This is a genomic window from Bradyrhizobium sp. SPXBL-02, from assembly GCF_051853065.1.
Taxonomy (GTDB): domain Bacteria; phylum Pseudomonadota; class Alphaproteobacteria; order Rhizobiales; family Xanthobacteraceae; genus Bradyrhizobium.
In genome coordinates this window covers 2,498,239-2,553,940 of the sequence record NZ_CP182474.1, presented here as the reverse complement: position 1 = coordinate 2,553,940, position 55,702 = coordinate 2,498,239, and the positions used below count along the sequence as shown (strand labels likewise).

The following is a 55,702-nucleotide window of genomic DNA, read 5'->3' as shown; positions in this document are numbered from 1 at the left end:
AGCGCACTGCCGGGCGCCAATATCGGCATCGCCCCGCACAGTTTGCGCGCTGTGGCGCCGGACGAGCTTGCGGCGATCATTCCGCTCGCGAACGGCGGACCGGTGCACATTCATGCCGCCGAGCAGGTGAAGGAGGTCGAGGATTGCCTCGCCTGGTCGGGCCGGCGTCCGGTGCAATGGCTGCTGGAGCACGCCCCGCTCGATCGGCGCTGGTGTCTCATTCACGCGACCCACATGACGAGTGAGGAGGTGACGGCGTTCGCCAGGACCGGTGCGGTGGCGGGCCTCTGTCCCGTTACGGAAGCGAGCCTCGGCGACGGCGTTTTTTCGGCGCGGGAGTTTGTCGCCGCCGGCGGCCTTTTCGGCGTCGGTACCGATTCCAACGTGTTGATTGGCGCAGCCGACGAATTGCGCCAGCTCGAATACGGCCAGCGGCTCAAGCACCGCCAGCGCAACGTGCTCTCCGGCGGCGCAGGTCATTCCACAGGACGCTCGCTGTTCGACAGAGCGCTCGCCGGCGGCGCGCGGGCGCTGGCGCAGCCGACGGTCGGCCTCACACCCGGTGCACGCGCCGACATCGTCACGCTCGACGCGGCGCATCCTTCGTTGGCAGGACGCGCGCACGATGCCGTCATCGACGGCTGGATCTTCGCCGCCGGCGGCGCCGCCATCGATTGCGTCTGGGCCGGCGGCCGCAAGGTGGTCGAGCGCGGTCAGCATGGATTGCGCCAAGCCGCACGCGAACGCTTCAACGCATCGATCCGGAGGCTCGTCGCATGAGCCTCGTCACCGATGCCGACAAGCCGACGCTCTACAAGCGCATCCGCGCCGACATCGAGAAGCGCATCTTGACCGGCGAATGGCCGCCCGGCCACCGCATTCCCTTCGAGCACGAGCTGGTGGCGCGCTACGGCTGCTCGCGCATGACCGTGAACAAGGCGTTGTCGGAGCTCGCGCAAGCCGATCTGATCGAGCGGCGGCGGCGCGCCGGCTCGTTCGTGCGCCGGCCGCAGCATCAGTCGGCGGTGCTCAAGATCGCCGACATCCGCGCCGAGATCTCCGCGCTTGGACGCAGCTACGGCTACGAGCTGATCGGCCGCAAGCTGCGCGCGGCGACGGCCGCCGACCGCGATCGCCTCGGCGTGAAGAAGGCCGGCAAGGTGGTCGCGATCACCTGCCGACATAGCGCCGATAATGTGCCTTTCGCGGTCGAGGACAGGCTGATCGACCTCTCGTCCGTGCCCGACGCCGCGGCCGCCGATTTCTCGCGCGAACCGCCAGGCTCCTGGCTGCTTCACCATGTCCCATGGACCGAGGCCGAGCATACGATCAGTGCCATCGTTGCGGACGACCGCACGGCGGAAGCGCTCGACATTGCCGTCGGCGCCCCCTGCCTCGTGATCGACCGCTACACCTGGCGCAGCGCACGCACCATCACCGCGGTGCGCCTGCTCTATCCCGGTGACTCTCACCGCCTTGTCGCCCGATTCAAGGGAGGCTGAGAGGACATGTCGGCACAATTCGTGCAACGCATCGGGCAACGGTCCAGGTGGGCCGACAGTGATCAACAGGACGTCAAACCATCGATCGGCAAGAGGACGAAAATCATGCGTAGTTCGAAAGTATTTGCGACAATCATTGCCCTCGCGGTGGCCACCCCCGCGCTCGCCGACGACGTCAAGGTCGGCGTCGGCATCTCCGGCTGGACCGGATTCGCGCCGCTGACGCTGGCGAAGGAGGCGGGCATCTTCAAGAAGAATGGCCTCGACGTCACCATCAAGAAGATCCCCCAGAAGGACCGCCATCTCGCCATCGCCTCCGGCGACATCCAGTGCGCGGCGACCACGGTCGAGACCTGGATCTCCTGGAACGCCAACGGCGTCGCGACCAAGCAGATCTTCCAGCTCGACAAGAGCTACGGCGCCGACGGCATGGCCGTGCGCAACGACGTCGCCGCGATCAAGGACCTCAAGGGCAAGACCGTCGCAGCCTCCGCGCCGGGCACCTCGCCCTATTTCGCGCTGGCCTGGATGCTGAAGAAGAACGGCCTCACCACCAAGGACGTCACGATCGTCAACCTCGAGCCCGCTGCGGCCGCGCAGGCCTTCGTCTCCGGCCAGAACGATGCCGCGATGACCTATGAGCCCTATTTGTCGACGGTGCGTGCCGCGCCCGACAAGGGCAAGATCATCGCGACCACGCTCGACTATCCGATGGTGATGGACACGTTCGGCTGCACGCCGAAGTTCCTCACCGACAATCCCAAGGCCGCCAAGGCCCTCGCCGACAGCTACTTCGAGGCGATCGAGATGATCGCCAAGGACCAGACCAAGTCCTACGAGATCATGGGCGCCGACGTGAAGCAGACCGGCGAGCAGTTCGGCAACTCGGCGAAATATCTGCGCTGGCAGGACAAGGCCGCGAACCAGAAGTTCTTCGCCGGCGACTTCCTGACCTTCAACAAGGAGGCCGCCGAGCTGCTGCTCGAGATCGGCATCATCAAGGCCGCGCCGAAGGTCGAGGACCTCTACGACGCGAGCTTCATCAAGTAACGTTCTCCAAGATGCCGGTTCCGCCTCGGGCGGAGCCGGCGCACCATTCGGATACAGTTTGATGCGTCCCCTGGATCCCGTGACATCGAAGCAGCGTGCGGCGTACGGCTTGGCGTTCTTCGTGCTGTTCGTCGCCCTCTGGTCGTGGGCGACGTTCGGCGGCCATGTGTCGAAGACCTTCCTCGCCAATCCGCTCACCATGGTGCAGGAGGGCCTCGAGCTGCTCGCCAAGCACGGCTTCCTGTTCGACATCGGCATGACGATCTGGCGCGTCGTCGGCGGCTTTGCACTCGCGGCCGTCATTGCGGTGCCGCTCGGCGTGCTGATGGGCGCCTACAAGCCGGTCGAAGCCTTCCTCGAGCCGTTCGTCTCATTTGCACGTTATCTGCCCGCTTCCGCCTTCATCCCGCTGCTGATCCTATGGGCCGGCATCGGCGAATTGCAGAAGCTGCTCGTCATCTTCATCGGTTCGGTGTTCCAGGTCATCCTGATGGTCGCGGTGACGGTCGGCGCCACGCGGCGCGATCTGGTCGAGGCCGCCTACACGCTCGGCGCCAGCGACCGCGGCATCATCCGCCGCGTGCTGCTGCCCTCCTCCGCGCCGGAGATCGCAGAAATCCTGCGGCTGGTGCTGGGCTGGGCCTGGACTTACGTCATCGTCGCCGAGCTGATCGGCTCGTCCTCGGGCATCGGTCACATGATCACCGACAGCCAGGCGCTGCTCAACACCGGCCAGATCATTTTCGGCATCATCGTGATCGGGCTGATCGGCCTCCTCTCCGACTTCATGTTCAAGGCATTCAACGCCTGGCTGTTTCCGTGGAGGCTCGCATGACGATCCTCAAGGTCGAACAGGTCTCGCGCACCTTCCCCGCGCGTCACGGCAACGCGCCGACCAGAGCGCTGGAGCCGACCGACCTCACCATCGGCAACAACGACTTCGTCACCATCCTCGGCCCGTCCGGCTGCGGCAAGTCCACGCTGCTGCGCATCGTCGCGGGCCTCGATCGTCCGACCAGCGGCCGTGTCACCCTCGACGGACGCGAGGTGACCGGCCCGGGCGCCGATCGCGGCATGGTGTTCCAGTCCTACACGCTGTTCCCCTGGCTGACGGTGCGCGAGAACATCGCTTTCGGCCTGCGCGAGCGCGGCGTGTCCGAGGCGGAGCGACACAAGATCGCGAATGCCTTCATCCGCCAGGTCGGACTGTCCGGCTTCGAAAATCATTGGCCGAAGCAGCTCTCCGGCGGCATGCAGCAGCGCACGGCGATCGCGCGCGCGCTCGCCAATGACCCGAAGATCTTGTTGCTCGACGAGCCCTTCGGCGCGCTCGACAACCAGACCCGCGCCCTGATGCAGGAGATGCTGCTCGGGATCTGGGAGCGCGACCAGAAGACGGTGCTGTTCGTCACCCACGACATCGAGGAAGCCATCTTCCTCGGCAGCCGCGTCATCGTCATGAGCGCACGCCCCGGACGCATCAAGGCCGAAATCCATGTGGACCTGCCGCATCCCCGCTCCTACAAGATCAAGACCACGCCGGAATTCGTCCAGCTCAAGGAACGGCTGGTCGAGGAGATCCGCACCGAGGCACTGAAGGTTGCCGAACATGCCTGACACTCGCGCCGACGGACATCGCGTCCTCGCCGACCTCCATGCACTTCGCGCCATCGGCGCCTACAAGACCGGCGTGCACAAGCCGACCTTCTCCGAGCCGCACAAGCTGTCGCTGGAGTGGCTCGTTCAGAAGCTGCCCGAGGCCGATCTTTCCGCGACGATCGACGGCATCGGCAATGTCTTCGGGACGAGCACGAAGCCCGGGCCGAAGCTGCTGGCGGGATCGCACCTGGAAAGCCAGAATTATGCCGGCTGGCTCGATGGCCCGCTCGGCGTCGTCTATGCGCTCGAGGCCGCGCGCGTCCTGAACGCCGACGCTTCCGTGAACGGCGCGGTCGAGGTCGCCGCCTGGTGCGACGAGGAGGGACATTTCGGTCATTTCCTCGGCTCGCGCTCCTATGTCGGACAGGTGGCCGAGGCCGACATCGAAGCCGCCCGCGACCGCACCAGCGGCCGCACCATGCGCGATGCCCTTGCCGACATGGGGCTCGCGGGGCGTCCGCGCATCACCGCCGAGCCGGGACGGCACGTCGGTTATCTCGAGGCGCATATCGAGCAGGGCGACACGCTCGAAAGCGGGCGCCTCGCGATCGGCGTCGTGACGTCCATCGTCGGCATCTGGCAGTACCAGATCAATTTCACCGGCGAGCAGAACCACGCCGGCACCACGCGCATGGCGGTGCGCAAGGATGCCGGCCTCGCGCTGGCCAAGTTCTGCGTCGCGATCGACGAGCGCCTCCCCGCCGTCTGCGGCCCGCGCACGGTCTGGACCACCGGCCGCATCACGCTCGATCCGGGCGCGCCGAGCATCATCCCCGGTGGCGCAGAGATGCTGTTCCAGATTCGCGACGACGATCCGACGGTCATCGCGCGGCTGGAGCAATTGCTCCGGACCATGGCGGACGAGGCCAGTGCCAAGGGCCCCTGCACCGTCAGCGTGACGAAGCTGCGCACCGGCGCACCCGCGATGATGAATGCGGGCTTTCAGGACGCGATCGAGGCCGCGAGCAAGGCCGTCGCCGGCGGCCGATCCATCCGCATGCCCAGCGGCGCCGGCCACGATGCGCAGATGCTGGCAACCGTCATGCCCGCCGGCATGCTGTTCGTGCCGTCGATCGGCGGCATCAGCCATCACTGGACCGAGAACACGGCGGATGCCGACATCGTGACGGGCGCAGAGGTGTTCGTCGAGGCGTGCCGGCGGATCCTTGGCGGCTAGCGCTGCGTCCGGAGCGCGACCGAGAGTTTGGCATCTGCTCTCTCCGCCCGTCATTGCGAGGAGCTCGCGACAAAATTGCGTAGCAATTTTGCGCTGATGCGACGAAGCAATCCAGAATCTATCCGCGGAAAGATTCTGGATTGCTTCGCTGCGCTCGCAATGACGGAGTATGACGCAACTACATTGCTCTTTCAGTGCCGTAGGGTGGGCAAAGGCGCATAGCGCCGTGCCCACCAACCTTGGCAGTAAGCGAGAATGGTGGGCACGCTGCGCTTTGCCCACCCTACGATATTTGAGCTTGTCACACGCAGATACGCCTCGCTCCATCCGGGCAACCGGCCACCTGCAATCGCGACAAGTTGCTCGCAGCTGGCACGAGCTGCGACAATCTGAACGCGGTGCCGACACAAAGCTGCGGCATTTCTCCGCTTTCTCCACCGTCCCGCCTGTACTTCCCCGGAGTTCCCATGTCTTCTGCCGATCGGCCGGCGACCCGTCTTGCCACTCGGCTTGCCTTCCTCGTCGCGGGCTTCGGCATCGCGTGCTGGGCACCGCTGGTGCCGTTCGCGAAGGCGCGGCTCGCCGTCGACGACGGGGTTCTCGGGCTGCTCCTGCTCAGCCTCGGCATCGGCTCGGTCGTCGCGATGCTGCTCACAGGCGTTCTCAGCGCGCGCTACGGCAGCAGGCCGGTCATCGTCGCGGGCGGGCTTGGTCTCACACTGGTGCTGCCGCTGCTGGCGATCGCAAGCTCGCCGCTGTCGCTGGCGCTGGCGCTGCTTGCGTTCGGCGCCGCGCTCGGTTCGATCGACGTCGCCATGAACATCCACGCCGTGGAGGTGGAGCGCGCCGCGGGACGCCCGCTGATGTCCGGGTTCCACGCCCTGTTCAGCATCGGCGGCTTCGCCGGATCCGCGCTGATGACGGCGCTGCTCTCGCTGCAGCTCGGGGCACTCGCCTGTACCCTGATCTGCTCCGTGCTGATGCTGATCGCGATGCTCGTAACCTGGCCGCGCCTGCTTCGCTCGGTGCAGGTGCAGGAAGGCCCATTGTTCGTGCTGCCGCACGGATCGGTGCTGCTGCTGGCGCTGCTCGGCGCCATCACCTTCCTGGTCGAAGGCGCGATGCTCGATTGGGGCGCGCTGCTCGTGATCGGCGCCGGGCTCGTCAGCGAGGCGCAAGGCGGCGTCGGCTACATCGTGTTCTCGATCGCGATGACGATCGGGCGGCTCGGCGGCGACGCGGTCGTTGCGCGCATCGGAGACCGCACGACATTGCTGTGGGGTAGCCTCATTGCGATCGCCGGCTTCGTGGTGCTGCTCACCGCCCCCGTGGCAGCGGTCGCCATCGGCGGATTCCTGCTGATCGGGCTCGGCGCCTCGAACCTCGTGCCTGTGCTGTTCCGCCGGGCGGCGCAGCAAAAGGTGATGCCCACGGGACTTGCGGTCGCGGCGATCACGACAGCAGGCTACGCAGGCGTCCTGCTCGGCCCTGCAGGCGTCGGCTTCGTCGCACAGCTCGGCGGACTGCCGATGGCATTTTGGCTGCTCACCGCCTTGATGGGTCTCGTCACGTTGACGGCGCAGATCGTCACCGCGGAGCAGCGCCCGACCGGGTTTTAGCCTCCGACCGCCGCAGCTCGCCGCGGCAGTTTCCAGCCGGGCCGGATGAAGTGGCAGGTGTAGCCGTCAGGATAACGTTCGAGATAGTCCTGATGCTCGGGCTCGGCTTCCCAGAACTCGCGCGCGGGCGCGACCTCGGTCACCACCTTGCCGGGCCATAGGCCTGACGCCTCGACGTCGGCAATGGTGTCTTCGGCAATCCGCTTCTGCTCCTCGCTGGTGTAGAAGATCGCCGAGCGATAGCTCGTGCCGATATCGTTGCCCTGACGGTTGAGCGTGGTCGGATCATGGATCTGGAAGAAGAACTCCAGCATGGTCCGGAAGCTGGTCCTGGCTGGATCGAACACGATCTCGATCGCTTCGGCATGGCCATCATGATTGCGGTAGGTGGCGTTCTTGACGTGCCCACCGGTGTAGCCGACGCGGGTGGAGATCACGCCCGGCTGCTTGCGGATCAGATCCTGCATGCCCCAGAAGCAGCCTCCGGCCAAAACTGCGCGTTCCGTCGTCATGTGATGTGCTCCCAATGATCGCCAAACAGCTCGTGCATCATATAGGCTTTCGGCCACCCGGCCGAAAGCCACGCATTGACGCGGGTCCACCCGGGCCTGGACCGGACGGACCGGAAGCAAACGCTTGCCCTAGACCAGCTTGGCGTCGAGCGTGATGGCGGCGTTGAGCACCTTGGACACCGGGCAGTTCTTCTCGGCCTCGCCGGCGAACCGGGCGAAGCCGGCATCGTCGAGACCAGGCACTTTCGCCCGCAGGGTCAGCGCGGATTTGCTGATCTTGAAGCCCTTGCCTTCGGGCTCGAGCGTGACGGCGGCTTCGGTCGAGAGCTCGTCCGGCGTGAAACCCGCCATTTGCAGGCCGAAGGCAAGCGCCATGGTGAAACAGCCGGCATGGGCTGCGGCGATCAACTCTTCGGGATTGGTGCCCTTCTCGTTCTCGAAGCGGGTCTTGAACGAATAGGGCGTCGCGGCAAGCACGCCGGATTCGCTCGACAGTTGGCCCGTGCCATCGCGACCAGTGCCCTTCCAGACTGCTGTTGCCTTGCGGATCATCTCAGCTCTCCTTGCTTGCCTAAACCGGATCGAACGCGCGGATCGGCGGCAGATTGCCGGTGAACTTCTCCACCTCGACGGTCGTCAACTGGCCGGTGCAGCCCTGCGCCAGGGACGAGGTGCCGACGTCGCGAGTCAGCACGTTCGGATTGCCGTGAACGCAGAGCGGCGCCTCGTCTTCGGGATCCATCGGATCATACCACGCGCCGGTCGGAAGCTGAACCACGCCGGGCGAGATGCCGTCGGTGACGTGGACCGCGGCGAGGCACGCGCCGCGCTCGTTGAACAGGCGGATGATGTCGCCGTCCTTGATACCGCGCGCCTGTGCATCGACCGGGTTCATGCGCGCGACCTCGCGGCCGCGATGCTTTGCGGAGAGCGAATGCCCGCCGAAATCGAGCTGGCTGTGCAGGCGCGTCACCGGCTGGTTGGCGACGAGGAAGCACGGTGCACCTCGCTTGGGAATATCGGTCTTGTCGAGCCAGACCGGATGGCCCGGACAATCCGCATCGCCGTGCGCTGCGATCTTGGCCGAGAAGATCTCGATCCGTCCGCTCGGCGTCGGCAAAGCGTGATTGACGGGGTCCTCGCGGAAGCGGCGCAGCCGGCCGCCGTCGTCGGGCTGCTGCGGCACGACCAGGCTGCCGCGCGCCCAGAACTCGTCGAAGTCAGGCGCCTCCAGGCCGCGCTTCGCCAGCGAGGCGCGGGTCGGCTCGTAGAGACGCTCCAGCCATTGCCGCGACGTTCGTCCCTCGGTGAAGGGCTCGCGCACGCCGAGAGGTTCGGCGAGATCGGCAAAGATGTCGTAGTCGTCGCGCGCCAGCCCGAACGGCTCGGCGATCCGGTGCATGGCGACCATGAGCGGGTCGTTGGTGGAATAGCCGATGTCCTCGCGCTCCAGCGTCATCGTGGAAGGCAGCACGATGTCGGCGTGGCGGGCGGTGGCGGTCCAGGCGAGCTCGTGCACGACCAGCGTGTCCACCTTCGCGAACGCCTTGCGCAGGCGATTGATGTCCTGATGGTGATGGAACGGATTGCCGCCCGCCCAGTAGACCAGACGAATGTCCGGATAGGTGCGCGTCTCGCCGTTGTAGCGATACGTGCCGCCGGGATTGAGCAGCATGTCGGCGATGCGCGCCACCGGAATGAAATCGGCAACGCCGTTGCGGCCCTGCCCCAGCGTCGGCCCCGGCACGTCGTTGACGCGGCGGCCGTAATAGCCGATCGCCCCCAGCGAATAGGCATAGCCGCCACCGGGAAGGCCGATCTGGCCGAGGGCCGCCGCCAGCACCATGCCCATCCACACCGGCTGCTCGCCATGCTCGGCGCGCTGCAGCGAATGGGAGACGGTGACGAGCGCGCGCTTTCCGGCAAGACGCCGCGCCAGCTTGCGGATCGCATCCGCCTCGACGCCGCAGATCGCGGCGGCCCATTCGGCGTGCTTCGCCTGCCCGTCGCTCTCGCCGTTGAGATAGCGCAGGAAGATTGGCCAGCCCTCGGTGTAGCGATCGAGGAAGGCCTGGTCGTGCAGGTTCTCTCCGACCAGCGTATGGACGATGCCGAGCATCAACGCGGTGTCGGTGCCGGGCACGCAAGCCATCCATTCGGCGCCGGCCTCGACCGGCAGATCGTCGCGCAGCGGGCTGACCAGGATGAACACGCAGCCGCGCGCCCGCGCCGCCGCCATGGCGCCGCGCTCGACATGCTTGCTGATCGAGCCGCCCGCCACCATGGAGTTCTTCAGCGCCATGCCGCCAAAGGCCAGCACGATGTCCGTCTCGGTCGCAATCTGCTCCCAGGTGACGTTGCGCTTGGTGATGTCCTCGTAGCCGGCCAGGATCTGCGGCAGCAGCACCGAGGACGCACCCGAGGAATAGGTGTTGACCGAGCGCACATAGCCGCCCATCGCGATATTGAGGAAGCGATGCACCTGGCTCTGGGCGTGATGGAAGCGCCCGGCACTCGACCAGCCATAGGAGCCGCCGAACACGGCGCCGGGTCCGCGCGCGTCGCGGATGCGGCCGAGCTCGTCGCCGAGGAGATCGAGCGCCTTGTCCCAGCTGACGGAGACGAACTCGTCGCGGCCGCGCCGATCGTCGGGGCCCGGTCCACGCTCGAGCCAGCCGCGGCGGATTGCCGGCTGGGCGATGCGCGCCTGGTGGCGGAGCGCGCCGGGAAAATTGTCGATGATGCCGTTCGGATCGGGATCGCCCGCATAGGCCCTGACCTCCAGCCCGGCCACGCCCTGGCGCGCGGAGAACACGCCCCAATGTGAGGTGTGCGGCTTGAAGCCGTCCGACAGGTCAAGACCGGGGTCGGGGAAGCCAATCGTATCGTCCATCTCTGATCCTTGTTCCGGCGGCGTCGGCAAAGGGTGGTAATATACCGATCCGCTCCGGACGTCGTCGAGATCAGGGTTGACGGGAACGCTGACCTGCCCCGCGCAAAGCCCGCCTCAGGGCTGTTGACACTCCCGAGTGTCATCGAGCGCGTTATGGCGCCGACGCTGCATCATCCGCGTGCGCAGCAATCGACCAGCAGATTCCAGATCCGCTGCGTCTCTTCTCTCTTGTTCGCCTCCGGCACGTTCTCCGCGCTCGACCGATCAAGCGCGGCGATAGTGGGGGGTTGGCGAGGCACGATCCACCGCTCCGAAATCGGGTCGTACCATTTGCCGATATTCATCTCAGTCACGACGGTCGACTCACAAATTGACAGGCTCGGGCCATGCGCCCCGCGCGGTGCTCATTGGAGCCCGTGTGGCGCGCCACCCGATTCACCAATCAGGAGATCGCATGTTGGTTCCAGAACCCGCTGCGTCAGCCTGGCCGGGCCGGATGCAGCGTGCGCGGATGCCGCTCGTGCAGCAATCGCGCGAGCTCCTCACGCTCGGTGTCGCGGCCCTTCATCGCGGTCTCGAACAGTGCTTCCTGGATGTCGCGAGGCATGTCGCCCCACACGTCCATCGCCGCACGCCCGAGCAGGTCCGCAAAATGATCCACTCCGTCGCTCATTCGGCTCTCCCGATCTGCACACGGGAATGGAACAGCGGCGGCCGCACCGCGTTCCACTGCCATCATTGTGAAAAGGAGACGTCTTTTATGGGATTCTTCACCAAGGACATCAAATCGATGGAAGACCTGCTGCTGCACGGGCTCCAGGACATCTATTACGCAGAACAGCAGATTCTGAAAGCGCTGCCGAAGATGATCGACAAGACGACCAACAGGGATCTCGTCGCCGGGCTGAAGGCGCATCTGGAAGAGACCAACAAGCAGGTCGAGCGCCTCGACAAGGTCTTCGCCAAGCTCGGCAAGGAGCCGAGCGGCATGCATTGTCCGGCCATCGACGGCCTGATCAAGGAAGCCGACGAGACCGCCGGGGAGATCGACGACAAGGCCGTGCTGGACGCTGCGATCGTCGCCAACGCACAGGCGGTGGAGCACTACGAAATGTGCCGGTACGGCACGCTGATCGCCTGGGCGGAAGAGCTCGGCCACGACGACATCGTGCGCTTCCTCACCACCAATCTGAACGAAGAGAAGGCCGCCAACACCAAGCTCAACACGGTGGCCCTGCGCAAAGGCGTCAACGCCAAGGCGTCCAACGCCGCGTGATCGAGGCAGACTGAGCAAGACGATGGCGGCGCCCGCGGCGCGGCCATCCTGATCTCCGCTGCGAACAGATACCTCCGGTCAGATGAACGGCTTGCCACCGGTGACGGCCAACGTCGCCCCCGACGTGTAGCTCGAAAGCGGATCGGCCAGCATGACATAGGCCGTCGCGAGCTCGGCCGGCTGACCGGCGCGCTGCATCGGCACCTGCTTGCCGAAGTTCTTGACCCTTTCCTCCGACATGGTCGAGGGAATCAGCGGCGTCCAGATCGGCCCCGGGGCCACCGCATTGACCCGGATGCCCTTCTCGGCCAGCATCTGCGCGAGCCCGCCGGTGAAATTCTGGATGGCACCCTTCGTCGTGGCGTAAGCCAAAAGGCTCGGGTTCGGCATGTCGGAATTCACCGAGGCCGTGTTGATGATCGCGGACCCCGGCCGCATGTGGGGGACGGCAGCCTTGGCCAGATAGAACATGGCGTGGATGTTGGTCTCGAACGTCCGCCGCCATTCGTCGTCGCTGATATCTGCGATGTCCTTGAACGTCGCCTGATGGGCGGCGTTGTTGACGAGGATGTCGATGCCGCCGAGCTCTTGGACGGTGCGACGCACGATGGCGCAACAATGCTCGGGATTGCTGATATCGCCCGGGATCAGGACGGCCTTGCGTCCCTCCCGCTCCACCAGCGCCTTGACCTCGGCCGCATCCTCGTCCTCGTTCAAATAGGAGATGACGATGTCCGCGCCTTCACGCGCATAGGCGATCGCCACCGCGCGGCCGATGCCGCTGTCGCCGCCCGTGATGATGGCCTTCTTTCCGGCAAGACGGCCGGCGCCCTTGTAACTCTCTTCGCCGTGATCCGGTCGCGGCTGCATCGCTCGCGTCGAGCCCGGCATCGGCTGCTGCTGCGCAGGATAAGGCGGCTTTGGATAATCGATCATGGACAACTCCCGGCGTTTGCTGCGCTAACGGAGCGCCGCCGAAAGTGTTCCTGCCGTGCATGAGGATAGACGTGCCCCGGCTCCGCGACGCACCAGGGCTCGCCCGCAGCTTGCGTGAGGCGGGTCGTTCAGATCCGCACTCCGTCTTGCTTCCGAGCGGCCTCGACAACAGGTGAATGCCGCTCACCGATGCTTGCAAAGTTCTCATTTGTCGGCCGGTTCCGCCTCGAAGCAGACTAGCCCCAAAGTCCAAGCTTGCGAGCGCCTTCGAGAGGAAACCACCTCGCGCGTTCATCGCGGCGTGCGTCCTACGCTGGCATTCGTTCGTCAAGGAAACCGTCGACCGCAGCGAAGACCTGCCAGCGATTTTTCTCCATGAATACCGAGTGCGTGCCGTCGCCGATCTCGATCCAGCGGCGATACGGCGCTGCCGATAGCTTGCTGAACACCGTTTGCGCCATATCCATCGGGCAGTCGCGATCCAGGTCGGCATGGACGATCAGGACCGGCATCGTGAGCAAGGAAGGATCATAAAGCGGCTTGCCGGATGCCCAATATTCGCGGCTGTCCTGAACCGTTCCGTTCGGCGCCCGCAGCTTGTCCGACCCAAGTCCCGTGTTGGCAAAAGTTGCCTCCGCCCACGCATCGAACCAGGCCGGCGGCAATATCGCGTTCTTCTTGTCATCGGGAACGCCGTTAAGCCAACGGCTCTTGGCCGCCGATCGCTCGACAACGCGATAGGCGCCGAGGGGTCCGCCGGAATCAGCCGCGCTCGGGTTGGTCCGGAGCCATTGCGGCGCGATCAGAACGAGCTTGTTGACGTGCGCCAGGTTCTCCGAGGCATAGCGTGACATCAGCGTCGTGCCCCACGACCACCCGATCAGGTTGATTCTGTCGACACTTCGCCGTGACCGGACGAACGCAGCAGCACTCGCAACGTCGCGCACAGCGACAGGCGTACGCACGATCGGCTGATTGTCGGACGCCGGTTCTTCCATTTCTGACGGACGGGTCGACCTGCCGTAGCCACGGACATCGACAAGATAGACGTCATAGCCCTGCTGGGCCAGATGATCCATCCAGGACACGCCATCCAGACGCAGATCGAACGAAGTCGACGCCGGATAGGTCGATCCTGCGACGAACAACACGGTCTTCTCGGCCGAAAACCGGACCAGGTCGGACCGTCGCTTGTTGCGAACGAAGAGTTCGATCCCTGCGGTGTCGCTCGGGATCATTATCTCTTCGCTGATGATGCTGTCGGCGATCGATTTTTGCATCTCGGTGTCCTCTCAGGTTACACGAACCGCCAGTCGAACCTATCGCCGCTGCGCGTGACCCGCCCGGCCGACGTGTTGGCGAAATGAGCCGTGAATACGGTCGCTCGATCTTCCGCTGCCTGCTCGAGAAGCCAGCGGCGCGATGCGCGGGCACGCTCTCCGTGCTCACAGAACGCGCTATTCCAGTCCGGACGATAGATCTGAAGCGGCTGATGCATGATATCGCCGCTGAAGAGCGCCTTCTGTCCCAGGTCGGAGAGCTGGACAGCTACGTGACCAGGGCTGTGCCCCGGGGTGGGATGGAACGTAAGACCATCTCCGATCGCGGTTTCGCCCTCGACGATTTCAGCCTGCCCGCTCTGGATGACAGGAAGAACGCTGTCTTCGAATACGCCGGCGCTGAATCCTTCCTTGCCAGCCGGGCCGGACCAATGATCGTACTCGGCCTTGGAGAAGACGTACTTGGCATTCGGGAACGTCGGCACCCAGCGGCCGTTGAGGAGTCGCGTGTTCCAGCCGCAATGATCGGCGTGCAGGTGGGTACAGCAGACATAATCGACCTGTTCGGGTGAGATGCCCGCTTCCGCCAGCCGGTCGAGGAAGGGCAGATTCAGCTGATGAAAGCGCGGCAGCATCGGACGGTTCTTGTCGTTACCCGCGCAACTGTCAATCAGGATCGTGTGGTGCCGCGTTTTCAGAACCCAGGTGTGGATGCTGGCGATGAAGCGGCCCTCCGCCTCGTCGAAGCAATCCGGTATCATCAGCGCTCGGTGCGTCTCCAGAACCGACGGATCCCAATTCGGGAAGAGGAAGTCCGGGGTGAAACCCGGACCTCGCATTTCGATAACCTGACGAATGGCAACGTTGCCGATCGCGTGCACTGCGGTCATTTGAAACAGACTTTCTTGCATTGTGCAGATTGAAACGCGACCGCTACGCCGCCGCCGTCGCGACTGACTGGACCTTGGCCGCTGCCGGCCCGGATCGAAGCCAGAACAAGCCGAGAAAGAACGAGATCGCCGAAACGACCATCACGTAGTACAGGCCAGCGTATATATCGCCGCTCGCAATCTGGAAGGCCGCGGCAATCGCCGGCAAGAGGCCACCGAAATAGCCGTTGCCCACGTGATAGCTGAACGAGACCGACGTGTAGCGCACCTGGGGCGGAAACAGATCGGTCATCGCCGATGCCAGCGGACCAAAGATCATGCCCGCGACCGTGCTGAGCGCCGCCAGCACCAGGATGATCATGCCGAAGTTCATCGCACCTGGATCGGCACGGTTCGGATATCCGGCCTCCTCGAGCGCGAGCTTCAGCTTGCCGGTGAACGCCGCGACGTCCGGAGCCTGCCCTGCCGTGGCAACCGGAATGGCCCTGGCGCCGACGAAAACCGTCGCGACCGCGCCTTTTGCTTCGGACCTGGTGGAATAAGGTGCGCCGAACCGTATCAAGGCGTTCTTGGCGATGTCGCACCCCGTGGTGAATTTCGCCGTCCCGACCGGATTGAATTGGAAGGAACACTCCGATGCATCGGCTGCAACGGTGACAGGGACGACGGCTTGCGCCGTATACAGCGCGGGGTTGGCATAGAAGGTGAGCGCCTTGTAGAGGGGAAGGTAGGTGAAGGTGCCAATGACGCAGGCAGCCAGGATGAATATCTTGGTGCCGTAGCGATCACTCAGCCAGCCGAAGAAAATCATCACCGGCAGCGTCAGCATCAGGGCCGCACCGACCAGGAGACTCGCGATCTGCGGATCGACCTTGGCCGTGCCGGTGAGAAACACCAGAGAATAGATCTGAGCACCGACCAGCAGCACGCTCTGGGGGACCACCATCGCAAACATCGCGATCAGCACGCGCTTCAGATTCGGCCACTCCCGGAGCGTGTCGGAGATCGGAGACTTGGAGAGCGTCCCCTCATTCTTCATCTTGAGGAAGAGCGGCGATTCCTGCAGCTTCAACCGAATCCAGACAGAGATCGCGAGCGGCAACACCGAGCTGATGAACAGGATGCGCCAGCCCCAGTCATTGAAGGCCTCGGGCGTCATGCTGGCGCGCATGAGATACACGGAGAGCATCGAGAGAACGAAGCCGATCGGTGCAGAGGTTTGCAGCCAGGACGTCAGCCAGCCGCGGCGACCCTGCGGGGCATGCTCTGCGATGTAGGTCGCAGCACCGCCATACTCACCGCCGAGCGCCAATCCCTGGATCATTCGCAGCAAGATCAAGATCGAGGTCGCCCACAGGCCGATCGACGCATAGCTCGGCACCAGCCCGACCGCAACGGTTGCAAATCCCATCATCAGGATCGTGGTGAGAAAGGTTTGCTTGCGTCCGATCATGTCGCCGATGCGGCCGAACACCAGCGCTCCAAACGGCCGAACGAGATACCCGGTGCCGAAGGTGAGAAGCGCGAAGACGTTGGCCCAAACCGGGTTGTCGCCCGAGAAGAAGTTGACCGAGATGGCCGAAGCCACCGAGATATACATGAAGAAATCGTACCACTCGATGACCGTACCGACGGTCGCCGCGATCATGACCCTTCGCTGCAACTCGATGGTGGGCTCTGCCGCACCAGGACCGGCGTTTGGTAGATTCCTCATCAGTACCCCCGCAGCTGTCTTGTCCGCTTTCGCGGCACATATGACCCGGCTTGCGTTGATGACCGCTGCCGTGTGATATTTGAAATCGATAGATGAGATAGGGGGTATAATCCTGATGAATATCAGGGGGCATGATATGCCGCTGCTCGTGTCGCTCACGGTGATGCTCGATGAGCGGAACATCACCCGTGCGGCAGCGCGGCTCGGCATCAGTCAACCGGCACTCTCCGCCCAGCTGGCGAGGCTGCGCGATCTATTCGAGGATCAGTTGCTGACGCCTGCCGCATCGGGGAAAGGCATGGTTCTCACCCCGCGGGCAAGCGAGCTCAGGGAGCCCCTGCGGCTCGCGCTTCAGAACCTCCAAGATGTTATCGGCGCGCCAACTGGGTTCGACCCGAAGACATCGGATCGCACCTTCACGATCGGCGCGAACGACAACGCAACCGCCATTGTCGGATCGCGGCTGGTCTCATTCTCGCGGCGGGATGGCTTGTCGGGCATCCGGTTCGCTTTCCGGTCGATCGATTCGACGAAACTGGCCGGCCAGCTCGAGGCGGGAGATCTCGACGTCGCACTGGTTTCCAAAAATGCAGCACCGAGCGGAATGCCGTCACAGCCGCTGCTCGAAGAGCGATTCATGATGGCCCAGCGCAAGGATCATCCGCGCGGGTCGCGACGGCCCATGATGAAGGAGTATTCGCGCCTGGAGCATGTCATCGTTTCGGGAGAAGGCGGCGGCTTTCGCGGCTTCATCGACGATGTCCTGGCGAAGGACGGGTTGACGCGCCGCGTCGCTGTGTCGGTTCAGCACTACAGCGTCGTGCCGCTATTGCTGCAGTCGACCGACCTCGTCTGCACACTTCCGCAGCGCTTTCTCAGCCGCTACCAGGACGTCTTGCAATCTCTGCCCCTGCCCTTCGATACGAGGCCCTTTACGCTGCACGCCACTTGGCACGCCAGATTCGACAACGATCGCGGCCATCAATGGCTTCGGCAGCAACTCAAGGCCTGCGCCACCTGACAACGAGAGCTGAACGCGCCGGAGGCGAAGTCCAGGAGGATCACCGCTGTCTCTTCACCCGCTCCCATCACCATCAGGCGGACGCGCGCCGCCATCCGATGCTATCCCTTCTTCTCATCAAGCAGCTTGGCCACACGACGCAAGCCAAGCAGATAACCCTGAGTGCCGAACCCTGCGATGACCCCATCGGCTCGTTTAGAGACGAACGAGTGGTGGCGGAATTCCTCGCGCTTGTGCACGTTGGAAATGTGCACCTCGATCACTGTCCCCTCGAACGTATTCAAGGCATCCAGGATGGCGACCGACGTATGGGTGAACGCCGCCGGATTCATCACGATACCGGCAGCCGTCTCGCGCGCCTCGTGGATCCAGTCGATCAGCTCGTACTCCCTGTTGGATTGATGGAAGCGAAGCTCCAGGCCAAGCTCCCCGGCCAGCGTTCGGCAATCGCGCTCCACGTCCGCAAGCGTCTCGTGACCGTAGATCTGGGGCTGGCGCTTGCCGAGCAGGTTCAGATTTGGCCCGTTCAGGACGTAGACAAGACGACTCATGAGATAACTCCGTTCAATGATGGGCAAGGATCTCGCCGAGGAACTGTTTGGTGCGGGCATGCTGAGGATTGCGGAAGAAGGCGTCGGGCGCGCCTTCCTCGATGATCTGACCTTCAGCCATGAAGATGACGCGATCGGCAACCTGGCGGGCGAAGCCCATCTCGTGGGTGACGCAGATCATGGTCATGCCATCATTGGCCAGGCCTATCATCGTATCGAGCACCTCCTTGACCATCTCAGGGTCGAGCGCCGAGGTCGGCTCGTCAAACAGCATCACCTTCGGCTGCATACAGAGCGCCCGCGCGATCGCGACGCGCTGTTGCTGACCGCCGGAAAGCTGAGCCGGATATTTCTCGGCCTGGTCACCGATGCGCACGCGCTCGAGGTATTTTCGCGCGGTCGCCTCCGCCTCGGTCTTGCTGATCCGGCGCGCGCGGATCGGCGCGAGCATACAGTTCTGCAACACCGTCATATGCGGAAAAAGGTTGAAGCTCTGAAAGACCATGCCGACGTCCTGACGTACGACATCGATGGCCTTGATGCTGTCGTCCAGCCGATGGCCGTTCACCACGATACTGCCCTGCTGGATCGGCTCCAGGCGGTTGATACAGCGGATCAGCGTCGACTTGCCTGAACCGGACGGACCGCAGAGCACGATCTTTTCACCTCTGCGCACGGTGAGATCGACGTCGCGGAGAGCTTGGTACCCGCCGTACCACTTCTGGACGCCCTTCATTTCAATCAGGATCTGGTCCTGCATGCTGGTCTCCGCCGTTGGGCGGCGGCCGACGCGGATCGCCTCGGCCGCTCGCAGTGCCTATTGGACGGTGAAGGGAACGCCGGGGACAGAGTCCGGAAAGACCGGGACCGGGACCTTCATCCATTTGGCGTAAAAAGCGGCCAACTTGCCGTTCGACTTGATCTGGTCGATGAACTTGTTGGCCGTCTCGTTCCATTCCTTGTCGCCCAGGCGGGTGCAAGCGCCGTTGTAAAGCGCGGTGAAGTGAAGCTTGGGCTCGAAGCCGAGTTCCGGCTTTGCGGCGTTGAGGCGCTGCGGATAAAACAGGTTCGCGCCGACTGCCTGGACCTGGCCGGAGAGCAGTGCCTGGATGGTGGCGGCATCATCGTCGAACCTGCGGATCTCGGTCCCGGACGGCGCGTTGTTGGTCACCTGAGTATCCTGCGTGGACGACCTGGGAACGCCGATGACGAACTTCCTCATGTCGGCATTGCTGTTGATCGGCGTTGCCTGGGCGGCGACCAGCGTGATCTCGTTGGCGACGTAGGGCTTGGAATACTGCACCGCCTTCGCGCGCTCGGGCAGCATGGCCATAGTTGCGAAGAGAATGTCGACGCGGCCCGTGGTCAGCGCCGGAATACGATTGGCCACCGCCAGCGGGACGAACTCGGCTTTCACGCCGAGATATTCAGCGAAGGCACGCCCCATGTCGGCATCGATGCCATCCTGCTTTCCCGAGCTATCCACATAGCCCCACGGTGGATTGTCGCCCTGAATGCCGATGACGACGACGCCCTTCTTCTTCACGTCTTCCAGAGTGCCCGCCTGCGATTCGCCTGCGACAGCGATGGCCCCCAGAGTCAAAAGCGCAACGCCGAGCCGGCGACGATTGAGTGAAAACAACATGAAATTCCTCCTCCTTGTAATGGCTGTATTGATTGAGCAGGTGCGCCATTCCTACCTTTGACTGGCCAGGGCGAGCCTGGCTTCCATCCGGCTGCCCCACCACGAGAGTGGCCAGCAGAGGATGAAATACATTGCGCCGACCACGCCGAAGACGAGCAACGGCTGGAAGGTCTGGTTCGATACGATTTGGCCGGCGCGAGCGAGTTCGATGAAGCCGACGATGGCAGCGAGCGAGGTGCCCTTGATGAGCTGCACGAGATAGCCGATGGTCGCCGGCAGCGAGATGCGGATCGCCTGCGGCAGCACGATATCGCGCATGCGCGACGAATAGTGCAGACCAAGCGCCATCGCTGCCTCGGTCTGGCCACGCGGCACGGCCTGGATCGCTCCGCGCCAGATCTCGCCGAGGAAGGCGGAGGCATTTACGGTAAAACCGATCGCCACCGCGACGAACGCGTCGAGCTTCAAGCCGGTCAGCGCCAATCCGTAATACACGACGAAGAGCTGCAGCAGCAGCGGCGTGCCCTGGAATATCCCGATATAGATGCGGGTCATCCACTCCACGCCCTTGTGGCCGCAGGTGCGCAGCAAAGCGATCGCGAGCCCCGCCGTGCAGCCGCCCACGAACGCGACCAGCGTCAGCAGCATGGTCCATTGCAGACCACGCAGCAGGAAGCCGAACTCGGGAAGGCCAAAATGCGGTGTCATGATCGCCTCCCTCAGCGTGTCGGATATGAGAAGAAGCGGTGAGAGATGATCGCAAAGCCCAGCATCAACAGCCAGGAGATCGCGAGGTAGAGGAAGGTGACGGAGAAGTAGACCTCGAAGCTGCGGAACGTGTCGCTTTCGATGCGCTGCGCAACCGACGTCAATTCGTAGGCCGATACCGCCGAACAGATCGACGAGGTCAGCGTCAGCATGATGAACTGGCCCGTTAGCGAGGGGTAGATCGCGCGAAGCGCGGGCTTGAGCACGATGAACCGGAACACCTGCCCTTTGTGCAGTCCGAGCGCGTAGCCGGCCTCGACCTGTCCCTGATGGATGGATTGCACCCCGCCGCGGATGATCTCGATGGCGTACGCGCCGCCATTGACGCCGAGCGCGATGATGGCGGTGACTGTCGGATTGAGCTTCAATCCGACGAGCGGCAGGGCAAAGAACAGAAAGAAGATCTGCACCAGAAACGGCGTATTGCGCACGATCTCGACGAAGCCGATCACGAGAGCACGCAACCAGACCGCCTTCGAATCGCGTGCCGCGACGCCGGCGACACCGATCAACATCGCGAGTGTCATGCCGGCAAGCGCCAGGCCCAGCGTACCCACGCACCCCCACAGCAGCGCGGGCATGGCATGCCAAACCACCGAGAAATCGAGCGTATAGCCCATCTTGCGTTTCCTCTCGGGCGTTGTACGTGCCGCTCGCCCATCGGCCGGGTGTCACCCTCCCAGGGATGCAAAGGTCGCGAAGAAGACGTCCGGATCAGGTGAGATGCCCGTGAACAGGCGGAATGCTTCGGTGCCCTGGAAGATCGCCATGCCACCGCCGTCGACGGTGCGGCAGCCGAAGGCGCGCGCCGCGCGCAGCAATGCGGTTTCCAGCGGGAAATAGACGATCTCAGCGACCCATAGATCGGGACGCAGCAGGGAAGTCGGCAGCGGCGTGCCCGGATATTTGTCCATGCCGATCGGCGTCGCGTTGACAATTCCGTCTGCGGCAGCCACGGCCGCTGCAACATCCTGGCCGGCCCGCAAGCGCCCTTCTGCAAATCGAGGGGACAAGCTGTCGACCAGGCTCTGCGCCTTGGCCACGTCGACGTCGACAATGGTCAATTCCCGCACGCCGAGCTTCATCAGCGCGAAAGCGACCGCTGCGCCCGCACCGCCCGCGCCAAATTGGACGACGCGGCCGAGCGGCGCACCTTGCATGTTGCGGCGAAAGTTCTCCGCGAAGCCGAACCAATCGGTGTTGTGGCCGCTCATTCGACCGTCCCTGATGACCACGGTGTTCACGGCACCAAGAGCCTCGGCGTCCGGCGCAAGCTCGTCCAGGAGCGGGAGAATCGCCTGCTTGCAGGGATGGGTCACGTTCAGCCCGTCAAAGCCCATCCACTTTGCCGCCGTGAGCAATTCCGGCAGCGCTTCTGCACCGAGTTTCAGCTCCGTCAGGTCGATCTTCTTGTAGAGATAGCGGATGCCCGCGGCATCAGCGGCCGCTTCGTGCATCGGCGGGGTGCGGGACGCCGCGATGCCGCTGCCGATCAGGCCGACGAGGAAGCTGGATTTCGGATGCATGCTCGGCATCGCCGGTCAGCTCAGGGGGACGGTCAGTTCGGCGATGACCTGAGCCGTGCTCGGCCTGACGCCGCGCCACCAGGCAAAAGCTTCGGCCGCCTGCTCCACCAGCATGCCGACGCCGTCGGCCAGCCTGGCGACACCTTCGGCGCGGGCCGCTTGCAGAAACGGAGTCAGTCCTTTGCCATAGGCGAGTTCGTACGCCAGCTCCGCACCGCGGAAGACGTTGCCTGGAAGCGGCGGCATTTCACCGCGCAGGCTGGCCGATGTCGCGTTGATCACGACGTCATAGCCTTCGGCAAGGTCGGCCAGTTCGGCATAGCCGCTGACGATCAGGGGACCACAGCCGGCAAACTCTTCGGCCAATGCCACCGCTTTCGACAGCGTTCGGTTGACCAGAACCAGCTCGGACGGCTCCTGGCGCAGGAACGGCAGCAACGCGCCGCGCGCCGCTCCTCCGGCGCCGAGCATCAGGACGCGGCGGCCGGCGAGTGCGAGCCCGAGATTGACAGTGATGTCACGCACGAGGCCGATCCCGTCGAAATTCTCAGCAATGATCCGATCACCGACGAACTTCAGGCAGTTTGCGGCGCCAGCTCGCTCGGCGCTTTCCGAGAGCTCGTTGGCGTATTCGAAGGCATCGAGCTTGAACGGAGCGGTGATGTTCAGCCCCTTGGCGCCCTCTGTCCGGAATTGATCAACCCGTTCGGTGAAGCCGTCGAGCGGTGCCTCGATCGCCTCATAGACAAGGTCCTGTCTGGTCATCTTGGCGAACGTGCCATGGATGAGGGGTGATTTGCTGAAGCCGATCGGATTGCCGATCACCGCATAACGATCGCTCATGGCTCACTCCTGCACCGCGGCTTCGTTGTAGAGGACACCGTCGCGCACCATCGCCTCGACGAGCTCGGCCGACAGACCCAGCGACTCTGCAATGCGACGATTGTCCTGGCCGAGCAGTGGTGCCGGCGTGCGCACCGTGGTGTCGCAATCGGAGAACCGGAACGGCAGGTTCGGCAACGTCACCTTGCCGAGGACAGGATGCTCCTGCTCGACCAGCATGCCGCGCGCGTGGATCTGCGGATCCTTCACGACCTCTTCGATGGTCTGCACGGGAGCCGACGGCACACCAGCTTCGTCGAGGGCCGCGAGGCAGGCATCCCGGGACGGCTGTGACAGCGTCCAATTGCGCACGATGTCCATCGCTTCGGCATAATGGGCGTTCCGCGCGGCAGGCGTGGTGAAGCGTTGGTCGGATGACAAGCTGCTTCCCCCAATCAGAGTCGCCAAGCGTCGCCACGCATCGTCGACTTGCGCCGCGATGACGAGATTGCCGTCCCTGGCCGGAAAGACGCCGTAGACGGTCGAGTCCGGCTGTCCGCTGCCGGTCTGCTTCGGCAGGTCGGCACCGCCGGAGAGGAAATAGCGCTGCACCGCATAGTCGTGCATCGAGACCATGCAGTCGTACAGTGCGAGATCGATATGCTGGCCGCGTCCGGACGACACGCGGCCAACCAGCGCGGCATTGATGGCAGCCACACCGTGAATGCCGGTATACATGTCGGCCAGCGGCATCCGCAGCAGCGGCGGCGCTTCACCGAGGGAGCCCAGTTGTGCCAGGGCGCCCGACATTGCCTCCGCGATCAGGCCGAAGCCCGGACGGTCGGCATAGGGACCGGTGTGGCCATAGGCGGAAACCGAGCAATAGATCAGACCGGGATTCCGCGCCGACAGCGCCTTGTAACCGAGCCCGAGGCGCTCGAGTGCGCCGGGGCGGTAATTCTCGATGAATACATCTGCCGTGTCGATGAGCATCATCATCATGTCGAGACCGCGCTTGTCGCGCAGATCGATGCACAATCCCTGCTTCCCCATGTTCTGCTGCAGGAAATAGCCGGATTGTCCGTCCTTGAAATAGCCGTGGGCGCGGCCCGCATCGCCTGCCTTCGGACGCTCCACCTTGATGACTTCCGCGCCCATCGCGGCGAGGCAGCGGCCCATGAACGGGCCTGCCAGGAAATGGCTGTAGTCGATGACGCGGATGCCTTTGAGAGGCAGATCTTGCGCGGTCATGCCTGCTCTCCTGCGGCCTTGGCCTTAGAGCGCATCGGAATCATCAGCCGATGCTCACCGAGCTGCACCACCTCCCCGCGCTGATTGATCAACTCCGAGGGAAGCACCACAATGCCCCACCCTTCCCGCTTGGTTGTTCGCATTGAACCGACGCGAAACTTGACGTGGACGGTGTCGCCGAGCTTGATCGGCAGCTTGAAATCCCATGTCCAGCCCAGCGACATTCCCGGAAGGAAGCGGTAGTCGGCACGGGTCTTCAAACCGTCGGCCAGCGACAGACCAAACAGCCCGTGCGCGACGCGCGCACCGAATGGTGTGGTTTTGGCGTATTCCTCGTCGACGTGGACCGGCGTGAAATCACCCGTCAGCTCGGCATAGGCATTCACCATCGCCTCGGTGACCGTCACCGAGGGTGTGACGCATTCGTCACCGACCTTGGCATCGTCCCAATAGCGCTCGACGGTCATATCGTGTCTTCCTTAGGCTCGTGGATTGATCGCAAGGGCCGCTTCCACGGCGCCTGCGCTGGCTTGCAAGATCTCGATGTTCAGGCCGCCCGGCAGTTCGAGCCAGTTTGGCCCGGCGGGCAACGCCTTGGCGCCCCACGCGGCAGCACGGGCGAGCACGCCTTCGTAATCGTCGACCATGATGCCGAGGTGGGCGAGGCGCCCCTCCGGTCCGACGAAATTGGGCTCTTCGATGAGCTGCACGCTTCCGAGCACCCAGACCTGACGCGGCCGGGCACCATCGGCGGGTTGCTCGTCTCGGATAGTGAGACCAAGCACCTCACGAAAGAAGTCGACGTGACGATCAACGTCGGGCACGCGGATCGCGACATGTTCGACATAGGCCCGCGGTAGCGACATCGCCTCAGGCCTTTCCTGGATAATCGCTGCGGGCGTATTCAAGCCCCTTGACCAATGCGACGAGGGTGGAATTGACGGGGGTCGGCACGTTGAGCTTGGCGCCCCAGCGCACGACCGAGCCGTGGATGTAGTCGACCTCGGTCAGATTGCCGGACTGCAAGCTCTGCAACATCGACGTCTTGAATTCGGGCGGCAGTCCAGCGGACGCCATCGTCCAGGCACGGCGCGGATCGGCAATCGAGATCTTCACGCCGGCAGCTTGCGCGACCGCGATGCCCTCCGAGATTGCGGCCAGCGCGCAATCTTCCAGGATCGGCAGCGAATAGAGACCGCCATAGGTGAGACCGGTCACGGCGGTGATTCCTCCTCCGGCGACGTTGATGAACAACTTGTCCCACATCGTGCCCATGATGTTGTCGCTGAGCAGCGTGAGAATGCCGGCACGATTGAAGGTCTCGGAAATCCGCTGTGCGCGTTCCGTCAAGCGTCCATCAAGCTCGCCGATGATGGTTTCCTTGCCGACGACCCCGGAGCGAACATGACCGGGGCCGAGCAGCACGCCGCCAACATAGGTCTTGCCTGCGATCACGCGGTCACGACCGACTTCCTCCGAAAGGATGTCCTCGTGGCCAAGACCGTTCTGGAGCGACATCACAACCGTCTGCGGCCCGATGATCGGCGCGGCCGATCGGATCGCATCCCGCGTGTGGTAGGATTTGACGAGGACGACGACGAGGTCCGCCACGATGCCGACCTGGGTCGCCGAGGTACAGGCGGAGACCTTCACGACGGTCTCGGCGTCACCTTCGAGCATCCGCAGACCGCTGGCGTTGATCGCGTCGACATGGGCCTGAAACGGATCGATCAGCCAAACTTCGGCACCACCGCGCGCCAGCGCGCCACCGATGGTCGAGCCCAAGGCTCCCGCTCCGATAAAGCAGATCCTCATCCGAACGCTTCTCCCTCGCCCATTTTGGCGTTGGAAGCGTGCTAGCAAGCCGCTTGATATTTGGATATGCTATGATCCTTATAACCATTATTGCGAAACGCAATGAAGCACCTGGACCTCTCCGAGGCGAACCTTTTGGAGCCGCGCCTGCTCAGGCTGTTTGACGCCCTGTTCACCACCGGCAGCGTCACCAAAGCAGCCGAGAAGCTCGGCCAAAGTCAGCCGACCATTTCGATCTGGCTCGCGCGCCTGCGGAAAGAATTGGACGATCCGCTCTTCATCCGGTCTGCGGAGGGAATGCTGCCGACGCCGCGCGCCGAGGCTCTCATCGGCACGGCCAGACAGGCGCTGGAGATGCTGCGGCGTCTGGCGGAGCTTCGCACCGAGTTTGATCCGGCGACTGCAAAGCGCCGCTTCGTCATCTGCATGACGGATGCGAGCCACATCACGCTGCTTCCCGCCATACTCGCCCACGTTCGCCGTGCTGCGCCCGGCATCCGCATCGAGGCAGCGCAGATCGGCAGCGATACGCCACGAATGCTGCAGTCCGGCGAGGCCGATCTGGCGCTCGGTTACATCTCGGATCTCGACGCCGGACACTTCCAACAAGCACTGTTTCCGCAGGATTGGGTCTGCCTGGCAAACGCAGGACATGCCCGAATCCGCGACCGCATCTCGATGAAGGATTTCAGGCGTGAGGCGCACGTCCTCATTCGCTCCGGCACCGGACATCAATTGCTCGCGGACGCGCTAAAGCAGCAGCAGATGATCCTCGATGTTGCGCTGGAGCTCCCCGGCTTTCTGGGGTTACCCGCAATCGTCGGAACGACCGACCTGATCGCCACCCTGCCAAGGCACATCGGCGAAACGTTGGCCCACTATTACGGACTGCGCGTGCTCGATTGCCCGCTGGCGATCGCCGGCTTTACGGTCAAGCAATATTGGCACGCCCGCTTCCATCACGACCCGGCGAGCCAGTGGTTGCGTGATTTATGCGGGGAGCTGTTTCAACAGCAGGACGTGCGGGGCCTGCATCGTTCCGGTCGGCCACGGAAACGAAGGCCGCGCGAGGTGCAGCCGTAAGCCGCGCCTTCGTGACCGGTCCCATTTCCCCGGATTGCCCGGATCTCGTGAGAGCGATGCTGCAAGCCTCTGCTCTACGATTTCAAATCGTACTGACCCGCCATCTCCTCGCAGGTCAGAAACGAGATACCGGGTAGATCTCGTAGCCAAGACAAGAGCCTGTCCCGCAAGATCCCGTTCAGCCCGAGGCGCGCTCCGCCGTCGCCCCGGCGAAATCCAGGACGGGCGCGGCCGCGAGCAGCGCCTTGGTGTAGTCATGCCGGGGGCGATCGAACACGTCGTCGCGCGAGCCCTGCTCGACGATCTTGCCGCCCTGCATCACCACGACACGGTCGGCGACCTGCTCGACCGCGGCGAGATCATGGCTGATGAACAGGCAGGCAAAACCGTATTGCGCCTGCAGCCGGTCGAACAGCTTGAGCACCTGCGCCTGGATGGTCATGTCGAGCGCCGATACCGGCTCGTCGGCCACGACGAAGGCCGGCTCGCGCACGATGGCGCGCGCAATCGCAATGCGCTGCCGCTGACCGCCGGACAGTTCGTGCGGCCAGCGCGCAGCCAAACCGGCAAGCCCGACCTCCTCCAGCATCGTCTCGACGCGCCTGTCGCGTTCATCCGACGTCAATTTCGGCACGTGGCGCAATGGTTCGGCGACGATCTCGCCGACGCGCATGCGTGGATCGAGCGAGGAATAGGGATCCTGGAACACGAGCTGCGAAGCCAGGCGGAAGTCGCGATCGACGGTCGCGGTCACGTCCCTGCCCCGGAACCTGATCTCACCGCCGGAGGTCGGGATCAGCCGCAGCATGGCGCGGCCGAGCGTGGTCTTGCCCGAACCGCTGCCGCCGACGACGGCGACGGTCTCGCCCATGGCGATGTCGAGATCGACGCCATTGACGGCGGAGACGCCGGTATCGCGACCGAACAGCCGCTGCCGCCCGGCAAAGCCGACCTTGAGCCCGCGCACGCTGACGAGAGGCTCGCCGCCCTGTCGCGCCTTCGTCGTGGCGCCGCGACGCGGCAGGGCCTCGACAAGACGCTTGGTATAAGCTTCGCGCGGCGAGAACAGGATCTGCTGAGTCGTGCCTGTTTCGACCATCTTGCCCTGGCGCAGCACCAGCGCGCGCTGCGCGTAGCGCGACACGAGGCCGAGATTGTGGGTGATCAGCATCACCGAGGTGCCGTGGTCGCGGGCGAGCCCGACCATGAGGTCGAGCACCTCGCGCTGCGTCAGCGTATCCAGCGCCGTGGTCGGTTCGTCCGCAATCAGCAGCTTCGGTTTCAGCAGCATCACCGATGCCAGCATGATGCGCTGGCGCATGCCGCCGGAGAATTCGTGCGGATAGGCGTCGAAGGTCCGTTCGGGATCGCGAATCTGCACGCGCGCCAGCATGTCGAGGCAGCGGCGCTTGATCTCTCGCCGGCTGAGCCGCTCGTGCAGGCCGAGGCCTTCGGCCATCTGCGCGCCGACGCTGATGGCGGGATTGAGCGAGACCATCGGCTCCTGGAACACCATGCCGACAACAGGGCCGCGCAGCGTCCGCATCTGGCGCGCAGAGACATTCGCAAGGTCGATGCCGTCGAGCACGATGCGGCCGCCGGCCGTGCACAGCCCTGGCGGCAACAGGCCGAGCACGGCGCGCGCCGCCGCCGTCTTGCCGCTGCCGGATTCGCCGACGACGGCGAGGAACTCGCCACGCTCGACGGCAAAGGACAAATCCTCGACGATCGCCCCCTTGCTCGCGGAGGCCTCAATGCGCAGATTCTCGACCGACAGCAGCGTCATCCGTGCGCCATCCTGGGGTCGAGGCGATCACGCAGAGAATCGCCAAGCAGGTTGATGCCGAGCAGCGTCAGCGCAATGCAGAGGCCCGGCGCGATCGAGAGCCAGGCCGCGGTCTCCATGAACGGACGGCTCGATGCCAGCATGTTGCCCCAGGTCGGCGCCGGCGGCGGCACGCCGAGACCGAGGAAGCTCAGCGCGCTCTCGGCGAGCAGCACCCAGCCGAACATGCTGGTCGCGAGCACCGCAACCGGCGCGATCGCGTTCGGCATCACGTGGCGGAACATCGAATAGGCTTCAGAATTGCCGATGACGCGCGAGGCCTCGACATATTCTTTCTCGCGGATCGACAGCACGGTGCCGCGCACGACGCGGACCACCGAGGGGATGTAGGCTAGCCCAAGCGCCAGGATCAGGCCGGCCTTGTTGGCGCCGACCACGATCATCACCGCCAGTGCCAGCAATATGCCGGGGAACGCCAGAAGCGCGTCGTTGACCGCCATGATGATGCGATCGACCCAGCCGCGGATGTAACCGGCCGCACAGCCGATCACCATGCCGGCGGTCACCGCAAGCAGCACCGTGATCAGGGCAATCACGACACTCGCGCCGGCCCCGACCATGATGCGGCTGAGCACGTCGCGGCCGAACTCGTCCGTCCCGAACCAATGCAGTGACGACGGCGCCTGCAGGCGCGCGCGCAGATTGATGCGGAGCGGGTCGAACGGCGTCCAGAATGCAGCCGTGAGCGCCGCACCGAGCAGGAGCGCGATCAAGCTACCGCCGATCGCGGTGTTGGCGCGCATCCTCATGCCACCGTCACCCTCGGATCGAACAGCGGATAGCAGAGATCGACCACCAGATTGACCACGACATAGATCACCGCCGTGAACAGGAGGCAGCCCTGCACCACGGGATAGTCGCGGGCGAAGATGGAATCGACCAGGAGCCGGCCGAGACCGGGCAGCGTGAACACTGTCTCGATCACGGCGATGCCGCCCAGCAAATGTCCGAGCACGAGGCCGATCAGGGTCCAGGTCGGCGCAAACGCATTGGGCAGCACGTGGCGGGCAAGGACGCGCCATTCCGGCACGCCCTTTGCGCGTGCGTGGGTGACATATTCGAGCCTGAGCACCTCGATCGAGGCAGCGCGCGCCATGCGCGTGAGCACGCCGATCTCCACCATGGTCAGCGTCGCAATCGGCAGCACGATGAAGGTCACCGCCTGCCAGAAATTCTCCGCGAACGGCACATAGCCGATTACCGGCAGCCATTTCAGCTTGAGGCCGAACAGCAGCAGCAGCAGCAGGCCGAGCCAGAAGCTCGGGATCGACAGCAGCAGCGTGGCGCCGCCGACCACGGAGAGATCGAGCAGGCTGTTCTGCTTCCAGGCGGCGACGAGGCCGGCCGGAACGGCGATGCAGGCGGCCGCCGCGACCGCCACCAGCACGATGACGGCACTGACCTGGAAGCGATCGAGGATCAGCGGCAGTACCGCAAGGTTGTTGGTGATGGAGTGGCCGAAATCGCCGGACGCAAGCCTGGCGACCCAGTGCATGAACTGAACCGGGATCGGCTGGTCGAGCCCCAGCTCGGCGCGGAGCTGCGCCGCCTGCGCGGGATCGGCGGCATCGCCCAGCATCACCTGAACGGGATCGCCGGGAATGAGCCGGACCAGCGCGAAGACCGCGACGGCGACCAGCAGCAGCGTCGGGATCGTCATGGCCAGCCGTCTTGCGAGGTAACTCAACATCCCGACGCCCTATTCGACCGTGACGCCCCAGAAGCGCGGCTGCGGATAGAGCCAGCCGGCATAGTCCTTGATGCCCTTGCGCAGCGCCGTCAGCTCGGCGCCGTTGAACAGCACGATCATCGGCACATCGGCGATGAAGCGCCTGTGCATCTCGTCGAACAGCGCCTGCCGCTTCGCCGCGTCGTCGATCATCATCGACTGGCGCAGCATCTCCTGGCCCTCCGGATTGTCCCAGACCTTGCGCGGCTGCGCGGCCTTCGGCCCGGTCAGCATCTCGAAGCTCAAGGACGGATCGAGCCGCGCCGAATAGACGAAAGCCATCGACTGGTAGTCGCCGCGATTGTAGCGGTCGAGCTGCGCCGCCCAGTCCATCACCTCGAGCTCGATATTGATCCCGACCGTCTGCGCCATCGCCTGCACCAGCACAGAGGAATCGAACACGAAGCTGTAGCGCTTGTTGGTGATCATCTTGATCGGCTGGCCGCGGTAGCCCGCTTCCGCCAGCAGCTTCTTGGCTTCCGCGATATTCTGCGTGTAGCCGTGCGACTGCGCCTCGCTGTAGAACGGGCTGCCGAGCGGCAAAGCGGAATTGTTCGCCCGCGCGGTGCCCATCATCACGGCGTCGACGATCTGGGCGGTATCGATGGAAAGCGCGATGGCGCGGCGGATCCGCACGTCCTTCAGCAGCGGGTCCTTGGTCTGGAACAGGATGCCGGTGAGGCCGAGCGCGGGCGTGATGCTGAGCTGCACGTCGGAGCGCGATTTAAGCTCCTCCAGATCGGGAATCGACAGGCTCATGATGACGTCGAGCGAGCCGCTGAGCAGCCCAGCCTTCGCCGCAGAGCTGTCCGGGATCACGTTGAAGCGCACGCGGTCGACCTTGACGTCCTTGGCGCCAGTGTAGCCGGTGCGCGGCTCGCTGCGCGAGACATATCCGTCGAATTTAACGACATCGACATATTGTCCGCGCTTCCATTCGCCGAGCTTGAACGGGCCGGTGCCGACAGGGGCGATCCACTTGCCGTCCGCCCCGACGGAATCGCGGTGGATGATGGCGGTCTGGCCGCAATCGGGCCGCGCCAGCGTCGGGAGGAACAGTGCCGTCGGCTGATCCAGCGTGATGGCGACGGTGAGCGGATCGGGCGCCTCGATCTTCTCGATGCGCGCAATGCCTGTCGCGCTGAACTCGGAGAGGCAGCGCCATTGCGTCGCCGGGTCGAGCCAGCGCTTCAGCGACCAGACCACGTCGTCCGCCGTCACGGAGGCGCCGTTGTGGAACTTGACGCCCTTGCGCAGGCGGAACGTGTAGGTCCTGCCTTCGTTCGAAACGGTCCAGCTGTCGGCCAGCATCGGGCCGATCGCCGTGTCGTCACGGAAAGCGACAAGGCCCTCCACCACATGCGCGATCACGCCGTCGGTGTTGGCATCGCGATTGGTGCCGGGATCGGTGGAGCGGATGTCGGCGTTGAGCCGCGTCCGCAGCAATGTTTCGGCGCCGGCCCTTGCCGGCATGGCCAGCAAGACCAGCGCGGCCAGACCGACCGCCCATGCCGGCGATGGCTGACGCCGCCGCATCACGCAGCCCCCGCGGCGGCAGACCGCTCGAACGCGGCCCGCCCGATCTCGTCGATCTCGAGCCGGTACTCGGTGAACTCGCGGTTGAGCGCCGGCAGCGGCGCCGCCTGCATCAATCCGCTCGCCGGCTCCATCAGGATCATCGCCACGGTGGCGCTGAGATTGTTGCTGAGATTGCGGCGCGGCGGGCGGCAGACCGACCAGGGATAGGCGAACTCGTCGAACAGGGCGTTCTTGACGGTGTCGAAGGTGATGCTGCCGATGTGCGGCTGGAGCAGATCGCGGACGCGAATGTCGCGGTACAGGCTGTCAGGCGTATTGAAGATGCCGGTGTCCTTCAGCTTGCTGAGCGCGACTGGGCTGAGGAAGTTGTTGGCGTGGACCAAAAGGCCATTCTGCGGATGCACCTGGAAGGTCTCGTCGGGCGCGCACTCGAAATCGATCGCCACGCCCTCGCGATGGCTGACGATCATGTTGTTGGCCGCCGACTTCTTCGTGCAATAGACCGCACGCATCGCCAGCGCGAGATGCTCGTTCTCCAGCACCTTGCGGCGGATCAGCGCCAAGGGCACGCCGGCCTGGCGATAGTCGCGGTCGCTTTCCAGATAGTTCGCGGTGATCGCGATGCCGACGGAATTGAAGCCGCAGCGGCCAAGCGCGCCGGCTTCAGTGAAGGTCATGAGGTCAGGCCCGTCGTCGCGCCGCACCTTCAGCACCACCGCCGTCTCCGCGCATTCGCGCTTCCAGTCCCAGTTCTGGGCGTGGATCAGGCGGCCGCTGGCGGCCGCCTGCGGCATCACAACGACACCGGTGCAGCCATCGGGATCTTCCGGCGTCTTCAGGCGCGCGCGGATCGCAGGGTTTGCAAGCTTGATGATTTCGGTACGGGCGTTGAGCAGGACAACGTCCTCGAACGGAACGTCGGCGCCCTCGGCGATGCCGCGCATCTCCTCGATATAGCTCGGATCAAAACCCTGGATGACCGGCAGATATTCGCGCACCAGCTCGGCAATTCCCTTGGAGTCGAGCGAGAGCTCCTTCAGCTGCGCGAAGTAATGCGTCGTCCCCTTCTTGATGCGGGCCGCCGCCTTCTGCCCGTACTGACGGCCACGCTCGCGCGGAGGACCGGAGATTTCGATCAGCGGAAAGGGTTCGACCATGGGACGCCAAATTCCTTCTTGAAGTTCCTTTTGCTTTCTCATGAAGGCTAATGTATTTTGTGATGACATGAAACAAAAATCTTTGACCGCGAAATCCGCCGTGGAAAAGGCGGCGCCGAGCCGGCTCCAGCGCGAACTATCGGCCGGGATCATGGACCTGATCCGGAGCGAAGGGCTCGCGCCCGGCACGCGCCTAGCCGAAGTCGCGCTTGCCGAGCGCCTGCAGGTCTCGCGCACGCCTGTGCGCGCCGCGCTGAAGCTGCTCGCGCGGCGCAAGCTCGTGCATGCAGGCGCCAGCCGCGGCTATTTCGTCGCCGAGGCCGCCCCCGCCGCGCACAAGACCCCGCCAAAGCCCAGCCCCGACGATACCGACCGGCTGTTCCTCGCCATCGCGCGCGATCGCTGCGCCGGCCGGCTGCCGGAGGACGTTTCCGAGCGCGACCTCATGCAGCGCTATGACGCGACACGGCCGATCGTGCAGCGCGTACTCAGCAAGCTTGCGGAGGTGGCCGCAGTCCAGCGCAAGCCGGGCCATGGCTGGCGCTTCCAGCCGACGCTCGCCGATACGCAGGCGCGCGACGAGAGCTATCGCTATCGCCTCCTGATCGAGCCGGCCGGCCTGCTCGAGCCGGGCTTCAAGCTCGATCCGGCCTGGGCCGCCGAGATGCGCCGCCGTCATCAGGAGATGCTGGCGATGCCATGGAGCGACACCGCCAGCATCGCGCTCTACGAGATGAACGCGGCCTTCCACGAAGGCCTCGCCGCCGCATCGGGCAACCGCTATCTGCTGGTCGCGGTTCAACAGCAGAACCGGCTACGCCGCTTCGGCAACTACGACTGGACCTTCGGCCACGAGCGCGTGATCGTGAACTGCCGCGAGCATCTCGCCATCCTCGACCAGCTCGAAGCCGGCCAGAACGAGGCCGCAGCTGCGCTCCTGCGCCGGCATCTCGAAGGCGCAGCAAAGCTCAAGCGCAGCCCGGCCAATTCCAACACGCCATCCAAAGCCTCCTGACCTTTGCAAGAGTTGCCATGAACATGAATGCCTTCTCCTCCAACAGCCCCCTCACCTGCGAGGCCATGGAGCCGTTCTGGCTGCCGATGACGCCGAACCGCCAGTTCAAGTCGAAGCCGCGCATCTTCGTCGGCGCCGAGGGCATGCACTACATCACCGACGACAACAGGCGCATTCTCGACGGCATGGCGGGGCTGTGGTGCGTGAACGCAGGACATGCGCAAAGGCGCATCGTCGAAGCGATCCAGGCGCAAGCCGCGAAGCTCGACTTCGTCTCCTCGTTCCAGATGAGCCATCCGGCCGCCTTCGAGCTCGCACGCCGCATCGCCGAGATCGCGCCCGCCGGACTCGACCACGTCTTCTTCACCAATTCCGGCTCGGAATCGGTCGACACCGCGCTGAAGATCGCGCGCGGCTATCACCGCGCCCGCGGTGAAGCCAGCCGCATCCGCTTCATCTCGCGCGCAAAAGCCTATCACGGCATGGGTTGGGGCGGCCTGTCGGTCAGCGGCATCGTCCGCCACCGCAGGGATTTCGGCCCGCTGCTGCCCGAGGTCGATCACCTCCCGCACACGCATAATCCCGAGCACGCGGCGTTCTCGCGCGGGCAGCCGCAATGGGGCGCGCATCTCGCTGACGAGCTGTCAAAGCTGCTGCAGGTGCACGATCCCTCGACCGTCGCCGCCGTCATCGTCGAGCCCGTGACCGGCTCCGGCGGCGTGCTGCCGCCACCGGTCGGCTATCTCGAGCGGCTGCGCCAGATCTGCGATCAGCACGGCATTCTCCTGATCTTCGACGAGGTGATCACGGGCTTCGGCCGCCTGGGCGCAGCGTTTGGCGCCAACGCCTTCGGCGTGACGCCCGACCTCATCACCTGCGCCAAGGGCATGACCAATGCCGCCGTGCCGATGGGGGGCGTCGTCGTCAGCGGCAAGGTCTATGACGCGCTGATGCAGGGGCCGGACAACGCGATCGAGCTGTTCCACGGCTACACCTATTCGGCCCATCCGCTGGCCTGCGCGGCCGGTCTTGCCGCGCTCGACGTGTATCAGGATCTCGGCCTGTTCGAGCGGGCGCGCCGCCTCGCGCCGGTGTGGGAGAACCATGCGCACGGCTTGCGCAACCTTCCCCATGTGGTCGATATCCGCAACATTGGGCTGCTCGCCGCAATCGACCTGAAACCGCGCGAGGGTGCGCCGGGCGCGCGCGGCAGCGAATGCGCCAATCGCTGCTATGAGGACGGCATCCTGATCCGCGGCAGCGGCGATACGCTGCTGATCTCGCCGCCTCTGATCATCACCGAGGAACAGATCGCCGATATCTTTGCTGCCATTGGCCGCGCATTGAACAGCATCAGCTGACGGCCGCCGTCCTGCATGAGGACGCGCTACCCATGGCGTAGCCGATCGGCTTCTGGTTGTCGTCGAGATAGGAGAAGGGGATCGAGGAGTCGCGGAAGCCGAGCGTGATTGCGCCGGTCTCCTTGACGTTCTTCTTTTGGTTATTGACTAACGATACTTCAGCGACTCGATCTCGAAGGCCTGACAGGCGATTTGATCCGTCCTTTCGCAACCTGCTCCGCTCGCCCGCCTGCGGCATGGGCCGCATTATTCCTGCACAATTCGGACCAAAAGAGATTTAGCGAGCGCTGGCTATTCGTCCGGTCCTTGAAAGCGACTAATGATAGCGGCAACGCCCATTTGTTGCCCCCGATGGCCGCCAGTCCCTTGCGGCCATGCGCCGCGGCGGTGCCTTCCGTAAGCCAGGCGACGCCGCGGCCGGCCAGCGCCATCTCGCACAGCACATCGGACATGTCGCTTTCGATCACCCGCTGGCCGGCGATCGGGGCATTCTCCAGGATGAGATCGACCAGGCGCGCGAAATAGACACCGGGCGAATACATCAGCAGCGGCACCGGATGCGACGCCTTGCCCGGCAGCGATATGCCTCCCTTGCCGGCCAGCGCCTCGCTGACATAGGGCCGCAAATATTCGGTGCCGAGGCTCACGCGCTCGTAGCGGTCCGGATCGAGATGGATCGGCTGCTGGGCGTGGTGATAGCAGATCATCAGGTCCGCGTTGCCCGACACCAACGAGGTGACGAGATCGTGGATGTTGCCGACCACGACCGAACAGCTCATGCGCCGCTCGGCGGACCAGGCCTGCCACCACTGCGGCAGCTGCGCCGTCGCCATGGCGAACGGCAGTGCGATCCTGATGTGCTCATGCGAGCGCAGCGGCTTGCCGCCAAGCTCGTCGCGGCTATCGAGCATTTGCCGCAGCAATTCGCCGGCATGCTCGCGAAAGCGCTCGCCTTGCGGCGTCAATTGCGTCGGATAGACGCTGCGATCGATCAGATCGAAGCCGAGCCAGGCCTCCAGCGACTTGATGCGGCGGCTGAACGCCGCCTGCGACGTGTTCCGCCGCTCGGCCGCACGGGTGAAGTTGCCGGTCTCGGCCACCATCAGAAAATCCTGCAGCCAGCGCAGTTCCATCACGCGACCTGTCTTGATGCGGGACGCTGCGGCAGATCCCCCGCGATACCCTGCTCCCGACGGCGCGGGACGGCGCGCGTCGACCGGCATTGCTTGCTGCCACGGTATTGGTTGCCCCATGGCGCGCAACCTAGCGAAGCGGCATATGGCCTGACCAATGCAAGCCTTGCATCAGGGTCTTCCGACGCCGATCCCCGCCCAATTCGCTTCAAATCCCGGCCTTTCATGCGCCGATCCGCATTCGCCCGATAACGCCCGACTGCTCCCAGCGTGCTACGGCGGGGCCAATCATGCAAGTTTTGCATGATGCAGACATGGCATCGCCGGCGGCGATCAGGCCGCCCTAGATTGGCGGCCGCAACGCCACTCCTCGTCCCGGTCAGCTCTCTTGCCGCATCGGGCGACAGCCCAGAATGAGTCCTGCCATGAAAATCTGTGTCCTCGGCGCCGGCGTCATCGGACTGACGACGGCATGGTGCCTCAGCGAGGCCGGACATGACGTGATCATTGTCGACCGCCATGCCCAGACCGGCGCCGACGCCAGCGCCGCCAACGGCGGCCAACTGTCCTATGCCTTCGTGACCCCGCTGGCATCGCCTGCGACACTGTTGAAGCTGCCCTCGCTGCTGATCGCCAGAGGCTCGCCGATGCGTATTCGCCCCGGCCTCGATCCGCAGCTGATATCCTGGGGCGTGCGCTTCCTGCTCGCCTGCCGCTCGGCCGCCGTGCGCGACACCGTTGCCACGCAGCTCGCGCTTGCCGCCATCAGCCGGGACGAATTGACACGCCTGTCGCAGACGCTCGATCTCGCGTTTGGATTGCGAACCGCCGGCAAGCTGGTGCTGTTCCGATCGCCCAGCGAATTCGACGCCGCGCGAAGCGCCGTCACCGGCGAGGCCGGCGCTGATCATGCGCAGCAGGTGCTCACGCCAGCCGAGTGCCTCGCACTGGAGCCCGCGCTCAAGCTCGGAGCACGCGAACTCGCCGGCGGCATTTTCACCGCCTCCGAACAGGTCGGCGATTGCGCCGCGTTCTGCGCCGCGCTTGCCGACCGGCTGACGCAGCGAAACAATGTCGAGTGGCTGCTCGACACGCCTGTGACCGGACCGGTCCGGTCCGGCGGCCGTCTCGTTGGCGTGGACACCGCCAAGGGGCGCGTGCAAGCCGACCGCTTCGTTCTCTGCATGGGAGCATCCTCGAGCGCCTTTGCAAGAGCTTGCGGATTCTACCTGCCGATCTACCCGGTCAAGGGCTACAGCATCACGCTGCAGCCCGCGCGCGACGCCAGCGCGCTTCGCCACAGCGTCACCGACTTCGAACGCAAGCTGGTGTTCGCGCCGCTCGCGCGCGACCAAGGCACGGCGATCCGGGTTGCCGGGATCGCCGATCTCGACGGCAAAGATGCAAGCCTCGATCCGGGCCGTCTCGACATCCTGCGCCGCGCGGCGGCGGAAATGCTGGGGATGGCGACTGGCGGCGACGTCGAGCCATGGTGCGGGCTCCGCCCCATGACGCCCGATAGCCGGCCGATCATCGGGTGGTCGCCGCTCTCCGGGCTGTTCATCAATTCGGGCCACGGCATGCTCGGCTGGACGCTGGCCTGCGGCAGCGCCCGCCTCACCGCTGACCTGATCGACGGCAAGCCGGCGGCGATCGAAGCCGGAGCGTTTGCGGTGCGGCGCGCGGCGTGAAGGTTCTGTCAGATACGTTTTTCCTTTTCTCGCCGAGATCCCAGAACAGGTCCGCCATGAGCGCAAGGGTCGGCTGTTGGCGAGGAAGAACTTCTTGAGTGCCTGGCAGACGCTCCTCCAATGCAAATTTTGCATTGGCTGGCCGGGAGAACGCGAACTAGCCTGCTGCGCGCATGACGGAGACTTTTCAGATGAAATGCCTGCCTGCCCTTCTTGCCGCCATTTGCTTTGGTCTCGTCACGACTGCCGCTGCGTTCGCCGCCGACACGGCCGATCTCCTCATCAGCGGAGGGACGATCTACACCGGCGCCGACGAGGCGCCGTTCGTCGGCGACGTCGCGGTGAGCGGCGACAAGATCGTCTATGTCGGCCCGCATGCCGGCGCGCCGGCGGCAAAGGCCAGCATCGACGCACAGGGCATGATCGTCGCGCCCGGGTTCATCGACGTCCACACCCATCCCGAAAGCTATATCCGCTCGGGCGATGCGGCCAAGCGGCTAAATGCGCCATGGCTGACGCAGGGCGTTTCGACCATCTTCATCGGCGTCGACGGCAGGGGTACGCCCAACGTCGCGGCCGATCAGGCCGAGCTCGAGGCGCAAAAGGTCGGCACCAACATCGTCAGCTATGTCGGCTTCGGTGCGGTCCGCGAGGCGGTGCTGGGCCATGATGCCCGCGCGCCTTCGCCTGATGAACTGGAACGCATGAAGGCGCTGGTTGCCAAAGCGATGTGCGAAGGCGCCATCGGCCTTTCCGCCGGGCTGTTCTACGCGCCGCAGAGTTTTGCCAGGACCGAGGAAGTGGTGGCGGTGGCGAAGGAAGCCGCGCGCCGCGGCGGCATCTACGACACCCACCAGCGCGACGAGAGCTCGTATTCCATTGGTCTGATGAACTCCGCGAAGGAGGTGCTCCAGATTGGCCGTGAGGCGGAGATGCCGGTGCATTTTGCGCATCTGAAGGCGCTCGGCGTCGACCTGCAGGGCCAGGTGCCGGAAGTGATCGGCCTGATCGAGGCGGCGCGCGCGGCGGGCCAGAAGGTGACGGCGGATCAATATCCGTGGCTGGCGTCGAGCACGAGCCTCGATGCGGCGCTGGTGCCGCGCTGGGCGGTCGATGGCGGCTATGCGGCGATGATCAAACGTTTCGACGATGCGGCACAGATGGCGAAAATCCGCGGCGAGATGATGGAGAATTTGCGCCGCCGCGGCGGCGCGGACTCGATCCTGCTGACCAGCGTCGATCGGGAATGGACGGGAAAGCGGCTGTCGGAAATGGCCGAGGCGTGGAAGGTCGAGCCGGTCGACGCCGCGGTGCGCATCCTGCGCGCCAACCCGCGCGACTCGATCGCTTCCTTCAACATGATCGACAGCGATGTCGACCTCGTGATGAAGCAGCCGTGGGTCGTCACCGGCTCCGACGGCACCGACGGCCATCCCCGGCAATTCGCCACCTTTCCGCGCAAATACGCCGTCTACGTCAGGGAGCGCCAGGTCATCGATTTGAAGACGTTCATCCGTCAGTCCACCGGGCTGTCGGCCGACATCTTCAAGCTCGACCGCCGCGGCTATCTGCGGCCGGACTATTTCGCCGATGTCGTGGTGTTCGACCCGGCCCGCTACGCGCCGAAGGCGGATTATATGCGCCCGCGCGAGCTAACCGTCGGTGTGCTGACGCTGTTGGTCAACGGCGCGCCGGCGATCCAGGACGGCCAACTGACGACGGCGGCCAGCGGCCGCGCGCTCAAGCGCACGCCGGCGCCGGGGACTTGTCCTTAGAGACCGCCCGAGGCCTTTCAAATGACGACCGGATTATGAACGTTGTATCAAAGGAGCGCGACCCTCAGAGGTACCGGTCGCTGCGCTGCCTTACGAATGATGCGCCGCCGCTGGCCCTGAGCGTAGACCGTCGCGTCGATCAGGATCTCGGCATCTGGCACTTCGACCATGCCGCGGCCGCCATCGGCATCTAGCCGATACGGATGATCGTCAGCGATAGCGAGCATTCGTGCAACGCGCGTCCGAGCTCAGCGGGCCTGACCACGTGACATCATAGCGCCGCCACCGTTGCAAAGCCGTGCTCTGCGGCCTCGAGCGCGGCGGAGATGTCGGCCTCGGTATGGGCGGCGCAGAGGAACATGTTGTGCTTGGGGTGGAAGTAGACACCCCTTGCGAGCATCGCGCTGCAGAAGGCCGAACCTTTCCGGTAGTCCGGGTCCGCTTCAAACAAAAGCGTCGGCATTTGCACCGGTCCCGATTGACGGATCGAAAGACCGAACTGACGGGAACGCGTGTCGAGGCCATCGCGCAGCGCTTGCCCAAGCTGCGCGAGGCGGGTCGGAACATCGTCCCTGCGCACGATCTTCAATGTCGCGACGGCAGCAGCCATGGCGACGGCGCCGGCCCAGAATGAGCCCGTGACGAAGACCTGGGACGCGGCACGGCGCAGCCAATCGGCTCCGGTCACAGCCGCCAGAGCATGACCGTTGGCGATCGCCTTGCTCCAGGCCGACAAGTCGGGCCGAACACCAAGGCCTTCCCAGCTACCCGCGGTATTCAGGCGGAAGCCGGCGCGAACTTCGTCGATGAGCAGCGCGGCCCCCTTGCTGTCGCAGATGCGACGCGCCGCACGCGCGAACTCTGCGGTTGGAAGTTCCTGGTCGTACCCGAGATCGTGGCGGAACGCCGAAATCAGGATTCCGGCAAGATCATCGCCCGCCGCCCTGGCCGCCGCCTCGAGGCTCTCGACGTCGTTGAACGTGAAATATCCGAGATGGGCGCGATCCTCCGCGGTCACGCCGAGAAGCGACGGCGAGCACCACGGCACGGCACCATGATAGGCGCCCTTGGCGACGAGGATCTTTCGTCGACCCGTTGCAGCCCTTGCGATCGTGACGCACGTCGTCGTCGCATCGGTGCCGTTCTTCTGAAACTGCGTCCAATCGGCATGTCCCACCATATCGACGACAAGCTCGGCCAACTCGACCATGACTTCGGCCGGACCATTGAGGCAGTCGCCGTCGCGCCGCTGACGCTCGGCGGCTTCCTCCACCTCGGGATGGTGATGGCCAAGCAGGTTGGGACCCCAGCTGCACATGAAGTCGACGTAGCGATGACCATCGACATCCCAGAGCACGCCGCCCTCGCCGCGGCTGAAGAACTGCGGATACGTCTCCGGCAACTTGGCCGCGTGGAGATGTCCCCACATCCCGCCTGGCACGACCTTCTCGGCCCGCGCCCGCAGGGCAGCATCCCTTGTCCTGATCATCTCCGGCATGCTCTCTCTTCTCCAGTTCTGATATATCATATATTATGTTGTCGGATACAAGGGAATTGTTGCTTTGCCGGCCCGGACCCGTAGACCTCGTTATCCAAAGGCTAGGGTCCGGATCCGACCCCGTATCGGCGCGGATTGCCGAGACAGCCCAGACCTTGCGGGGACCGAGAATGGTTGACGTTGAACAGAGACATGGCGAGGGCGCTGTGGGCCCGGTGGCTCGCGACAGCCTGACAAGCCTGGTCTACAACAATCTGCGTCAGGCGCTGATGGAAGGCCGGTTCTGGCCGGGCCATCGCTTCAAGATTCGCGACCTTGCTGCGACCATGAACGTGTCGGAGACGCCCATTCGCGAAGCCCTGATGCAGCTCGTGCGCGGCCGCGCGCTCGAGATGCAAGCGGGACGCTCGATCATGGTCGCCCACATGACCGCCAAGCAATATATCGAGCTCAGGACCGTCAGGCTGTTTCTCGAGGGACTTGCCGCCGAGCACGCAACCACGCGCATCTCGGACGCCGATATCGACAGGATGGAGGCCACTCACCGCGAGCTGATCAGCGCGGAGAAAGAGCACAGATGGTCCGACGCGGTTCGCGCCAACTGGCAATTCCACCGCGGTCTCTATGATGGATCGGGGCTTCCCGAAGTACTCGCCATCCTCGACGATATCTGGATGCGGAACGGACCCTTGTTGAATTTCCATTATCCGCACGCCCCCCCAACCTATCCAAACGAACATCAGCACCTGTCCGTTCTCAAGAATCTGCGGCAGCGCCGGCCGGACAAGGTTCGCGAGTCGATCCAGGCGGACATGATGGAGGGCGGCCAGAATCTCGTCCGGTTGCTGGAAAAGCATGGCGGCACGCGCTTCATGACTCCAGAGACCGCCATCGACGAAGACGTCGAGATCGAAGCGACGAAGACACGCGCTGCACCACCTGCCAAGGCAGCACGCGCGAAATCCAGGCGTCGCTGAAAGTTGCTCACGCGGAACGGGGCGCAGTGAACCGATCGAGGATGTTGCGGGTGATCCGCTGCGTGTACGGATCGCCGCGCTTCAGCCCCATCACCCATTCGCAGGTCGCGGCTGTCAGCACCTCGCCCTTGCCGCGGGTCATGTGCACCATCATGCCAGAGCCATATTTGTAGCGGGCCAGACCCTCGGGCGTGACCTCACCGTTGATGCACTCCACCAGACCTTCGTGGTCGCTATTGCGGATGTAATAGCGGAAGCCCTCACCCTGCGGCTCGTCTTCGGCCAGGACGGCCGGCGCCATCGCCAGAATCTGAATGGTCTCGGGTTGCCCCTCGGCCGGGACTGGAAACGGAAGCCCGTTGCGGAACGTGTAATCCAGCCCGTCGACCTCGTAGGCAAAGATGTGCTGCTTGTCGCCGAAGATGTCGGCATAGTGCAGTCCCGTGCCGGCAAATGCCCAATGCTCGGGGCGATAGACGGTAAAGCCTCGTTGGCCGTTCGGCGCGAATCCGCCCCAGGACGCGTAGAGGCCGTGCGCACCGTTCACGCCGACCGTCGAGGCGCCGGGCCAACGGACGTTGCGATCTTCCCAGGCAGACGTCATCAGACGCGCGCGGTCCGTGCCGACGATCGGGTCCTTGTGGACCGCTTTGAACTTGTAGCAGACTTGGCGCTTGCCATCGTCCTCGAGCCGGATCTGCCACAGGAAGTTCGCGCCAAAGCGCGCGAGCCGCCCGCCGCCCTCCACATAGCGCTCGATCGCCTCGCGCATCTCCCATGTCCAGTACTCGTCATGGCCGATGATGGTGACGCAAGGGTAGGCGTCGAGCAGCTCGGGCCGGTACTGGAGGTCGGTCTGGGTGATCATGTCGAGGGCGTAGCCTTCCTTCTGCGCCCAGAGCACGAAATGCCGATCGAACTGGGCCCAGCCCGCTGCCGCGTAATATTGGCCAAAGCCGTTGGAGAACGCCCACTCCTTCATCTGGTAGCGTGGCGCGTCGCCCATCTCGGGCGCGGGATTGGCGCAGATGCGCGGTGCGCCGGGCGGCAGCCAGACCATGCCGCGCGTCCATGGCCGCTGCAGTGACAACACCGGCGACGGCTCGTCCCTGTCAGGACCTTCGACGCCGAAATAATGATTGGCACCGCCGAAATCATTGTAGGCGGTCCAGGTGCCCGTCGGCAGGATCATCAGTATCTTCGCGCGCCGCGTTGTCTCGGTCGGGCGCACGACGAAGAAATGATGCTGGACGAAGCGGGCCCCGTTCGCTCGCTCGCACGACGAGACCACGCGATAGAAGCCCGAGCGCAGATCGGGCGGCAACGTCCAGCGATGAGCGACGGGCCAGTTGCAGCCGTTGCGATAGGCATCGGACGGCGTAGCCGCGAACACGCCGTCAAGCGCATCGACCTCATGCACCATCTCGGGCTCGAGACCGTCGCGATAGATCTGCAACCGCCAGGCCTTTGCGGTCGCGGAGGAGCGAAAGACGACTTCGTCTCCCGGGTCGTAAGACATCGCATCGGTGTAGGTGTAGACTTCCGCGACGGCGGGATCGCCGCGCGGAGCCTCATACCAGGGCTGGCTGGCCCAGTGCTCGTCCGCATGCATCGGGCGCGCCTTCCGGGGAGCGACGTTGAAGGATCCCAATTCCGGCGGGTGAAACTCAGGCTTGTCCGACATGACAGCCTCCCTGGTTCGAGAAGTCATCTCTGGCGACGAGATGGCAATTTTGCATGTTGGGCCGAAATCGAGGCCGCAGTCTAGGCTTTGGCAGGCATGACGAACGGCCTTGGATCGAGAAAGCGATTCACGACGTTCAACGTGATGGTGCTGATGTTGTTGTCGTAATTGTTGTGACCCAACGACATGCCGTAGGTGATCGATCCCGTCGCAAAGACGGCGCCGCCATGGGCGGTCTCGAAGAACACCATGTCGGCGCGCACCAGCGCATTCTGCGTGCCGTCGAGTCCGTCGACCACGGTGCGAAACTCCTCCGGCGTGGGCAGCGCGCCCGCGCCCAATCCTTCCGACGTCGCGATCCGCAGCGCATGCGGCGGCGTACCGAGCTCGAGATCGTACCGGTCGATCTCGCTGCCGACGGCACCATTGTAGCGAAATCCAAAATCACCGAACTTCTCGTGACGGCCCGTGCCCTCGAAGATGAACGCGACGCGCGCATCGTCGCTTTCGGCGGTGCGCAGATAGTAGCCGCAGGTATCGTTGATCATGGCCGAGAACCCGACGCCGACCAGCTTTTGCGGCGCAAAGCCCGAATGCCGCCACAGCGAGCCCGGCTCGCCGGTGCCGGCAAGATGCACTTCGCCCGGCTCCGATTCCCAGGTGCGCGTTCCGGCCATGCCGCGGCGAACCTCCAGCGCGGCTGGCGCGGCCGGGTGAAAGCCGCAGCGCCAGTAGAATGCGTTGCCTCCCATCGAGATATGCCGCCCGCCGGCGTTCTGATACGCCATGATCGCGTTCATCATGTTGAAGCTGTAATATTCGGGATGGGTCGGCGTCATCATGACCCGGTAAGGGGCGAGCGCCCGCGCTCCTTCCCGGTCAAGCTCGACATCCGTGATCAGATCGTAGGCGATCCCCTTCTCCTCGAGCCAGTCGAGGATGTGGGTGTCGTTGATCAAATTGAACCAGTAGCCGCGCGGACGCATGTTGAGGATGGGCCGCAGCCAGGAGCTGTACGCCCGCCCCGAGCCGTCGACATGGCAATCGTAGGTCGACTGGCCGATCTCCGGGTTCTCCTGCATGAAGACGTCATCTTGCGGCAGCCACAGAACGTGCTCCATCAGCGTTTCGAAGTGAACCTGATAGAGACGCAGCGCGCTGTTGGCATAAGCCAGATATGTCGCGACCGAAGCGACCACGACGAGATCCGCGCGTCTGGACGCCTTGCCCGGCGTCACGAAGAAGGTGACGTAGCTTTCGCAGTCCCGGTCGGGATTGTCGCCACCTGACGTCAGCCGGAGCGCATAGACTCCGGATCGCCAGTGGGCCGGCACATCGAGCGTGCAAGTTGTCTGCCACTCGCAATCGTAGATGTCGTCGCTGTGGAAATGAATCGCCGCATATTCCTGCGGCGACAGCCGCCAGTCGTGGACGGAGCCAGACCAGTGAAAGCCGGTGACGCCCCTGCGGGGCAACTGGCGGAGGCTGCCATGCAGGCCGTTCGGCGAAAGGTCCTTGATCGACAGCGACGAGATTCCGTTCGAGAAATCCCAGAAGGCGACAAGCCCGGCATCGCTTGCCCCCGTCCGCTGCCGGCCGTCGAATACCCGCAGCGCCTCTGCGTCCAACGGACACGAAAAGACGCGCGGAGCTTCGATCTTGCCGTCAAAGTGCGAGGTATATTGGCGATCCCCATTCGCGTGATGGGCCGCGATCAGGAACGCCAGGCCGGAATCGAGCGCGGGCGCTTGCGGCAGCGCGAACGATTTCGAATAGGCAGCAGACGGCCGAACGCCGTCTGCCGGAACAATCAGCGACAAGGAGGCCGATCCCCGCGCAAGGTCAAGCGCGCACGATACGAATGCCCAGACGCGCTGCCGTAGCTTGACGTCGAGGCCAAAACGCGCCGGCGTACCGCTCACCTGGCCCAGCACCAGGACCAGTTGCCCCTCCTCGTCGAGCTCGAGCGCACAGCCGCGCGCCGAACGCTCGCACCAATTTCCCATCAAGGCCTTGGCATTGTCCGCGATCCGCGTCGGGTACACATAGGCTCCGAAACACCAATGCGCGCCGGTCGGGACCAGTGCACCGTCGTGGTCAATGACGGCATTGGATCCCGGGCGGATCGGTTGGTCGAGGCAGGCATGCTCACCGTCAATGGGGCTCGTCACTACCTCATATTTGAAGCCCGGGCCGTTGGTGTCGACATCGCCGCAGCGCAGCCTGAGCACCTCGACCTTCACGCTCGGGCGCTTGCTGCTGAGCTGGAATCTGACGGCCTCGCCTGCCGGGACACTGATGCGATCCGGATAGCCGAGATACTCGTTGGTCTTATAGATCACCGGAAATCTCCGCAGGCAGCGTCGTTCCCGTCATCTCTTGCCAGCGCAGCTTGAAGACATGCCACTCCGCTTCAACAAGTGAGGTGAAGACGCGATCATCGACGAAAGGCATCGGATCGCCCCGACGCTTGGGGATGCGCGACAGCCGCCAAGCCTTGCCAGGCTCGAGCACGATCAGAACAAGCCGCCCTTCCGGCTTGCCCCATCGCATCCGCGCCAACAGCTTGCGAAGTTCCGGACTATGCACGCCGAGCGGACTTGCGCGGAACTCCTTGACGAGATCGAGCCTTCCTGGATCGATCACGTAGCGCAGCGCGCCGGGGTCACTGGTGTGATCCATGGTCGGTCCTCACTTACAAGCGCAAATGGCAGCTAATGCGGTTTAACGCGTCAGCCAGGCCATCCACCGCTCCCGCAGTTCGTTACGATGTTCGCCGATCCAGGCGAAATCGGGCTTGACCAGCTTTTCGTAGTTCTCCGGCGAGGTCGCGTAGAGATTGCGCTCCTCCGGCTTCAACAGCTCGATGGCCGACTTGCTGGCCGTCGCATAGTTGACAGCGCGCATGAACGGCACGTGCGCGTCGGAGCTTGCATAGAAGAAGTCGAGATAGGCCATGGCGGCATTGAGGTCAGGCGCACCCTTGAGAACAGCCATGTAACCGGTGTCGCGAATGGCCTGGTCCCAAGACATCGCAACCGGTACGCCCTCCTTCACAACGGCGAGCGCGCGGCCTGAATAGCTCATGGCCATGACGACCTCGCGGCCGCGCATGATCTGCTGCACCTGGTCGCCTGTCTTCCACCACACCGCGACATTGGGACGGATCTCGTCCAGCTTCTTGTAGGCGCGATTGATGTCCAGCGGGAAAAGCTGGTCCGGCTTGACCCCGTCGGCGAGGAGCGCGGCGACCGGAACCCACCAATCGCTGTCGCCGGTGTCTGGCAGCCCGCGCGGCCCGGGAAACTGCTTGACGTCCCAGAAGTCGGCCCATGTCTTGGGCGCCTTGTTCTTGAACGTTTCGGTATTGTAGGTGATCAGCATGCCGCCGGTCGTGCGAGCAACGCCGTAGGGCTGACAGGCGTCGGAGACGCCGAACTTCTGGACGCTGGGCAGTTTCGCACAGTCGATCTTCTCGAGCATGTCGGTGCGTCCGACCAGGTCGGGACCCGTCGCCGTGACGATGTCGAACTCCACCTTGCCGGTTCGCTGCATCGCCTTGGCGCGCGCCCACTGGTCGGGGACCTCGATCGCGACCGGGACGATTTCGACATTCTTGGCCTTGTTGAAGGGATCGTAGAAATATTTCGCGAGGGTGTTGCCCATCAGGCCACCGGTCGTGGCAATCACCAATTGGTCTTCCAGTTTTTGAGCGGCAGCCGGCAACGCTCCACAAAGAATCAAACCAAGCACGACAGCTGCCGAATTCCACATCCAACCTGTTTTCAGCATCGACGATCTCCTCTCTCTGGTTCTCACTGGCTCGCTATCGGGTGACGCTGCGGGATCGGAGGACATGGGCCCCCAGCAGAATCAAAATGGATAGGACGATCAGCAGTGTCGCGATCGCGGGAATCACCGGCGTCAGGTTCTGCTCGATGTCCTCGAACATTCGGCGCGGCAGCGTCTTCTGGCGCACACCGGACAGAAAGAACGACACCACCGGCTCGTCGAAGGAGATGATGAAGGCAAACAGCACACTGCTGGCGAGACTCGGCAGGACGAGTGGCAGCGTGACCAGGCGAAAGGCCTGGAAGCGTGTCGCGCCGCAGCTCATGGCGGCCGCCTCCAGATTGGCATCGACCTTTCCCAACGCGGCGGCCATCGTGAAAACGACGAACGGCAAGGTGAGCACCGTATGCGCCAGCACGAAGCCTGGAATGGTTCCGGAGAGACCGATCGTCTGAAAAAACAGATAGAGGCCGACGGCGAGCGCGATATGCGGCACAATGACCGGCCCGATCAAAAGGATCTGGAAAGCCGTGACCAGCCGGCTGCGGCCGCGGATCATTGCATAGGTCGCGGCTGTGCCGATGACCGACGCGAAAAGAGCGGTCAGCAAGGCGACCTGCACGCTGAGCCAGGTGGCGGCACGCCATTGCCTGCTGTCAAAATATTCCGCGTACCATTTCAGCGTGAAGCCGGACGGCGGAAATGCCAGATAGTCGTTCTGGCTGAACGACATTGGAATGACGATGACGAGAGGCACGATGATGAAGGCCAGCACGGCATAGACATAGGCCCCCAGCGCAAGCGATCCGCGGTCGGTCGGCGGTTTCACGAGGCATTCCCCATCAGCCGGTCGAACCGCAACGTCTTGCTGAAGACGATCGCCAGCAGCGTCACGAATACGGTCAGTACCCCGACCAGCGCCGCAGCGAAGGGCCAATCGAGCACCTCACGGATCTGCTTCGAAACGAGCGTCGAGATCATCATCTCCTGCGGCGAGCCAAGCAGGGCGGGCGTGATGAAAAAGCCGATCGCCGTGAGAAACACGAGCAGCGAACCGGAGACGACGCCCGGCAGGCTCAAGGGAAGGATGACTTCCAGAAAGGCCCGCAGGCGCGTCGCGCCGAGCACGGCGGCCGCACGCCCATAGTCGTTCGGAATGCTGCGCAATGCGCCGTAGATCGGCAGGATCATGAACGGCAAGAGCACGTGGGTCATGGCGATGACGACGGCGCTCTGGGTGTAAAGCAGCTTGAACGGCTGTGACGTCAGACCGAGAGACATCAACGCCGAATTGATCAGCCCGTTGCGCTGGAACAGGAATGACCAGGCGGCGGTGCGCACCAGGACGCTCGACCAGAGCGGCAGGATGACACAGACCGCGACAAGGGCGGCGACCGTTCCCTTCGCCCGGCTCATGTAATAGGCGACCGGGAAGCCGAGGATCACCGACAAGGCGGTCACCAGCGTTGCGGTCCAGAGCGTGCGCATCAGGACGCGCATGTGAACCGGATTTTCGACGACGCGCGCGTAATTATCCAAGGTCGGATGCGGCTCGAGGATGCTGATCACCAGGAGCTGCAGGATCGGATAGACGAAGACGAAGGCGATGATGGCGAAGAACGGCAGGAGCAGCAGCAACGTCGACAGGCCGCTCAGCCGGCGGCCGTCGGAATGCCAGAAATGCGATCGCCTCGCCTCCGTCATCGCCGCTTTCCCCGGTAGAGCAGCATCGCCTCAGTAGGGATAGTGAAGGTCGCAACGTCACCCGGGGCCAGGGAGCTGAGCTGCGAGGCGCCGGGGATTCGCGCGCGCATCTCGGTGCCGTCAGGCAGACGTCCGATCAGAAGCAGGGCTGCCCCGGCATAGACGATGTCGCTCAGCGTCACAGTGATGACTTGCCCGGCGGGATTGGCGCCGAGTTGCAGCCGCTCGGGCCTCACGGCCAGCACCGCTGCCTCGCCGGCCGCAACTGGCTCAACGGCCGCCGTGGCCGGCAGGCGCCATGTTTCACCCCCGGGCAGCGCCACAGAGATGCCGTCGCCGACGCTTTGGACGGCAACGTCGACGAAATTCATCTCGCCGATGAAGCCGGCGGTGAAGAGATTCGCGGGCCTTTCGTAAAGCTGGCGCGCCGGCCCGATCTGCTGGATCTTGCCATCCCTCAGGACGGCGATCCGGTCGGCCATGGTCAGCGCCTCGCTTTGGTCGTGGGTGACGAAGATGACGGTGATGCCAAGCTCGGCGTGCAATCGCTTGATCTCGAGCTGCATGTCTTCGCGCAGATTCTTGTCGAGCGCACTGAGCGGCTCATCCATCAGGAGGACGCGCGGCTGATAGACGATCGCACGCGCGAGCGCCACGCGCTGCTGCTGACCGCCGGAAAGCTCATTCGGACGACGGTGGCCATAGCCTGCCAGACGCACGGTTGCGAGCGCGGCTTCGGCGCGCGCGTGACGTTCGGCCGTCCGGAGACCGCGCATCTTCAAGGGAAAGGCGACATTGTCGAGAATCGACATGTGCGGGAACAGCGTATAGTTCTGGAACACCATTCCCAGATTGCGTCTGTTCGAAGGAACATAGGTCAGGTCTTCGGAATCGACGTGAATGGTGCCGCTGGTCGGGAATTCGAATCCCGCAACGCTCATCAGGATCGTCGTCTTTCCGGAGCCGCTGGGTCCGAGCAGGGCGATGAACTCACCGGCAGCAATATCGATATCGACGCCATCGACGGCGGACACGGCACCGAAGCGCTTCTCCAAGCGACTGATGCGGATCGATGCGCCCGACGCCGATTGCCTGGCCGATGCAATATTCACGAAGCCTCGCTTCCCTTTCGCCTGCCCTCGGGCGGCCCTTGCACCCAATCCAAAGCCGCCCCAGCGACTTCGATATAATATTTGATATATCAGGCTATCGCGCGATGAACCCTGCGACAAGGGCCATCTGCGCGTCGAGCATAGGCTTTCCGCCGACGACCTTTGCGCCCTGCGCAGCCGCCCTTGCAAGAAGGCGGGTTACTGCTGGATTGACGATAATGTCGCTGACGGTGGCGCCGGGACCGACACCTTCGATGTCGAGCGGAAGTGGATCATCCGGCTTCATGCCGAGCGGCGTCGTATTGACGATGAGATCGATGCGCGCGCCTCCGCGCGGCCGGCGCTGACCTTCGTGGCGGGATAATGCGCCGCCACGGCAGCCGCAAGCGCACGAGCTTTCTCCTCATCCCGGTTCATGATCGTGAGTTCGCGCGCCCCGGCCTCCGCCAGGCCGAATGCAGTGGCGCGTCCCGCGCCACCGGCACCGACCTGGAGCACTTTCCGATCGCGCACCGCAATTTCATGCTGCGCGAGGCTGGCGATGAATCCCCTCGCATCCAGATTGTCGCCGACGAGGCGCCCTTCCGCCGTCCGCTTCACGAAATTGACCGCGCCAATCAGTCGCGCCGTCGGCGTGATCTCATCGAGATGCTCGATCACGCCGGTCTTGTGCGGGATCGTGACGCCGAAGCCGAAGACGTTGCGCATGAGCCTGATGCTTGCGGCGATCTGGCCGAGATCGCCGGGCAGGACATGGATCGGCGACACCGCCACATCCTCGCCGATCGATCCGAAATAGGCATTCATGACCGCACTCGCCCGCACATGATCGATCGGGTCGGCGAGCACAAACATGATCTTGGTCTTGCCGGTGATCTCCATGGACTAGTCCTTCTCAGGCCGGCAGAGCAGCGCGGCCGTAACTGCCATAGCGTTCGACCACCCGCGCCATTTCGTCGTCGGCAAGGATCGCGGGTGCGCCGGCCTGACAGGCGAGCAGATACTGCCGGGCAAGGGTTTCGAGCTTCACGGTGAGGTCGAAGGCCGCCTGCAGCCCTTTGCCGACGGCAATCATCCCGTGGTTCGCGAGCAGGCAGGCCTTGCGTTGTTTCAGCGCCGCGACGGCGCCGTCGGCGAGAGCCCTGGTGCCGAACGTGGCGTAGGGTGCGCAAGGCACATCGTTGCCACCAAAACTGGCGACCATGTAGTGGAATGCCGGGATTGGCTTTGCGAGGCAGGACAGCGCGACGCAGCAATCGGCATGGGTGTGCACCACCGCGTTCACTTGCGGATAGGCGTTGAGGATCGCCAGATGCATGTGCCATTCACTGGAGGGCAAGCCGTCTCCAACCACCGTTCCGTCGCGCTTCAAATGGACGAGACCGTCGATGGTGGTGTTGCCGCTATTGCCGCCGGTCGGCGTGATGAGAATGTCTTCTCCGATGCGAGTGCTGACATTTCCGCTGCTGCCGTGATTGAAGCCCTTGGCCTCGAGGCGGGCCACGATATCCAGCACGGATTGCCTGAGTTCGCGTTCGTTCAATTGGCTCCCTCCGGATTCAACATTGCTTCGAGCGTCGTCGCGAACAGATCAACGGGGCCCAGCTTGCCGGACTTGAGACAAAGGGCCAACGGATCCTCGTCTTCAGTCACCGCGGTGCCGATGCCGGGTCCGCCATAGGGACCGACCCGCAAACGTCGAATGCCGAGCTGCTCGACGATCGCACCAGAGGTCTCGCCACCGGCCACGACGAAGCGCCGTACGCCGACACTGCGAAGAGAGACAGCGAGTCGACCAAGAATGGCTTCGGCGAGCTTCGCCGCGCCTTCACGACCGTATCGCTCCTGAGCCATCTTGACGGCCTCGGGCGTGTCCGAAGTGGCGAAGCCGATAGGACCGTTCCGCAGCCGCGGCCGCGCCCAGTCGAGCGCGTCGCCAACCGTCGCCGCCGCATCTTCAGCGTTCAGAAGATTGATGCGAAGCAAGGGATGGCTCTTCTCGAATTCAGCAAGTTGCTCCAACGTCCGCTCGGCGCAACTCCCGGCGAGAACCACGCCGCCGCCACCAACCGCGCGCAAACTGGGCGGTCTCCTGGCCGCGGCGATGAGCCCCCGCGCCTTCCAGATGTCCGGGTAGTGCTGCACGATCGTCGCATTGCCTGTCATCAGCTTCCAATCACAGGTGAGCGTGGCAAGCGTATCGAGATCCCGATCGTAGATCGTGTCCGCAATGAAGTAGCGGATACCCCGAGCCGCCGCTTCCGCGATCGCGCGACCGGCCGAGTCCGCGCCGGCGTTGACCTGCGAATGCGCCAGAAGGCCGACCTTGGCCCGCGTTTGACGCTGCAGAACCCGGACCAGATCGGGATCGGTCATCGGCGTCAGCGGATCATTGCGTTTCGGCGAGTCCGAGATCAGCTCGGTGCCGAGAAAGAGATGACCGTTGTAGACACTCCTTCGAAGGGCGGGAGAAGCCGGGCAAAAGGCGGTGTATTCGGCGCCGGTCAGCTGCATCAGCAGATCGGAGACGGGGCCGATATTCCCCTGGTCGGTGGAATCGAACGTCGCACAATATTTGAAGAAGATTTGCCTCGCGCCCCGCGCAAGCAGCGCCCGTGCCGCCTTCGCCGTCATGCTGACGGCTTCGCTCGCGGGGATCACCCGCGTCTTCTGCGCGACCACGATAGCCGGCACATCGCCGCAGCCGCGAACCAGATCGGGGTCGGTGACAAATCCGCATTCGATGCCGGCAGCGACCAGCATCGCGGCCGTTTCCATGCCGCCGGTCAAATCGTCCGCCACCACCCCGAAGATAAGCTTCGTCATGCGTCCCGCAGATCTCGAGCAGATAGTCTGCGAACGTTGATACATGATATATCAAATATTGGCAAGACTTCCCGAGGTAAAGGTCCCGGAGTGCGGCTGGCAAGATGGCGGAGAGCGAGAGTCGAACCGACGTGTCGCGACCACAGACTTCGGACATGTGAGACCGCGCCGGCTCTCGTCCGCCGCCTGTGCACACACCGCCTCTAACGACGAGCACGTGATCGATCTGCTCAATCGGAAGGGGCGAAAATGATGAAACGAAGGAAGATTCGCACGGCAATCTGGCCGCGGGAAAGGTCGCACGAGAGCCGTTTCGGGCTCGGCAGTTCTTCCCGCGATTTATTGAATAAGACCGCTTTCGCGATGGTGGGCGCACCAGGGCTCGAACCTGGGACTCGCTGATTAGGAGGCAGCCTCGGGTTGAGAACAATCAATGAACTTACTGGTCGCAGCATCCGCGGGGGTGGGGTGAACCCTGGCATCTAGTTGGCGGCCTATCTCTTGAAACTACTCTTAGAGCAGCTCACGGGGCGGTTTGGAGCCTTTTCCGTTCCGATTGATCGAGTCCTCGGGTACCCTATTCGAGCTGCGTCGGCGGAACTGCTGAAGTTGATGGATGGCTCCATGGAGAGCGGAGATGGGTCGGCTCGATAAGCAGATGGATCCCTTCCACCCTGCCGCTCGTCTGACAACGGCGGATCGCGTCCCCGAGAATCGAGGGCTTGAGCAAGTCGACACGGCGTCGGTCGTTGATCCAGCCCGAGAGCAAGCCGCCTCGTCGCCCGCGCATTTTGGGCCGCGCCAGGCGGCGACCGGCGTAACGGGATCTCCCAATTGGATCGACCGAGCACGTCGCATCTGGCGGCGCCATCTCCAGCGCGATCAACTCCCCCGGACGACCGGAGGGTCGATGGGAAACTTCGAGCGGTGGTTGATCGCACTGCTGAGCGTCGGCTTCGTCGTGAGTTGCGTTTGCGCGATCATTGTCATCATGCAGGTCAACGCGCGCAAATTGGAGATCGCAACGCTGCAACGTGATATCATCGCGCTCAAGTTACGCGTAGCCAGGCTCGATCAGATCGCAAGCGCCAATGAGATCCGCGAAAAGGCAAGCAGTGGAACACCCAGGCCGCCGTTGGAGACCCAATCTGACCAGGCCCCGATTGTCCTGTCACGTGAAGAGATTCAGCTTATCCGAGACTATATCAAGCCTGCACCAGTTGCGGGCCCCGCGACTGAGACGATAAGGGTCGGCGATCCCGTCGTGGGAGAAACCGTTCCCTTTCCCTCTCCGATCACGGAGAAGGTGCGGAAACTGCTCGGCGCAAGATTTACCATTCGCAATGGCGTTGTTGTCATCGTCCGCAGCGGCAGCCGTCACGCTGATGCTGTGATCGGGCCAAATTGACGAGAACTGGCCGCGATCGCAGTAGCCGATCGCCCTCTTAAGGCTGGTTGTTTGGTGGTCTTTCAATGAAGCGCCGGCTGCCATTGAGAAGCTCGAGGTTATTGGCGATGACCGGGTTGCCTGGATCGAGCGAATAGGCCTTCTCAAACTTTCGGCGCGCCGCACTCAGATTGCCGCGCAGCATGTACGAATATCCCTGGTCATTTAGGACTTGCACAGTTTCGCCGCCGAGCCGGATCGCTCGGGCATAGGCCTGGTCAGCAAGGTCGAAACGACGCAGCTTGTCGTAGCTCGCCGCAAGTCCAATCCAAGCCGTGACGTCCTTGGGTGATTTCTCGACGGCGTCCTTGAAATAGCGCTGTGAGAGTCCGTAACTGCCGCGATTGTAATGCTCCAGGCCCAGCCGCACGGGCTCGTCCGACGGGTAGTACTTGACGTCGGTCGGCTCCTGCACGGGGTCTCCGC

The 55,702-nt window shown here is 64.0% G+C and carries 55 protein-coding genes and 2 pseudogenes (2 of these 57 running past the window's edge); 17 read left to right on the top strand and 40 right to left on the bottom strand.

Features of this window, described 5'->3' with window-relative positions; genetic code table 11:
* The 7 genes from ACNJYD_RS11500 to ACNJYD_RS11470 form a co-directional block, all read left to right on the top strand.
* Positions 1-780: the 3' portion of a formimidoylglutamate deiminase gene (locus tag ACNJYD_RS11500; RefSeq protein WP_439366444.1), read on the top strand. It extends 579 nt beyond the left edge of the window; only the last 780 of its 1,359 coding nucleotides appear in the window; the start codon falls outside the window, past its left edge; its stop codon occupies positions 778-780.
* Positions 777-1,502: a histidine utilization repressor gene (gene hutC, locus ACNJYD_RS11495; protein ID WP_212255242.1), complete on the top strand. Its 726-nt coding sequence runs from the start codon at positions 777-779 to the stop codon at positions 1,500-1,502. The genes ACNJYD_RS11500 and hutC overlap by 4 nt, the downstream gene beginning before the upstream one ends.
* A 105-nt stretch (positions 1,503-1,607) precedes the next feature.
* On the top strand, positions 1,608-2,552 hold the full coding sequence (locus ACNJYD_RS11490; RefSeq protein WP_439366443.1) for an ABC transporter substrate-binding protein: 945 nt from the start codon (positions 1,608-1,610) through the stop codon (positions 2,550-2,552).
* A 61-nt stretch (positions 2,553-2,613) separates the two neighbouring features.
* Positions 2,614-3,387: an ABC transporter permease gene (locus tag ACNJYD_RS11485; RefSeq protein ID WP_439366442.1), complete on the top strand. Its 774-nt coding sequence runs from the start codon at positions 2,614-2,616 to the stop codon at positions 3,385-3,387.
* Positions 3,384-4,169: an ABC transporter ATP-binding protein gene (locus ACNJYD_RS11480; RefSeq protein WP_439366441.1), complete on the top strand. Its 786-nt coding sequence runs from the start codon at positions 3,384-3,386 to the stop codon at positions 4,167-4,169. The genes ACNJYD_RS11485 and ACNJYD_RS11480 overlap by 4 nt, the downstream gene beginning before the upstream one ends.
* The gene (locus tag ACNJYD_RS11475) at positions 4,162-5,388 is read left to right on the top strand and encodes a Zn-dependent hydrolase (protein ID WP_439366440.1); all 1,227 of its coding nucleotides are present in this window, start codon (positions 4,162-4,164) and stop codon (positions 5,386-5,388) included. The genes ACNJYD_RS11480 and ACNJYD_RS11475 overlap by 8 nt, the downstream gene beginning before the upstream one ends.
* Positions 5,389-5,855: 467 nt before the next feature.
* On the top strand, positions 5,856-7,007 hold the full coding sequence (locus ACNJYD_RS11470) for an MFS transporter (RefSeq protein ID WP_439366439.1): 1,152 nt from the start codon (positions 5,856-5,858) through the stop codon (positions 7,005-7,007).
* On the opposite strand, the gene msrA is transcribed toward ACNJYD_RS11470, so the two are convergent.
* The 5 genes from msrA to ACNJYD_RS11445 form a co-directional block, all read right to left on the bottom strand.
* Positions 7,004-7,519, bottom strand: a complete 516-nt coding sequence (gene msrA, locus ACNJYD_RS11465) for a peptide-methionine (S)-S-oxide reductase MsrA (protein WP_439366438.1) — start codon at positions 7,517-7,519, stop codon at positions 7,004-7,006. The two genes, ACNJYD_RS11470 and msrA, sit on opposite strands and share 4 nt — an antisense overlap.
* Before the next feature lie 129 nt (positions 7,520-7,648).
* Positions 7,649-8,071 carry an OsmC family protein gene (locus ACNJYD_RS11460; protein ID WP_172785607.1) on the bottom strand — a complete coding sequence of 141 codons (423 nt, stop codon included), beginning with the start codon at positions 8,069-8,071 and terminating at the stop codon, positions 7,649-7,651.
* A gap of 19 nt (positions 8,072-8,090) precedes the next feature.
* The gene (locus ACNJYD_RS11455) at positions 8,091-10,412 is read right to left on the bottom strand and encodes a molybdopterin guanine dinucleotide-containing S/N-oxide reductase (RefSeq protein WP_439366437.1); all 2,322 of its coding nucleotides are present in this window, start codon (positions 10,410-10,412) and stop codon (positions 8,091-8,093) included.
* Positions 10,413-10,582: 170 nt separating this feature from the next.
* Positions 10,583-10,765: a hypothetical protein gene (locus ACNJYD_RS11450; RefSeq protein WP_212255547.1), complete on the bottom strand. Its 183-nt coding sequence runs from the start codon at positions 10,763-10,765 to the stop codon at positions 10,583-10,585.
* A gap of 125 nt (positions 10,766-10,890) precedes the next feature.
* The gene (locus ACNJYD_RS11445; RefSeq protein WP_172785609.1) at positions 10,891-11,085 is read right to left on the bottom strand and encodes a hypothetical protein; all 195 of its coding nucleotides are present in this window, start codon (positions 11,083-11,085) and stop codon (positions 10,891-10,893) included.
* Positions 11,086-11,172: 87 nt separating this feature from the next.
* Here ACNJYD_RS11445 and ACNJYD_RS11440 point away from each other — a divergent pair, with 87 nt between their 5' ends.
* Complete coding sequence (locus ACNJYD_RS11440) at positions 11,173-11,688, top strand: YciE/YciF ferroxidase family protein (protein WP_439366436.1); 516 nt, start codon at positions 11,173-11,175, stop codon at positions 11,686-11,688.
* A 78-nt stretch (positions 11,689-11,766) separates the two neighbouring features.
* On the opposite strand, the gene ACNJYD_RS11435 is transcribed toward ACNJYD_RS11440, so the two are convergent.
* The 4 genes from ACNJYD_RS11435 to ACNJYD_RS11420 form a co-directional block, all read right to left on the bottom strand.
* Positions 11,767-12,624, bottom strand: coding sequence for an SDR family oxidoreductase (locus ACNJYD_RS11435; RefSeq protein WP_439366435.1), 858 nt, complete (start codon positions 12,622-12,624; stop codon positions 11,767-11,769).
* 308 nt (positions 12,625-12,932) lie between these two features.
* Positions 12,933-13,904: an alpha/beta hydrolase gene (locus ACNJYD_RS11430; protein WP_439366434.1), complete on the bottom strand. Its 972-nt coding sequence runs from the start codon at positions 13,902-13,904 to the stop codon at positions 12,933-12,935.
* 17 nt (positions 13,905-13,921) lie between these two features.
* Positions 13,922-14,794, bottom strand: a complete 873-nt coding sequence (locus ACNJYD_RS11425; RefSeq protein WP_439366433.1) for an MBL fold metallo-hydrolase — start codon at positions 14,792-14,794, stop codon at positions 13,922-13,924.
* A gap of 43 nt (positions 14,795-14,837) precedes the next feature.
* Complete coding sequence (locus ACNJYD_RS11420; RefSeq protein ID WP_439366432.1) at positions 14,838-16,442, bottom strand: MFS transporter; 1,605 nt, start codon at positions 16,440-16,442, stop codon at positions 14,838-14,840.
* A 202-nt stretch (positions 16,443-16,644) separates the two neighbouring features.
* Between ACNJYD_RS11420 and ACNJYD_RS11415 the strand changes: the two genes are divergently transcribed.
* Positions 16,645-17,529, top strand: a complete 885-nt coding sequence (locus ACNJYD_RS11415) for a LysR family transcriptional regulator (protein WP_439366431.1) — start codon at positions 16,645-16,647, stop codon at positions 17,527-17,529.
* A gap of 101 nt (positions 17,530-17,630) precedes the next feature.
* On the opposite strand, the gene aroQ is transcribed toward ACNJYD_RS11415, so the two are convergent.
* Genes aroQ through ACNJYD_RS11360 form a run of 11 tightly spaced genes read right to left on the bottom strand, consistent with a single transcriptional unit; the run spans position 17,631 to position 25,907 of the window.
* Positions 17,631-18,080, bottom strand: a complete 450-nt coding sequence (aroQ, locus tag ACNJYD_RS11410) for a type II 3-dehydroquinate dehydratase (protein WP_439366430.1) — start codon at positions 18,078-18,080, stop codon at positions 17,631-17,633.
* A 13-nt stretch (positions 18,081-18,093) separates the two neighbouring features.
* A complete protein-coding gene (locus ACNJYD_RS11405) occupies positions 18,094-18,840 on the bottom strand; it encodes an amino acid ABC transporter ATP-binding protein (RefSeq protein ID WP_246570748.1) in 747 nt (248 codons plus the stop codon).
* Positions 18,841-18,897: 57 nt separating this feature from the next.
* The gene (locus tag ACNJYD_RS11400) at positions 18,898-19,725 is read right to left on the bottom strand and encodes a transporter substrate-binding domain-containing protein (protein WP_172785618.1); all 828 of its coding nucleotides are present in this window, start codon (positions 19,723-19,725) and stop codon (positions 18,898-18,900) included.
* Between the two features lie 51 nt (positions 19,726-19,776).
* On the bottom strand, positions 19,777-20,433 hold the full coding sequence (locus tag ACNJYD_RS11395; RefSeq protein ID WP_439366429.1) for an amino acid ABC transporter permease: 657 nt from the start codon (positions 20,431-20,433) through the stop codon (positions 19,777-19,779).
* A gap of 11 nt (positions 20,434-20,444) precedes the next feature.
* The gene (locus ACNJYD_RS11390; RefSeq protein WP_212255224.1) at positions 20,445-21,113 is read right to left on the bottom strand and encodes an amino acid ABC transporter permease; all 669 of its coding nucleotides are present in this window, start codon (positions 21,111-21,113) and stop codon (positions 20,445-20,447) included.
* Between the two features lie 51 nt (positions 21,114-21,164).
* Entirely contained in the window at positions 21,165-22,019 is an 855-nt protein-coding gene (locus ACNJYD_RS11385) for a shikimate dehydrogenase (RefSeq protein WP_439366428.1), read from the bottom strand.
* A 15-nt stretch (positions 22,020-22,034) separates the two neighbouring features.
* A complete protein-coding gene (aroE, locus tag ACNJYD_RS11380) occupies positions 22,035-22,862 on the bottom strand; it encodes a shikimate dehydrogenase (RefSeq protein WP_439366427.1) in 828 nt (275 codons plus the stop codon).
* Between the two features lie 3 nt (positions 22,863-22,865).
* Positions 22,866-24,092 carry a CaiB/BaiF CoA transferase family protein gene (locus ACNJYD_RS11375; protein ID WP_439366426.1) on the bottom strand — a complete coding sequence of 409 codons (1,227 nt, stop codon included), beginning with the start codon at positions 24,090-24,092 and terminating at the stop codon, positions 22,866-22,868.
* The gene (locus ACNJYD_RS11370; protein ID WP_439366425.1) at positions 24,089-24,559 is read right to left on the bottom strand and encodes a MaoC family dehydratase; all 471 of its coding nucleotides are present in this window, start codon (positions 24,557-24,559) and stop codon (positions 24,089-24,091) included. Before ACNJYD_RS11370 ends, ACNJYD_RS11375 begins: the two co-directional genes overlap by 4 nt.
* A 12-nt stretch (positions 24,560-24,571) precedes the next feature.
* The gene (locus tag ACNJYD_RS11365; protein ID WP_439367466.1) at positions 24,572-24,958 is read right to left on the bottom strand and encodes a VOC family protein; all 387 of its coding nucleotides are present in this window, start codon (positions 24,956-24,958) and stop codon (positions 24,572-24,574) included.
* A gap of 4 nt (positions 24,959-24,962) precedes the next feature.
* Positions 24,963-25,907, bottom strand: coding sequence for a ketopantoate reductase family protein (locus ACNJYD_RS11360; protein WP_439366424.1), 945 nt, complete (start codon positions 25,905-25,907; stop codon positions 24,963-24,965).
* A gap of 102 nt (positions 25,908-26,009) precedes the next feature.
* On the opposite strand from ACNJYD_RS11360, the gene ACNJYD_RS11355 reads away from it, so the two are divergent.
* On the top strand, positions 26,010-26,990 hold the full coding sequence (locus ACNJYD_RS11355) for a LysR family transcriptional regulator (protein WP_439366423.1): 981 nt from the start codon (positions 26,010-26,012) through the stop codon (positions 26,988-26,990).
* Between the two features lie 178 nt (positions 26,991-27,168).
* Here the strand turns inward: ACNJYD_RS11355 and ACNJYD_RS11350 are convergent, their stop codons facing one another.
* From ACNJYD_RS11350 to ACNJYD_RS11330, 5 genes are read right to left on the bottom strand one after another with little or no spacing between them, the layout of a single operon-like run.
* Complete coding sequence (locus ACNJYD_RS11350) at positions 27,169-28,776, bottom strand: ABC transporter ATP-binding protein (protein ID WP_439366422.1); 1,608 nt, start codon at positions 28,774-28,776, stop codon at positions 27,169-27,171.
* Positions 28,773-29,585, bottom strand: coding sequence for an ABC transporter permease (locus tag ACNJYD_RS11345; RefSeq protein WP_439366421.1), 813 nt, complete (start codon positions 29,583-29,585; stop codon positions 28,773-28,775). Before ACNJYD_RS11345 ends, ACNJYD_RS11350 begins: the two co-directional genes overlap by 4 nt.
* Positions 29,582-30,526 (bottom strand): ABC transporter permease, encoded by a 945-nt coding sequence (locus ACNJYD_RS11340; protein WP_212255214.1) that lies wholly within the window; start codon positions 30,524-30,526, stop codon positions 29,582-29,584. The genes ACNJYD_RS11345 and ACNJYD_RS11340 overlap by 4 nt, the downstream gene beginning before the upstream one ends.
* Positions 30,527-30,535: 9 nt before the next feature.
* Entirely contained in the window at positions 30,536-32,101 is a 1,566-nt protein-coding gene (locus ACNJYD_RS11335; protein WP_439366420.1) for an ABC transporter substrate-binding protein, read from the bottom strand.
* Positions 32,101-33,261 carry a C45 family autoproteolytic acyltransferase/hydolase gene (locus tag ACNJYD_RS11330; protein ID WP_212255212.1) on the bottom strand — a complete coding sequence of 387 codons (1,161 nt, stop codon included), beginning with the start codon at positions 33,259-33,261 and terminating at the stop codon, positions 32,101-32,103. The genes ACNJYD_RS11335 and ACNJYD_RS11330 overlap by 1 nt, the downstream gene beginning before the upstream one ends.
* A 67-nt stretch (positions 33,262-33,328) precedes the next feature.
* Here ACNJYD_RS11330 and ACNJYD_RS11325 point away from each other — a divergent pair, with 67 nt between their 5' ends.
* Both ACNJYD_RS11325 and ACNJYD_RS11320 read left to right on the top strand, forming a co-directional pair.
* Complete coding sequence (locus ACNJYD_RS11325; RefSeq protein ID WP_439366419.1) at positions 33,329-34,276, top strand: GntR family transcriptional regulator; 948 nt, start codon at positions 33,329-33,331, stop codon at positions 34,274-34,276.
* A 17-nt stretch (positions 34,277-34,293) separates the two neighbouring features.
* Positions 34,294-35,637 (top strand): aspartate aminotransferase family protein, encoded by a 1,344-nt coding sequence (locus ACNJYD_RS11320; protein ID WP_439366418.1) that lies wholly within the window; start codon positions 34,294-34,296, stop codon positions 35,635-35,637.
* A gap of 31 nt (positions 35,638-35,668) precedes the next feature.
* On the opposite strand, the pseudogene ACNJYD_RS11315 reads toward ACNJYD_RS11320, so the two are convergent.
* Positions 35,669-35,770: pseudogene (locus ACNJYD_RS11315) on the bottom strand (amino acid ABC transporter substrate-binding protein); the annotation flags it as partial.
* A gap of 25 nt (positions 35,771-35,795) precedes the next feature.
* Positions 35,796-36,770 (bottom strand): LysR family transcriptional regulator, encoded by a 975-nt coding sequence (locus ACNJYD_RS11310; protein WP_439367465.1) that lies wholly within the window; start codon positions 36,768-36,770, stop codon positions 35,796-35,798.
* A gap of 425 nt (positions 36,771-37,195) precedes the next feature.
* On the opposite strand from ACNJYD_RS11310, the gene ACNJYD_RS11305 reads away from it, so the two are divergent.
* The 3 genes from ACNJYD_RS11305 (at position 37,196) to ACNJYD_RS11295 (ending at position 40,430) form a co-directional block, all read left to right on the top strand.
* On the top strand, positions 37,196-38,461 hold the full coding sequence (locus tag ACNJYD_RS11305; protein ID WP_439366417.1) for a D-amino acid dehydrogenase: 1,266 nt from the start codon (positions 37,196-37,198) through the stop codon (positions 38,459-38,461).
* Positions 38,462-38,652: 191 nt separating this feature from the next.
* The gene (locus tag ACNJYD_RS11300) at positions 38,653-40,236 is read left to right on the top strand and encodes an N-acyl-D-amino-acid deacylase family protein (RefSeq protein WP_439366416.1); all 1,584 of its coding nucleotides are present in this window, start codon (positions 38,653-38,655) and stop codon (positions 40,234-40,236) included.
* A gap of 35 nt (positions 40,237-40,271) precedes the next feature.
* A complete protein-coding gene (locus tag ACNJYD_RS11295; protein ID WP_439366415.1) occupies positions 40,272-40,430 on the top strand; it encodes a hypothetical protein in 159 nt (52 codons plus the stop codon).
* Positions 40,431-40,507: 77 nt separating this feature from the next.
* Here the strand turns inward: ACNJYD_RS11295 and ACNJYD_RS11290 are convergent, their stop codons facing one another.
* The gene (locus ACNJYD_RS11290) at positions 40,508-41,734 is read right to left on the bottom strand and encodes an aminotransferase class III-fold pyridoxal phosphate-dependent enzyme (RefSeq protein ID WP_439366414.1); all 1,227 of its coding nucleotides are present in this window, start codon (positions 41,732-41,734) and stop codon (positions 40,508-40,510) included.
* 170 nt (positions 41,735-41,904) lie between these two features.
* Between ACNJYD_RS11290 and ACNJYD_RS11285 the strand changes: the two are divergent.
* Positions 41,905-42,609: pseudogene (locus tag ACNJYD_RS11285) on the top strand (GntR family transcriptional regulator); the annotation flags it as partial.
* Between the two features lie 109 nt (positions 42,610-42,718).
* On the opposite strand, the gene ACNJYD_RS11280 reads toward ACNJYD_RS11285, so the two are convergent.
* The 11 genes from ACNJYD_RS11280 to otnK form a co-directional block, all read right to left on the bottom strand.
* Entirely contained in the window at positions 42,719-44,395 is a 1,677-nt protein-coding gene (locus ACNJYD_RS11280; RefSeq protein ID WP_439366413.1) for a N,N-dimethylformamidase beta subunit family domain-containing protein, read from the bottom strand.
* A gap of 80 nt (positions 44,396-44,475) precedes the next feature.
* Entirely contained in the window at positions 44,476-46,737 is a 2,262-nt protein-coding gene (locus ACNJYD_RS11275; RefSeq protein WP_439366412.1) for a N,N-dimethylformamidase beta subunit family domain-containing protein, read from the bottom strand.
* Positions 46,727-47,077: a hypothetical protein gene (locus ACNJYD_RS11270; RefSeq protein WP_172785639.1), complete on the bottom strand. Its 351-nt coding sequence runs from the start codon at positions 47,075-47,077 to the stop codon at positions 46,727-46,729. The genes ACNJYD_RS11275 and ACNJYD_RS11270 overlap by 11 nt, the downstream gene beginning before the upstream one ends.
* A 42-nt stretch (positions 47,078-47,119) precedes the next feature.
* Positions 47,120-48,169 carry an extracellular solute-binding protein gene (locus ACNJYD_RS11265; RefSeq protein WP_439367464.1) on the bottom strand — a complete coding sequence of 350 codons (1,050 nt, stop codon included), beginning with the start codon at positions 48,167-48,169 and terminating at the stop codon, positions 47,120-47,122.
* Positions 48,170-48,221: 52 nt separating this feature from the next.
* A complete protein-coding gene (locus ACNJYD_RS11260; protein WP_439367463.1) occupies positions 48,222-49,016 on the bottom strand; it encodes an ABC transporter permease in 795 nt (264 codons plus the stop codon).
* Entirely contained in the window at positions 49,013-49,891 is an 879-nt protein-coding gene (locus tag ACNJYD_RS11255) for an ABC transporter permease (protein WP_439366411.1), read from the bottom strand. The genes ACNJYD_RS11260 and ACNJYD_RS11255 overlap by 4 nt, the downstream gene beginning before the upstream one ends.
* Positions 49,888-50,997 (bottom strand): ABC transporter ATP-binding protein, encoded by a 1,110-nt coding sequence (locus ACNJYD_RS11250; RefSeq protein ID WP_439367462.1) that lies wholly within the window; start codon positions 50,995-50,997, stop codon positions 49,888-49,890. The genes ACNJYD_RS11255 and ACNJYD_RS11250 overlap by 4 nt, the downstream gene beginning before the upstream one ends.
* A 100-nt stretch (positions 50,998-51,097) precedes the next feature.
* Positions 51,098-51,289 carry a hypothetical protein gene (locus ACNJYD_RS11245; RefSeq protein ID WP_439366410.1) on the bottom strand — a complete coding sequence of 64 codons (192 nt, stop codon included), beginning with the start codon at positions 51,287-51,289 and terminating at the stop codon, positions 51,098-51,100.
* Complete coding sequence (locus ACNJYD_RS11240; RefSeq protein WP_439366409.1) at positions 51,286-51,885, bottom strand: shikimate dehydrogenase family protein; 600 nt, start codon at positions 51,883-51,885, stop codon at positions 51,286-51,288. The genes ACNJYD_RS11245 and ACNJYD_RS11240 overlap by 4 nt, the downstream gene beginning before the upstream one ends.
* A gap of 13 nt (positions 51,886-51,898) precedes the next feature.
* A complete protein-coding gene (locus ACNJYD_RS11235) occupies positions 51,899-52,546 on the bottom strand; it encodes a class II aldolase/adducin family protein (RefSeq protein ID WP_439366408.1) in 648 nt (215 codons plus the stop codon).
* Positions 52,543-53,874, bottom strand: coding sequence for a 3-oxo-tetronate kinase (gene otnK / locus ACNJYD_RS11230; RefSeq protein ID WP_439366407.1), 1,332 nt, complete (start codon positions 53,872-53,874; stop codon positions 52,543-52,545). Before otnK ends, ACNJYD_RS11235 begins: the two co-directional genes overlap by 4 nt.
* Positions 53,875-54,466: 592 nt before the next feature.
* On the opposite strand from otnK, the gene ACNJYD_RS11225 reads away from it, so the two are divergent.
* Positions 54,467-55,237, top strand: a complete 771-nt coding sequence (locus ACNJYD_RS11225; protein ID WP_439366406.1) for a hypothetical protein — start codon at positions 54,467-54,469, stop codon at positions 55,235-55,237.
* Between the two features lie 37 nt (positions 55,238-55,274).
* Here the strand turns inward: ACNJYD_RS11225 and ACNJYD_RS11220 are convergent, their stop codons facing one another.
* On the bottom strand, positions 55,275-55,702 hold the 3' portion of the coding sequence (locus ACNJYD_RS11220) for a tetratricopeptide repeat protein (RefSeq protein ID WP_135166076.1). Its footprint extends 109 nt past the window's final position; the window shows 428 of its 537 coding nt (coding positions 110-537); its start codon lies beyond the right edge, outside the window — the gene reads right to left on this strand; the stop codon is at positions 55,275-55,277.

Excerpts from the sequence above, each read along its gene's own strand:
- ACNJYD_RS11300 (WP_439366416.1), top strand. The coding sequence starts at position 38,653 with ATGAAATGCCTGCCTGCCCTTCTTGCCGCCATTTGCTTTGGTCTCGTC.
- ACNJYD_RS11350 (WP_439366422.1), bottom strand. The coding sequence starts at position 28,776 with ATGACGCTGCTGTCGGTCGAGAATCTGCGCATTGAGGCCTCCGCGAGC.
- ACNJYD_RS11470 (WP_439366439.1), top strand. The coding sequence starts at position 5,856 with ATGTCTTCTGCCGATCGGCCGGCGACCCGTCTTGCCACTCGGCTTGCC.
- ACNJYD_RS11310 (WP_439367465.1), bottom strand. The coding sequence starts at position 36,770 with ATGGAACTGCGCTGGCTGCAGGATTTTCTGATGGTGGCCGAGACCGGC.
- ACNJYD_RS11225 (WP_439366406.1), top strand. The coding sequence starts at position 54,467 with ATGGGTCGGCTCGATAAGCAGATGGATCCCTTCCACCCTGCCGCTCGT.
- ACNJYD_RS11270 (WP_172785639.1), bottom strand. The coding sequence starts at position 47,077 with ATGGATCACACCAGTGACCCCGGCGCGCTGCGCTACGTGATCGATCCA.
- ACNJYD_RS11365 (WP_439367466.1), bottom strand. The coding sequence starts at position 24,958 with ATGTCGCTACCGCGGGCCTATGTCGAACATGTCGCGATCCGCGTGCCC.
- ACNJYD_RS11265 (WP_439367464.1), bottom strand. The coding sequence starts at position 48,169 with ATGTGGAATTCGGCAGCTGTCGTGCTTGGTTTGATTCTTTGTGGAGCG.
- otnK (WP_439366407.1), bottom strand. The coding sequence starts at position 53,874 with ATGTATCAACGTTCGCAGACTATCTGCTCGAGATCTGCGGGACGCATG.
- ACNJYD_RS11395 (WP_439366429.1), bottom strand. The coding sequence starts at position 20,433 with ATGACACCGCATTTTGGCCTTCCCGAGTTCGGCTTCCTGCTGCGTGGT.
- ACNJYD_RS11360 (WP_439366424.1), bottom strand. The coding sequence starts at position 25,907 with ATGAGGATCTGCTTTATCGGAGCGGGAGCCTTGGGCTCGACCATCGGT.
- ACNJYD_RS11425 (WP_439366433.1), bottom strand. The coding sequence starts at position 14,794 with ATGACCGCAGTGCACGCGATCGGCAACGTTGCCATTCGTCAGGTTATC.
- ACNJYD_RS11390 (WP_212255224.1), bottom strand. The coding sequence starts at position 21,113 with ATGGGCTATACGCTCGATTTCTCGGTGGTTTGGCATGCCATGCCCGCG.
- ACNJYD_RS11415 (WP_439366431.1), top strand. The coding sequence starts at position 16,645 with ATGCCGCTGCTCGTGTCGCTCACGGTGATGCTCGATGAGCGGAACATC.
- ACNJYD_RS11280 (WP_439366413.1), bottom strand. The coding sequence starts at position 44,395 with ATGTCGGACAAGCCTGAGTTTCACCCGCCGGAATTGGGATCCTTCAAC.
- ACNJYD_RS11335 (WP_439366420.1), bottom strand. The coding sequence starts at position 32,101 with ATGCGGCGGCGTCAGCCATCGCCGGCATGGGCGGTCGGTCTGGCCGCG.
- ACNJYD_RS11385 (WP_439366428.1), bottom strand. The coding sequence starts at position 22,019 with ATGCATCCGAAATCCAGCTTCCTCGTCGGCCTGATCGGCAGCGGCATC.
- ACNJYD_RS11345 (WP_439366421.1), bottom strand. The coding sequence starts at position 29,585 with ATGAGGATGCGCGCCAACACCGCGATCGGCGGTAGCTTGATCGCGCTC.
- ACNJYD_RS11475 (WP_439366440.1), top strand. The coding sequence starts at position 4,162 with ATGCCTGACACTCGCGCCGACGGACATCGCGTCCTCGCCGACCTCCAT.
- ACNJYD_RS11420 (WP_439366432.1), bottom strand. The coding sequence starts at position 16,442 with ATGATCGCGGCGACCGTCGGTACGGTCATCGAGTGGTACGATTTCTTC.
- ACNJYD_RS11370 (WP_439366425.1), bottom strand. The coding sequence starts at position 24,559 with ATGACCGTCGAGCGCTATTGGGACGATGCCAAGGTCGGTGACGAATGC.
- ACNJYD_RS11305 (WP_439366417.1), top strand. The coding sequence starts at position 37,196 with ATGAAAATCTGTGTCCTCGGCGCCGGCGTCATCGGACTGACGACGGCA.
- ACNJYD_RS11445 (WP_172785609.1), bottom strand. The coding sequence starts at position 11,085 with ATGAGCGACGGAGTGGATCATTTTGCGGACCTGCTCGGGCGTGCGGCG.
- ACNJYD_RS11255 (WP_439366411.1), bottom strand. The coding sequence starts at position 49,891 with ATGACGGAGGCGAGGCGATCGCATTTCTGGCATTCCGACGGCCGCCGG.
- ACNJYD_RS11480 (WP_439366441.1), top strand. The coding sequence starts at position 3,384 with ATGACGATCCTCAAGGTCGAACAGGTCTCGCGCACCTTCCCCGCGCGT.
- ACNJYD_RS11295 (WP_439366415.1), top strand. The coding sequence starts at position 40,272 with ATGAACGTTGTATCAAAGGAGCGCGACCCTCAGAGGTACCGGTCGCTG.
- ACNJYD_RS11320 (WP_439366418.1), top strand. The coding sequence starts at position 34,294 with ATGAACATGAATGCCTTCTCCTCCAACAGCCCCCTCACCTGCGAGGCC.
- ACNJYD_RS11245 (WP_439366410.1), bottom strand. The coding sequence starts at position 51,289 with ATGAAGCCGGATGATCCACTTCCGCTCGACATCGAAGGTGTCGGTCCC.
- ACNJYD_RS11240 (WP_439366409.1), bottom strand. The coding sequence starts at position 51,885 with ATGGAGATCACCGGCAAGACCAAGATCATGTTTGTGCTCGCCGACCCG.
- ACNJYD_RS11460 (WP_172785607.1), bottom strand. The coding sequence starts at position 8,071 with ATGATCCGCAAGGCAACAGCAGTCTGGAAGGGCACTGGTCGCGATGGC.
- ACNJYD_RS11405 (WP_246570748.1), bottom strand. The coding sequence starts at position 18,840 with ATGCAGGACCAGATCCTGATTGAAATGAAGGGCGTCCAGAAGTGGTAC.
- ACNJYD_RS11340 (WP_212255214.1), bottom strand. The coding sequence starts at position 30,526 with ATGTTGAGTTACCTCGCAAGACGGCTGGCCATGACGATCCCGACGCTG.
- aroQ (WP_439366430.1), bottom strand. The coding sequence starts at position 18,080 with ATGAGTCGTCTTGTCTACGTCCTGAACGGGCCAAATCTGAACCTGCTC.
- ACNJYD_RS11400 (WP_172785618.1), bottom strand. The coding sequence starts at position 19,725 with ATGTTGTTTTCACTCAATCGTCGCCGGCTCGGCGTTGCGCTTTTGACT.
- msrA (WP_439366438.1), bottom strand. The coding sequence starts at position 7,519 with ATGACGACGGAACGCGCAGTTTTGGCCGGAGGCTGCTTCTGGGGCATG.
- ACNJYD_RS11375 (WP_439366426.1), bottom strand. The coding sequence starts at position 24,092 with ATGACCGCGCAAGATCTGCCTCTCAAAGGCATCCGCGTCATCGACTAC.
- ACNJYD_RS11355 (WP_439366423.1), top strand. The coding sequence starts at position 26,010 with ATGAAGCACCTGGACCTCTCCGAGGCGAACCTTTTGGAGCCGCGCCTG.
- ACNJYD_RS11455 (WP_439366437.1), bottom strand. The coding sequence starts at position 10,412 with ATGGACGATACGATTGGCTTCCCCGACCCCGGTCTTGACCTGTCGGAC.
- ACNJYD_RS11440 (WP_439366436.1), top strand. The coding sequence starts at position 11,173 with ATGGGATTCTTCACCAAGGACATCAAATCGATGGAAGACCTGCTGCTG.
- ACNJYD_RS11330 (WP_212255212.1), bottom strand. The coding sequence starts at position 33,261 with ATGGTCGAACCCTTTCCGCTGATCGAAATCTCCGGTCCTCCGCGCGAG.
- aroE (WP_439366427.1), bottom strand. The coding sequence starts at position 22,862 with ATGAGCGATCGTTATGCGGTGATCGGCAATCCGATCGGCTTCAGCAAA.
- ACNJYD_RS11490 (WP_439366443.1), top strand. The coding sequence starts at position 1,608 with ATGCGTAGTTCGAAAGTATTTGCGACAATCATTGCCCTCGCGGTGGCC.
- ACNJYD_RS11430 (WP_439366434.1), bottom strand. The coding sequence starts at position 13,904 with ATGCAAAAATCGATCGCCGACAGCATCATCAGCGAAGAGATAATGATC.
- ACNJYD_RS11325 (WP_439366419.1), top strand. The coding sequence starts at position 33,329 with ATGAAACAAAAATCTTTGACCGCGAAATCCGCCGTGGAAAAGGCGGCG.
- ACNJYD_RS11435 (WP_439366435.1), bottom strand. The coding sequence starts at position 12,624 with ATGATCGATTATCCAAAGCCGCCTTATCCTGCGCAGCAGCAGCCGATG.
- ACNJYD_RS11485 (WP_439366442.1), top strand. The coding sequence starts at position 2,614 with ATGCGTCCCCTGGATCCCGTGACATCGAAGCAGCGTGCGGCGTACGGC.
- ACNJYD_RS11290 (WP_439366414.1), bottom strand. The coding sequence starts at position 41,734 with ATGCCGGAGATGATCAGGACAAGGGATGCTGCCCTGCGGGCGCGGGCC.
- hutC (WP_212255242.1), top strand. The coding sequence starts at position 777 with ATGAGCCTCGTCACCGATGCCGACAAGCCGACGCTCTACAAGCGCATC.